57 protein-coding genes are annotated in these 53927 nt (G+C 48.8%); 53 read left to right on the top strand and 4 right to left on the bottom strand.

Annotation, left to right across the window (positions count from 1 at the left end):
• The 8 genes from ACR65H_RS01410 to ACR65H_RS01375 all read left to right on the top strand — a co-directional run.
• Positions 1 to 786, top strand: a 786-nt coding sequence (locus ACR65H_RS01410; protein ID WP_440498269.1) for a bifunctional adenosylcobinamide kinase/adenosylcobinamide-phosphate guanylyltransferase, incomplete at its 5' end; no start/stop codon positions are given.
• Positions 783 to 1613, top strand: coding sequence for a cobyric acid synthase (locus ACR65H_RS01405; RefSeq protein ID WP_440498268.1), 831 nt, complete (start codon positions 783 to 785; stop codon positions 1611 to 1613). The genes ACR65H_RS01410 and ACR65H_RS01405, both read left to right, overlap by 4 nt.
• Position 1614: 1 nt before the next feature.
• Positions 1615 to 2379, top strand: a complete 765-nt coding sequence (gene cobS, locus ACR65H_RS01400; protein ID WP_440498267.1) for an adenosylcobinamide-GDP ribazoletransferase — start codon at positions 1615 to 1617, stop codon at positions 2377 to 2379.
• A complete protein-coding gene (locus ACR65H_RS01395) occupies positions 2352 to 2948 on the top strand; it encodes a histidine phosphatase family protein (protein ID WP_440498266.1) in 597 nt (198 codons plus the stop codon). The genes cobS and ACR65H_RS01395 overlap by 28 nt, the downstream gene beginning before the upstream one ends.
• On the top strand, positions 2900 to 3298 hold the full coding sequence (locus ACR65H_RS01390) for a bifunctional adenosylcobinamide kinase/adenosylcobinamide-phosphate guanylyltransferase (protein WP_440498265.1): 399 nt from the start codon (positions 2900 to 2902) through the stop codon (positions 3296 to 3298). The genes ACR65H_RS01395 and ACR65H_RS01390 overlap by 49 nt, the downstream gene beginning before the upstream one ends.
• Complete coding sequence (locus ACR65H_RS01385) at positions 3295 to 3888, top strand: cob(I)yrinic acid a,c-diamide adenosyltransferase (protein WP_440498264.1); 594 nt, start codon at positions 3295 to 3297, stop codon at positions 3886 to 3888. The genes ACR65H_RS01390 and ACR65H_RS01385 overlap by 4 nt, the downstream gene beginning before the upstream one ends.
• Position 3889: 1 nt before the next feature.
• Positions 3890 to 4375, top strand: coding sequence for an ECF transporter S component (locus tag ACR65H_RS01380; protein ID WP_440498263.1), 486 nt, complete (start codon positions 3890 to 3892; stop codon positions 4373 to 4375).
• On the top strand, positions 4372 to 5073 hold the full coding sequence (locus tag ACR65H_RS01375; RefSeq protein WP_440498262.1) for a hypothetical protein: 702 nt from the start codon (positions 4372 to 4374) through the stop codon (positions 5071 to 5073). Before ACR65H_RS01380 ends, ACR65H_RS01375 begins: the two co-directional genes overlap by 4 nt.
• On the opposite strand, the gene ACR65H_RS01370 is transcribed toward ACR65H_RS01375, so the two are convergent.
• A complete protein-coding gene (locus ACR65H_RS01370) occupies positions 5031 to 5243 on the bottom strand; it encodes a hypothetical protein (protein WP_440498261.1) in 213 nt (70 codons plus the stop codon). The genes ACR65H_RS01375 and ACR65H_RS01370 overlap by 43 nt on opposite strands.
• A gap of 258 nt (positions 5244 to 5501) precedes the next feature.
• Here ACR65H_RS01370 and ACR65H_RS01365 point away from each other — a divergent pair, with 258 nt between their 5' ends.
• The 10 genes from ACR65H_RS01365 to pyrG all read left to right on the top strand — a co-directional run bounded on the left by ACR65H_RS01365 (position 5502) and on the right by pyrG (position 19258).
• Entirely contained in the window at positions 5502 to 7652 is a 2151-nt protein-coding gene (locus tag ACR65H_RS01365) for a (Fe-S)-binding protein (protein WP_440498260.1), read from the top strand.
• 181 nt (positions 7653 to 7833) lie between these two features.
• Positions 7834 to 9021, top strand: coding sequence for an acetyl-CoA C-acetyltransferase (locus ACR65H_RS01360; protein ID WP_440498259.1), 1188 nt, complete (start codon positions 7834 to 7836; stop codon positions 9019 to 9021).
• Positions 9022 to 9045: 24 nt separating this feature from the next.
• Positions 9046 to 9897 carry a 3-hydroxybutyryl-CoA dehydrogenase gene (locus ACR65H_RS01355; protein ID WP_440498258.1) on the top strand — a complete coding sequence of 284 codons (852 nt, stop codon included), beginning with the start codon at positions 9046 to 9048 and terminating at the stop codon, positions 9895 to 9897.
• A 186-nt stretch (positions 9898 to 10083) separates the two neighbouring features.
• Positions 10084 to 11220 carry an acyl-CoA dehydrogenase gene (locus ACR65H_RS01350; RefSeq protein ID WP_440498257.1) on the top strand — a complete coding sequence of 379 codons (1137 nt, stop codon included), beginning with the start codon at positions 10084 to 10086 and terminating at the stop codon, positions 11218 to 11220.
• Between the two features lie 35 nt (positions 11221 to 11255).
• Positions 11256 to 12395: an acyl-CoA dehydrogenase gene (locus ACR65H_RS01345; protein WP_440498256.1), complete on the top strand. Its 1140-nt coding sequence runs from the start codon at positions 11256 to 11258 to the stop codon at positions 12393 to 12395.
• Positions 12396 to 12408: 13 nt separating this feature from the next.
• Positions 12409 to 13035, top strand: a complete 627-nt coding sequence (locus ACR65H_RS01340; RefSeq protein ID WP_440498255.1) for a TetR/AcrR family transcriptional regulator — start codon at positions 12409 to 12411, stop codon at positions 13033 to 13035.
• A gap of 17 nt (positions 13036 to 13052) precedes the next feature.
• Positions 13053 to 16310: a fused isobutyryl-CoA mutase/GTPase IcmF gene (icmF, locus tag ACR65H_RS01335; protein ID WP_440498254.1), complete on the top strand. Its 3258-nt coding sequence runs from the start codon at positions 13053 to 13055 to the stop codon at positions 16308 to 16310.
• Positions 16311 to 16665: 355 nt separating this feature from the next.
• On the top strand, positions 16666 to 16830 hold the full coding sequence (locus ACR65H_RS01330; RefSeq protein ID WP_440498253.1) for a hypothetical protein: 165 nt from the start codon (positions 16666 to 16668) through the stop codon (positions 16828 to 16830).
• Positions 16831 to 16887: 57 nt separating this feature from the next.
• Positions 16888 to 17475 carry a DNA-directed RNA polymerase subunit delta gene (rpoE, locus tag ACR65H_RS01325; protein ID WP_440498252.1) on the top strand — a complete coding sequence of 196 codons (588 nt, stop codon included), beginning with the start codon at positions 16888 to 16890 and terminating at the stop codon, positions 17473 to 17475.
• A gap of 172 nt (positions 17476 to 17647) precedes the next feature.
• Positions 17648 to 19258 carry a CTP synthase gene (gene pyrG / locus ACR65H_RS01320; protein ID WP_440498251.1) on the top strand — a complete coding sequence of 537 codons (1611 nt, stop codon included), beginning with the start codon at positions 17648 to 17650 and terminating at the stop codon, positions 19256 to 19258.
• Positions 19259 to 19632: 374 nt separating this feature from the next.
• Here pyrG and ACR65H_RS01315 read toward each other — a convergent pair whose 3' ends face one another.
• A complete protein-coding gene (locus ACR65H_RS01315) occupies positions 19633 to 20154 on the bottom strand; it encodes a DUF2529 family protein (RefSeq protein ID WP_440498250.1) in 522 nt (173 codons plus the stop codon).
• A gap of 167 nt (positions 20155 to 20321) precedes the next feature.
• On the opposite strand from ACR65H_RS01315, the gene ACR65H_RS01310 reads away from it, so the two are divergent.
• The 9 genes from ACR65H_RS01310 (at position 20322) to ACR65H_RS01270 (ending at position 29052) form a co-directional block, all read left to right on the top strand.
• Entirely contained in the window at positions 20322 to 20687 is a 366-nt protein-coding gene (locus ACR65H_RS01310; RefSeq protein ID WP_440498249.1) for a response regulator, read from the top strand.
• A 135-nt stretch (positions 20688 to 20822) separates the two neighbouring features.
• On the top strand, positions 20823 to 21680 hold the full coding sequence (locus tag ACR65H_RS01305; protein ID WP_440498248.1) for a class II fructose-bisphosphate aldolase: 858 nt from the start codon (positions 20823 to 20825) through the stop codon (positions 21678 to 21680).
• Positions 21681 to 22232: 552 nt separating this feature from the next.
• Positions 22233 to 22880 (top strand): fructose-6-phosphate aldolase, encoded by a 648-nt coding sequence (fsa, locus tag ACR65H_RS01300; protein WP_440498247.1) that lies wholly within the window; start codon positions 22233 to 22235, stop codon positions 22878 to 22880.
• Positions 22881 to 22900: 20 nt separating this feature from the next.
• The gene (murA, locus tag ACR65H_RS01295; RefSeq protein ID WP_440498246.1) at positions 22901 to 24178 is read left to right on the top strand and encodes a UDP-N-acetylglucosamine 1-carboxyvinyltransferase; all 1278 of its coding nucleotides are present in this window, start codon (positions 22901 to 22903) and stop codon (positions 24176 to 24178) included.
• 113 nt (positions 24179 to 24291) lie between these two features.
• Complete coding sequence (gene glpX, locus ACR65H_RS01290) at positions 24292 to 25257, top strand: class II fructose-bisphosphatase (protein WP_440498245.1); 966 nt, start codon at positions 24292 to 24294, stop codon at positions 25255 to 25257.
• Between the two features lie 130 nt (positions 25258 to 25387).
• Positions 25388 to 26671 (top strand): transcription termination factor Rho, encoded by a 1284-nt coding sequence (rho, locus tag ACR65H_RS01285; protein WP_440498244.1) that lies wholly within the window; start codon positions 25388 to 25390, stop codon positions 26669 to 26671.
• Between the two features lie 176 nt (positions 26672 to 26847).
• Entirely contained in the window at positions 26848 to 27063 is a 216-nt protein-coding gene (rpmE, locus tag ACR65H_RS01280) for a 50S ribosomal protein L31 (protein WP_060209476.1), read from the top strand.
• Positions 27064 to 27323: 260 nt separating this feature from the next.
• Entirely contained in the window at positions 27324 to 27926 is a 603-nt protein-coding gene (locus ACR65H_RS01275; protein ID WP_440498243.1) for a thymidine kinase, read from the top strand.
• 118 nt (positions 27927 to 28044) lie between these two features.
• Positions 28045 to 29052, top strand: a complete 1008-nt coding sequence (locus ACR65H_RS01270; protein ID WP_440498242.1) for a VanW family protein — start codon at positions 28045 to 28047, stop codon at positions 29050 to 29052.
• Here ACR65H_RS01270 and ACR65H_RS01265 read toward each other — a convergent pair.
• Positions 29045 to 29260: a hypothetical protein gene (locus tag ACR65H_RS01265; RefSeq protein WP_440498241.1), complete on the bottom strand. Its 216-nt coding sequence runs from the start codon at positions 29258 to 29260 to the stop codon at positions 29045 to 29047. The two genes, ACR65H_RS01270 and ACR65H_RS01265, sit on opposite strands and share 8 nt — an antisense overlap.
• A 211-nt stretch (positions 29261 to 29471) precedes the next feature.
• Between ACR65H_RS01265 and prfA the strand changes: the two genes are divergently transcribed.
• The 26 genes from prfA to ACR65H_RS01135 all read left to right on the top strand — a co-directional run bounded on the left by prfA (position 29472) and on the right by ACR65H_RS01135 (position 53721).
• The gene (prfA, locus tag ACR65H_RS01260) at positions 29472 to 30548 is read left to right on the top strand and encodes a peptide chain release factor 1 (RefSeq protein ID WP_440498240.1); all 1077 of its coding nucleotides are present in this window, start codon (positions 29472 to 29474) and stop codon (positions 30546 to 30548) included.
• The gene (gene prmC, locus ACR65H_RS01255; protein WP_440498239.1) at positions 30541 to 31389 is read left to right on the top strand and encodes a peptide chain release factor N(5)-glutamine methyltransferase; all 849 of its coding nucleotides are present in this window, start codon (positions 30541 to 30543) and stop codon (positions 31387 to 31389) included. The genes prfA and prmC overlap by 8 nt, the downstream gene beginning before the upstream one ends.
• Before the next feature lie 43 nt (positions 31390 to 31432).
• The gene (locus ACR65H_RS01250) at positions 31433 to 32002 is read left to right on the top strand and encodes a stage II sporulation protein R (RefSeq protein WP_440498238.1); all 570 of its coding nucleotides are present in this window, start codon (positions 31433 to 31435) and stop codon (positions 32000 to 32002) included.
• A 61-nt stretch (positions 32003 to 32063) separates the two neighbouring features.
• Positions 32064 to 33104: an L-threonylcarbamoyladenylate synthase gene (locus ACR65H_RS01245; RefSeq protein WP_440498237.1), complete on the top strand. Its 1041-nt coding sequence runs from the start codon at positions 32064 to 32066 to the stop codon at positions 33102 to 33104.
• A 106-nt stretch (positions 33105 to 33210) separates the two neighbouring features.
• Positions 33211 to 33711 (top strand): manganese efflux pump MntP, encoded by a 501-nt coding sequence (locus ACR65H_RS01240; RefSeq protein ID WP_440498236.1) that lies wholly within the window; start codon positions 33211 to 33213, stop codon positions 33709 to 33711.
• Positions 33712 to 33770: 59 nt separating this feature from the next.
• Positions 33771 to 34217: a low molecular weight protein arginine phosphatase gene (locus tag ACR65H_RS01235; RefSeq protein ID WP_440498235.1), complete on the top strand. Its 447-nt coding sequence runs from the start codon at positions 33771 to 33773 to the stop codon at positions 34215 to 34217.
• Entirely contained in the window at positions 34214 to 35494 is a 1281-nt protein-coding gene (locus ACR65H_RS01230) for a methyl-accepting chemotaxis protein (RefSeq protein WP_440498234.1), read from the top strand. The genes ACR65H_RS01235 and ACR65H_RS01230 overlap by 4 nt, the downstream gene beginning before the upstream one ends.
• Positions 35495 to 35599: 105 nt before the next feature.
• The gene (gene rpiB, locus ACR65H_RS01225) at positions 35600 to 36040 is read left to right on the top strand and encodes a ribose 5-phosphate isomerase B (protein ID WP_440498233.1); all 441 of its coding nucleotides are present in this window, start codon (positions 35600 to 35602) and stop codon (positions 36038 to 36040) included.
• Positions 36041 to 36053: 13 nt separating this feature from the next.
• The gene (locus ACR65H_RS01220; protein ID WP_440498232.1) at positions 36054 to 36617 is read left to right on the top strand and encodes a TIGR01440 family protein; all 564 of its coding nucleotides are present in this window, start codon (positions 36054 to 36056) and stop codon (positions 36615 to 36617) included.
• Between the two features lie 158 nt (positions 36618 to 36775).
• Positions 36776 to 38029 (top strand): serine hydroxymethyltransferase, encoded by a 1254-nt coding sequence (gene glyA / locus ACR65H_RS01215; protein ID WP_440498231.1) that lies wholly within the window; start codon positions 36776 to 36778, stop codon positions 38027 to 38029.
• A gap of 528 nt (positions 38030 to 38557) precedes the next feature.
• The gene (locus ACR65H_RS01210) at positions 38558 to 39499 is read left to right on the top strand and encodes a nuclease-related domain-containing protein (RefSeq protein ID WP_440498230.1); all 942 of its coding nucleotides are present in this window, start codon (positions 38558 to 38560) and stop codon (positions 39497 to 39499) included.
• A gap of 523 nt (positions 39500 to 40022) precedes the next feature.
• Positions 40023 to 40652, top strand: coding sequence for a uracil phosphoribosyltransferase (upp, locus tag ACR65H_RS01205; RefSeq protein ID WP_440498229.1), 630 nt, complete (start codon positions 40023 to 40025; stop codon positions 40650 to 40652).
• 84 nt (positions 40653 to 40736) lie between these two features.
• Positions 40737 to 41837 carry a non-hydrolyzing UDP-N-acetylglucosamine 2-epimerase gene (gene wecB / locus ACR65H_RS01200; RefSeq protein ID WP_440498582.1) on the top strand — a complete coding sequence of 367 codons (1101 nt, stop codon included), beginning with the start codon at positions 40737 to 40739 and terminating at the stop codon, positions 41835 to 41837.
• 545 nt (positions 41838 to 42382) lie between these two features.
• Positions 42383 to 42757, top strand: coding sequence for an ATP synthase subunit I (locus ACR65H_RS01195; RefSeq protein WP_440498228.1), 375 nt, complete (start codon positions 42383 to 42385; stop codon positions 42755 to 42757).
• Positions 42758 to 42786: 29 nt separating this feature from the next.
• A complete protein-coding gene (atpB, locus tag ACR65H_RS01190) occupies positions 42787 to 43497 on the top strand; it encodes a F0F1 ATP synthase subunit A (protein ID WP_440498227.1) in 711 nt (236 codons plus the stop codon).
• A gap of 71 nt (positions 43498 to 43568) precedes the next feature.
• The gene (gene atpE / locus ACR65H_RS01185) at positions 43569 to 43793 is read left to right on the top strand and encodes a F0F1 ATP synthase subunit C (RefSeq protein ID WP_251626260.1); all 225 of its coding nucleotides are present in this window, start codon (positions 43569 to 43571) and stop codon (positions 43791 to 43793) included.
• A gap of 191 nt (positions 43794 to 43984) precedes the next feature.
• Positions 43985 to 44509: a F0F1 ATP synthase subunit B gene (gene atpF / locus ACR65H_RS01180; protein ID WP_440498581.1), complete on the top strand. Its 525-nt coding sequence runs from the start codon at positions 43985 to 43987 to the stop codon at positions 44507 to 44509.
• The gene (locus ACR65H_RS01175; protein ID WP_440498226.1) at positions 44506 to 45045 is read left to right on the top strand and encodes a F0F1 ATP synthase subunit delta; all 540 of its coding nucleotides are present in this window, start codon (positions 44506 to 44508) and stop codon (positions 45043 to 45045) included. The genes atpF and ACR65H_RS01175 overlap by 4 nt, the downstream gene beginning before the upstream one ends.
• 23 nt (positions 45046 to 45068) lie before the next feature.
• Positions 45069 to 46580: a F0F1 ATP synthase subunit alpha gene (gene atpA, locus ACR65H_RS01170; RefSeq protein WP_440498225.1), complete on the top strand. Its 1512-nt coding sequence runs from the start codon at positions 45069 to 45071 to the stop codon at positions 46578 to 46580.
• A 56-nt stretch (positions 46581 to 46636) separates the two neighbouring features.
• Complete coding sequence (atpG, locus tag ACR65H_RS01165) at positions 46637 to 47494, top strand: ATP synthase F1 subunit gamma (protein WP_440498224.1); 858 nt, start codon at positions 46637 to 46639, stop codon at positions 47492 to 47494.
• A 38-nt stretch (positions 47495 to 47532) separates the two neighbouring features.
• Positions 47533 to 48948 carry a F0F1 ATP synthase subunit beta gene (gene atpD, locus ACR65H_RS01160; RefSeq protein ID WP_440498223.1) on the top strand — a complete coding sequence of 472 codons (1416 nt, stop codon included), beginning with the start codon at positions 47533 to 47535 and terminating at the stop codon, positions 48946 to 48948.
• Positions 48949 to 48970: 22 nt separating this feature from the next.
• Positions 48971 to 49372: a F0F1 ATP synthase subunit epsilon gene (locus ACR65H_RS01155; RefSeq protein WP_440498222.1), complete on the top strand. Its 402-nt coding sequence runs from the start codon at positions 48971 to 48973 to the stop codon at positions 49370 to 49372.
• A gap of 676 nt (positions 49373 to 50048) precedes the next feature.
• Positions 50049 to 50285: a DUF1146 family protein gene (locus tag ACR65H_RS01150; RefSeq protein WP_440498221.1), complete on the top strand. Its 237-nt coding sequence runs from the start codon at positions 50049 to 50051 to the stop codon at positions 50283 to 50285.
• 394 nt (positions 50286 to 50679) lie between these two features.
• A complete protein-coding gene (murA, locus tag ACR65H_RS01145; RefSeq protein ID WP_440498220.1) occupies positions 50680 to 51981 on the top strand; it encodes a UDP-N-acetylglucosamine 1-carboxyvinyltransferase in 1302 nt (433 codons plus the stop codon).
• An 80-nt stretch (positions 51982 to 52061) separates the two neighbouring features.
• Positions 52062 to 53057 carry a stage II sporulation protein D gene (gene spoIID, locus ACR65H_RS01140; protein WP_440498580.1) on the top strand — a complete coding sequence of 332 codons (996 nt, stop codon included), beginning with the start codon at positions 52062 to 52064 and terminating at the stop codon, positions 53055 to 53057.
• 10 nt (positions 53058 to 53067) lie between these two features.
• Complete coding sequence (locus ACR65H_RS01135; RefSeq protein ID WP_440498219.1) at positions 53068 to 53721, top strand: peptidoglycan DD-metalloendopeptidase family protein; 654 nt, start codon at positions 53068 to 53070, stop codon at positions 53719 to 53721.
• On the opposite strand, the gene ACR65H_RS01130 is transcribed toward ACR65H_RS01135, so the two are convergent.
• Positions 53710 to 53927, bottom strand: a 218-nt coding sequence (locus ACR65H_RS01130) for a hypothetical protein (RefSeq protein ID WP_440498218.1), incomplete at its 5' end; no start/stop codon positions are given. The genes ACR65H_RS01135 and ACR65H_RS01130 overlap by 12 nt on opposite strands.

Genomic DNA, 53927 nt, shown 5'->3' with positions numbered 1-53927 from the left:
GCTCAAGAAACCGTTTCCGCGCTCAACAGAAGCGGACTCGCGCTCAAGAAACCGTTTCCGCGCTCAACAGAAGCGGACTCGCGCTCAAGAAACCGTTTCCGCGCTCAACAGAAGCGGATTCGCGCTCAAGAAACCGTTTCCGCGCTCAAAACAAGCGAGGATGCGCTCAAAATAGGTAAGGAAAGGTGGTCCAATTTCATGGGAGGGAAACTGACGTTCATTAGCGGCGGCGTGCGGAGCGGCAAAAGTGCATTCGCGGAGAAGGTGCTCGTTGAAGACGCCGCAAATTGCGGCGGCAGGCTCGTCTATATCGCTTCCGGTCGCGCGGTCGATAAGGAAATGGAGCAGCGGATTGAAAAGCATAAGCTGGACCGGGCGCACGCGAGCTGGACGACGATTGAACAGCCGGTCGACTTTGCCGGAGCCTTGCCGTTCATTCAACCAAACGATTTCGTCCTATGGGATTGCTTAACGACGTGGCTGGCGAACGAACTATACGAGGAACAGGACGGTACATACTGCATCCATAAGGAAGGGTGCATGGAACAAAAAGCAGTTCAGCTACTCGAAACCGTAGAAAAACTTCGAAACAGGGGAGCGCATTTCATCATCGTTTCAAATGAAGTGCTGGACGAACCAACCTCAATGTACGAAGAGACACAAACATACTGCAAGTGGATCGGCAAGTTGCATCAACATCTCGTCAGCTTAAGCGATGACGCGATTGAGATGGACTACGGGCTGCCGCTTTATTGGAAAAAGGAAGGGCAGGTGGCTGTGCGATGAAAGGGATCATGGTGATGGGAACGGCTTCAGATGTCGGAAAGACGATGATCTGCACGGCGTTATGCCGGCTGCTTTCAGACGAAGGGATGCGGGTCGCCCCATTCAAATCGCAGAACATGTCGCGATTTTCCGCAACGACGGAAGACGGGAAAGAGATGAGCCGGGCGCAGTTTTTGCAGGCGGAAGCGGCGCGGACGAAACCTGTCATCGAAATGAATCCAATTTTGTTGAAGCCGTTGGGCAATATGAAATCGGATGTCCGATTTTTCGGAGAGACGTTCGAAGCGGTGGATGGAATGGAATACCGGACGCAGTTTTTCGACCGTGCTCTACAAGCAATCCGGACTTCGCTTGATCGGCTAGCGGACTCGTTTGACATACTCGTCATTGAAGGAGCGGGAAGTCCTGCCGAAGTGAACTTGAACGATCGGGAAATTGTCAATATGCGTATGGCGGATATGGCGGACGTTCCTGTGCTGCTCGTCGCGGATATCGACAGGGGCGGCGCGATCGCTTCGATTGTCGGGACGCTTCAATTGCTGGCGCCGGAGCACCGGACCCGCGTAAAAGGGATCCTCATCAATAAATTCCACGGGGACGCCGCTTTATTCCAGGAAGGTGTCGACTTTATCGAATCATACACCGGCATTCGCGTCGTCGGGGTCATTCCGCATAAGATGAATCACGGGATCGAAGAGGAAGACGTGGACCGGCCGATGACTGAGGCGCCGGCCGGAACGGATGTATACGATGCTTGGGCGGAACATGTGAAAGCGCATGTCGATTGGCCGTTCGTCCTGTCGGTCATCGCGGGGCAGGTGGACTGATGTGAACGGATTGTTGCTCGCACTTCAATTTTTCACGTCCATCCCAATCCGGAAAGAACTGCCGATGGAACGGAAAGACGTGACGGGCATGTATGTCGCCTTGCCGTTTGTCGGGGGGCTCATCGGACTTGCGATGTTTGGTGTTGCGATGCTCTTTGTGGACGTTATCGGCACAGGCTCGCTGCTTGCCGCGGTTTTCGTCGTCGTGGCAGGCATCGCGCTGACGGGCGGCCTGCATTTGGATGGTTTCGCTGACATGGGAGACGCGTTTTTTTCGTATCGCGATCGTGAAAAACGGTTGGAAATTTTAGACGATCCGCGGATCGGCGCGTTCGGTACGATGGCACTCGTCCTGTTGGTCATTGTGAAAATCGCTTTGTTTCAAGAATTGCTTCATCGCAACGGCGTGCTGCTGCCGTACTTTATCGCTGTCCCGTTACTGGCACGTGCCGGCATGAACGTCTACTTTTCAACGACGCGCCTTGCGAAGGAGAAAGGAATTGCGCACTTCTTCAAGGAGAAACTGGCAACGGGTACGTTGAATGCGTCGTCGTTCGGCATAGGACTTGCGGTTGCCATTGCACTTGGATTTGTCCTTCATTCCAATATTTTGCCTGTCGTTTTCCTTATTGTTGTAAGTGGAGCTGTATTCCTTTTCAGAAGTTGGTCGTTGAAGCATTTCGGCGGCGTTTCGGGTGACTTATGCGGGGCGTTCATCGAAGGGACGGAGGCGTTGTTATGGCTAGCGATCATCATTTGTATTTGATTCGGCACTTGCCGACGTTTGGAAACCGCGAGAAGAAATATATCGGGTGGACGGATGAGCCGATGGAACCGATGAGCGATATGGCTCGGACAATTCCGATGCCTGAAAGCGGAATCGTTTATGGGAGCGATCTGCAGAGGGCGAGGCAAAGTGCGGCGTTGTTAATGCCTGGTTCGTCCTATATAGCAGATGCAAGATTGCGTGAATGCCATTTCGGCGATTTTGAAGGGAAAACGTATGCCGACCTTGAAATGGATAAGGACTACCGGAACTGGCTCGATGATCCGCATATGTTTGCACCGCGTGGCGGGGAAAGCCTTGCGGACGTAGAGCGTCGTGTAATGGATGCATTGATTTCATTGCCGAATGGAGCTGTTGTCGTCACGCATGGCGGCCCAATCCGTATTGCGCTTACGAAATTTTCACCTGCCCTACGGGATTTCTGGTCATGGCAAATTCCGCACAGGTCGGTTTGGAAGTTCGAATGGCGCAATCACAATGAAATGAAGGAGGGCAAGCGATGCGTATCATTGTCGGAGGTGCCCATAACGGGAAAAGGGAGTATGTGAGAAGGATGCTTGCAAATGTTCCGCATCAATGGCTCGATTGTTCCGTCGGTAGGTTGGAATTTCCGGCAGATGTGACGGTCGTCATCGATCGTATCGAGCAATGGCTTGCGCAGACGGAACTGCCTGAAGCCGATGCGGTGGAATTCATATTGAAATCGATCGGAGGCAAGGACGTCATTTTCATTTTGACCGACATCGGACGGGGCATCGTGCCGATGGATGCAGAACAGCGGAAGCTGCGCGATGCTTGCGGCAGGCTGTATCAGCGGTTGATGGCGCAGGCGGATGACGTCACGAGGATTTGGTACGGGCTTGCACAAACATTGAAGAAAAGGGGAGAAAGCATATGAAAATCTATACGAAAACCGGAGATAAAGGGAAAACGAGCCTAATTGGGGGCCGAGTTGACAAAGACAGTGCCCGCATTGAAGCGTACGGGACGATGGATGAATTGAACTCGTTCATCGGGAAAGCGATGACGGAGCTTGAAGGCGATAGGTTCACGGATTTGCTTGCGGATTTGGAAGCGATTCAGAATGAATTATTCGACGGCGGCGGAGATTTGGCAAATGTCATGAAAGAACGCCATTACAAGCTGACAGAAGAGCCGATCGAAGTGCTTGAGAAGAGGATCGACGAGTTGATGGAAGAAGCGCCGCCGCTTGAGAAATTCATACTACCCGGTGGATCTCCTGCTGCCGCGACGTTGCATATCGCGCGTACGGTGACGCGCCGTGCGGAACGGTTGACGGTGACGTTGATGAAAGCGGAGGAAGATGTGCCGGCGACTGTTCAAAAGTACTTGAACCGCCTATCGGATTATCTTTTCGTCGCGGCACGCATCGTCAATGCGCGTCTTGGCGTTCCTGATAATGAATACGTCCGCAGTGCAAAAGTGTTCCGGACGGGTAAAGAGAAAGCGGAAAAGAAAGAGGATTGACATGAAACTTAGAAAAATTACGCTCACCGCTTTATTTGCTGCACTTTGCGCGGTGGGCGGATTCATTAAAATTCCGTCCGGCGTCGGCTCTTTAGCGCTTGATACGGTACCGGCACTGCTTGCGGCATCTTTCTTGCCGCCCGTGCTCGTCGGAGCCGCTTCGATGACGGGCCATCTCGCGTCCGCGATGTACGCGGGCTTTCCGCTCGGTCCATTCCATATCCTGATCGCGATTGAAATGATGATCATCCTTTATGTTTTCACGCGTCTCCATCAAGCGGGACACCACTCCACAAAGTGGGTGTTCTTCATTGTTGCGAACGGGTTGCTTGCACCGCTGCCATTTTATTTTCTCGTGTCGCCAGCGTTTTTTGTTGGGGCGGTGCCTGCAATATTATTGGCAACAGTCATGAATGCTGTAGTAGCGGCAGTTGTCATGCCGGTACTTTCTAAAGCGGCAAGCGGCAGATTTGGGATTGTCCGATGAGAAATGCAATTATGCTCGGCGATGGATTCGTTGTCACGACGGATAATTCGGGCGGCATCGGGGAGAAGCCGCAAGACGTTGTCGCGGTTCCGGATCAAGTGACGGCACATTTCGCCGCCCGCGTTGCGTTGCTTGAGCAGTGGGCTGCGCAGGCGGATCCGATTTCCGTACTTATTCACAATTTTACCGGACCGGACAGCTGGGAGTCTTACGTGGCAGGAGTGGAAGATGTTTTCCGGGACGCCGGGCTTGAAATTCCTGTAATCTCAGGCAGCACGGAAACGAATATGGAGCTCATACAATCGGCGGTTGCCGTCACGATGATCGGGAGGCAGCGGCTTGTTGAGGAAATTGGTAGGCTGGATTGGTACGTCTACGGCATTCCGCTTGTCGGGAATGAAGTGCTCGAGAGAAGGAGCGAAATCGCATCGCTTCGGCTAATCAAGGATGCGATGGACGATGGGTTGATTCAAAAAATCTGGCCGGTCGGTTCGCAAGGGATTCTTGCGGAATACAGAAGGTTGATGGGGGATCCCCAGATCGAAATTGAAACGGATGTCGATATTCATTCATCGGCAGGACCTTCAACATCGGTGCTTCTCGGCATTGACGCCCATGCTATCAAAAAAGCCCGTCAGTTGTTTGTTGGATCCCTTTATAAGATCAATGAAATTAACAGTTTTCGGGATGGAATATGACCGGAAGCTGTTTTTGATGTTGAAACAAACACACCTGCGTCCAAAACAAGCATCCTCGCGTCCAAAGCGAGTCCCCCAGCGTCCAAAACAAGCATCCTCGCGTCCAAAGCGCATCCCGCGTCCAAAACAAGCATCCTCGCGTCTAAACGCGCCCCCTGCGTCCAAAACAAGCATCCTCGCGTCTAAAGCGCCCCCCTGCGCTCAAAGCAAGCACCCTAGCGTCTAAAGTGCATCCACACAAGCCCTATGTAATCTCCCTCATGTCAATAAACTCACATTCTTAATGCTCTAAAAATTATCCCTACATAAAAATTTACGTTGACTGAATGCTCATTCATAACTTAGACTATGAAATAGAACATCGACACAATACTTATTTTCTACTACACTATTCATAACGTTCCGATAAGGGAAGGAGAGAATATAAGATGAATGCTTTATTGATAGCCAATTGGGTTCTTTTCTTGGCGGTTGTGGCATATGCGCTTGCATTGTTCACGTATTTGATCAAGACACGGGTCGAATTCATAAAGCTTGGGCGGAAGGAAGAGTTCGACAATAATGTATCCCGCCGTCTGAAAGAAGTTTGGGTGAATGTGTTCGGGCAGAAAAAGCTATTGAAGGATAAGAAAAGTGGAGCGATCCACGTCATGTTCTTCTATGGATTCCTGCTCGTCCAATTTGGGGCGATCGACCTCATCTGGAAAGGGCTGAAGCCTGGATCGCATTTACCATTTGGGCCGATTTACGGCGGATTCACGTTTTTCCAGGAAATCGTTGTAGCTGTCATTTTGGTCGCGGTCGTCTGGGCGTTTCAACGTCGTTATGTTGAAAAGCTTGTCCGCTTGAAGCGAGGCTGGAAATCAGGGCTCGTCCTTATTTTCATCGGCACGCTGATGGTGTCGACGCTCGTATCCAATGGCATGAACATGATTTGGCAAGGGCATGAACCGACGTGGACAGAGCCTATGGCGTCTGCAATTGCAAGCGTTTTCAGCTTCATGAGCCCGACAGCCGCTGCAGTCGTATTCTTCATCGCTTGGTGGATTCACTTGCTGACATTGCTTACATTCCTCGTGTACGTGCCGCAATCAAAGCATGCGCACTTGATCGCAGGTCCTGTCAATACGTATATGATGCGTTTTGACCGTAGAGGCAAGCTTGCGCCGATCGACTTCGAAGCGCTTGAAGAAGCGGAAGACGAAGATGATATGCCTGCGCTCGGAGTAGGCAAAATCACCGATTTCACGCAAAAGCAGATGATCGACTTCTACGCATGCGTGGAATGTGGACGCTGTACGAATATGTGTCCAGCAACCGGGACGGGCAAGATGCTGTCTCCGATGGATTTGATTACAAAACTACGTGACAATCTGACGAATACAGGTGCACTCGTTACGAAGAAACAGCCGTGGGTGCCGACATTTGCTTTCGGAAACACGAAAGGGAATCAAATTGCATTGGCTGCAGGTTTGGAAGGCGCGACGCTCGACGATATTTACAACCCATCCCTCATCGGCGATGTGATCACTGAAGAGGAAATTTGGGCATGTACGACGTGCCGTAACTGTGAAGACCAATGTCCGGTCATGAACGAGCATGTCGACAAAATTATCGACCTCCGCCGTTATCTCGTCATGACGGAAGGGAAGATGGATGCGGATGCGCAGCGTGCGATGACGAATATCGAACGCCAAGGGAATCCGTGGGGGCTTAACCGAAAAGAGAAGGAGAACTGGCGCGACGCACGTCCGGATCTTCATATTCCGACAGTGAAGGAAATGAAGAAGGCGGATGAAGAATTCGAATTCCTATTCTGGGTCGGCTCAATGGGTGCTTTCGACAATCGTTCGCAAAAGATTGCACTCGCATTTGCGCATCTTATGAACGAAGCGGGCGTCAAATTCGCCATCCTTGGGAATAAAGAGAAGAACTCCGGTGATACACCGAGACGTTTAGGGAATGAGTTTTTATTCCAAGAACTTGCAACATCGAATATCGACGAATTTGAAAAGGCAGGCGTCAAAAAAATCGTCACGATCGACCCGCATGCATATAATATTTTTAAGAACGAATATCCGGATTTCGGCTTCAAGGCGGAAGTGCTCCACCATACCGAAATGCTGTATGACCTTGTCATGCAAGGGAAGCTGAAGCCAGTGCATGAAATCAATGAAACGATCACGTTCCATGACTCATGCTACCTCGGAAGATATAACGATGTGTACGATGCACCGCGAGAAATCCTCAAAGCGATTCCGGGCGTCAACCTTGTGGAGATGAAGCGGAACCGCCAGGACGGCATGTGCTGCGGAGCGGGCGGCGGACTCATGTGGATGGAAGAGGATACCGGCCACCGCGTCAACGTTGCGCGTACGGAACAGGCGATGGAAGTGAGCCCAGGCATCATTTCCTCTGGATGTCCTTACTGCTTGACGATGCTTTCAGACGGTACGAAAGCAATCGAAGTGGAAGACAAAGTCGGCACGTACGACATCGCAGAATTGCTCGAGCGTTCTATTTTCGGCGGAGACTTCCAACCGGCAGTCGTGGAGGAAGAAGAGCCGATTCTTCAGTAAAGTATATTGCGAGAGTTTGGAAAGAACGATATAATTAAGAAAATTGGGAGCGTAAAAGCTTCATGAAAAAAGGGGAGTCTACGTGCTCCCTTTTTTTTCGAACAGTCACCGAGCGAGCGTTCAGTCATCGCTCTCTGCAGTAAAATGAAAACGTTATCATGCTGAAATGGAGGAGAAGGGAATGGGAAAAACAGTCATCTTGGACGGGGCACGTACGCCGTTCGGAAAGTTTGGCGGTGCTTTATCCACAAAAACAGCTAGTGATCTAGGCGGAATTGCCATTAAGGAAGCATTGAAACGGTCGGGTGTGAAAGAAGAGGAAGTCGATGAAGTGATCATCGGAACGGTGCTGCAAGCGGGGCAGGGGCAAATCCCTTCGAGGCAGGCGGCAGTGAAGGCGGGGCTTCCATGGTCCGTGAAAACCGAGACGGTGAATAAAGTATGCGCATCTGGCATGCGCAGTGTCACGCTCGGGGACCAGCTCATCCGGCTCGGGGACGAAGAAGTAATCGTTGCGGGCGGCATGGAATCGATGTCGAACGCGCCATATTATTTGCCGAAAGGGCGATTCGGATTGAAGATGGGCGATGCTCCTTTGGTCGACGGCATGATCTATGACGGCCTGTCCTGTTCATTTTCACCGGAACGCGTCCATATGGGGACGTATGGCAACGGTACGGCGAGCGAGTTTTCATTGACACGCGAAATGCAGGACGAATGGTCGCTGCGCAGTCACGAACGGGCGAATGCAGCGATTGACGAAGGGAAATTTGCGGAGGAAATCGTCGCGGTGGAAATTCCGCAGCGGAAAGGGGACCCGGTCGTCGTCGATACGGACGAAGCGCCGCGTCGCGATACGTCTCTCGAATCGCTTGCGAAACTGCGTCCTGCATTCGGCAACGACGGTACGATCACGGCAGGTAACGCGCCAGGCGTCAATGACGGGGCGTGTGCACTCGTCCTCATGAATGAAGAACGTGCATTGAAGGAAGGGAAAAAACCTCTCGCAACGATTATCGGTCACGCCGAAGTCGCCATCGAGCCGGAAAACTTCCCGCAGACGCCAGGCCTCGTCATTAATGAATTGCTGAAGAAGACGGGCAAAGAATTGAAGGACATTGATTTAGTTGAAATAAACGAAGCTTTCGCGGCAGTCGCTCTCGCAAGCTCGCAAATCGCGGGCCTCGATCCTGAAAAAGTGAATGTCAACGGTGGAGCAGTCGCACTTGGCCATCCGATCGGCGCAAGCGGAGCACGGATCATCTTGACGCTCGCTTACGAACTGAAACGTCGCGGAGGCGGCATCGGGATTGCAGCGATCTGTTCAGGCGGTGGGCAAGGCGACGCGATTATGATTGAAGTGGAATAAATGCGGAGACGGAGGAACTTCATTATGGAAATCAAAAAAGTGATGGTCATCGGAGCTGGGCAAATGGGCGGGGGCATCGCCCAAGTGTGTGCGCAAGCCGGTTTCGACGTGAAATTGAACGATATAAAAGAGGAGTCCTATGAGAAAGGGCTTGCGGTCATTGCGAAAAATCTTTCCCGTAACGTCGAAAAAGAGCGCATGACGGAAGATGAAAAAACGCAAGTCCTCGGGCGCATTACAAAGTCGCTCGATCTAGAGGACGCACACGACGTCGACATCGTCATCGAGGCGGCGGTCGAAAATATGGACATTAAGAAATCAATCTTTGTGAAGCTTGATGGGATTGCACCAGCACATGCCATCCTCGCAACAAATACATCATCCCTTCCGATTACGGAAATCGCAGCGGCGACGAATCGTCCGGAAAACGTCATCGGCATGCATTATATGAACCCGGTGCCCGTCATGAAGCTCGTTGAAATTATTCGCGGGCTTGCGACGTCCGATGAAGTGTATCAGGCTGTCGAGGACATGACTCGTAAACTATCGAAAACGCCTGTTGAAGTGAATGACTTCCCGGGATTCGTCGCGAACCGCGTCCTTATGCCGATGATCAATGAGGCGATCTACACGCTGTATGAAGGCGTTGCATCGAAGGAAGCGATCGATGAAGTGATGAAGCTTGGCATGAACCACCCGATGGGACCGTTGCAATTGGCTGATTTCATCGGACTCGACACATGCCTGTACATTATGGAAACGCTCCACGAAGGGTTTGGCGACTCGAAATACCGTCCTTGCCCGCTGCTTCGAAAGTATGTCAATGCAGGCTGGCTCGGCAAAAAATCCGGCCGCGGCTTCTATGAATATTCATAATGTGAAGAGCGCTTGATAAGTCTAAGGTCATTAAATGACGATAACTTGCGGAAGTTGACCGATAAAATTGTGAACTTGACCGATATTCGATCGTATATGACCGATAAAATTGTGAACTTGACCGATAACTCACCGGATTTGACCGATAACAAGCGAATAGTACGTTAAGTAAAGGAGTTAATTCCAATGAATTTAACATTCACCGAAGAACAGCAGATGATGCGCACGATGGTGAGGGATTTTGCGAAATCGGAAATCGAGCCGTTCATTCCACGGATGGAAGCGGGGGAGTTTCCGCGTGAAATCTTAAAGAAAATGGGCGAGCTTGGATTGATGGGCATTACCGTTCCTGAAAAATATGGCGGCTCCGAGATGGACTTTGTTTCTTATATCATCGCCATCCACGAACTGTCAAAAGTGAGCGCGGTCATGGGCGTCATTCTTTCCGTCCACACATCCGTCGGCACGAACCCGATCATGTATTTCGGCAATGAAGAGCAGAAAAACCGCTACTTGCCGAAAATGGCGTCTGGCGAATACTTAGGTGCGTTCTGCCTGACAGAGCCTGGAGCAGGATCGGACGCCGGCTCATTGAAAACGAAAGCTGTGAACAAAGGCGATCATTACGTACTGAACGGCTCGAAAGTGTTCATTACGAACGGCGGGGAGGCGGACGTGTATATCGTCTTCGCCTCAACCGATCCGTCGCAAGGGACGTACGGCATTACAGGCTTCATCGTCGATAAAGACACCCCGGGCTTGATCATCGGAAAAGATGAAGAAAAGATGGGCCTTCATGGATCGCGAACCGTGCAGCTTACATTCGAAGATATGAAAGTGCCCGCGGAGAACCGTCTCGGTGAAGAGGGAGAGGGTTTCAAAATCGCAATGGCGAACCTCGACGTCGGCCGGATCGGCATCGCAGCACAGGCGCTCGGCATCGGTGAAGCGGCGCTCGAAGCGGCTACATCATATGCGAAGGAGCGCGTACAGTTCGGGAAACCGATCGTTGCGAACCAAGGAGTCGGCTTCAAATTAGCGGACATGGCGACCGCATCCGAAGCATCGAGACTCCTCGTCTACCGCGCCGCTCAACTTCGCGCTGAAGGAAAGCCATGCGGCCAAGAGGCATCGATGGCGAAATTGTTCGCGTCACAAACCGCAATGGATAATGCAATCGAGGCGGTCCAAATTTTTGGCGGCTACGGCTACACCGAAGATTACCCGGTCGAACGCTACTTCCGCGACGCCAAAGTAACGCAAATCTACGAAGGCACAAGCGAAATCCAACGCATCGTCATCAATAAGCATTTAACGAAGTGAAAATAGAGAAAATCTACCTATAGGAGGAAGTTGACATGGATTTTAGATTATCGGAAGAGCATGAAATGATTCGGAAAATGGTGCGTGATTTCGCGGAGAAGGATGTTGCACCGACTGCTGCGGAACGCGATGAGGAAGAGCGCTTCGATATGGATATTTGGAATAAGATGGCTGAGCTCGGGCTGACGGGAATTCCTTGGCCTGAAGAATATGGCGGCATCGGCAGCGATTATCTTGCGTATTGCATCGCGGTAGAGGAATTGTCACGCGTCTGTGCGTCGACTGGGGTTACATTATCCGCGCACACATCACTCGCTGGATGGCCGGTATACAAATTCGGTACGGAAGAGCAAAAGCAGAAGTATCTTCGTCCGATGGCGGAAGGAAAGAAAATTGGTGCGTACGGTTTGACGGAGCCGGGTTCAGGTTCTGATGCTGGCGGCATGCGTACGACTGCGAAGCTTGATGGTAACGATTACGTTCTGAACGGCTCGAAGATTTTCATTACAAACGGCGGAATTGCCGACATTTATATCGTGTTCGCAGTAACTGATCCGGAATCGAAGCATAAAGGCACAAGCGCATTCATCGTCGAGAAGGACTTCGCAGGCTTCTCGGTCGGGAAGAAGGAGAAGAAGCTCGGCATCCGTTCATCTCCTACAACTGAAATCATGTTCGACAACTGCCGCGTGCCGAAGGAGAATATGCTAGGTGCGGAAGGCGAAGGGTTCATTATCGCGATGAAGACGTTGGACGGCGGCCGGAACGGGATTGCTGCACAAGCGGTCGGTATCGCGCAAGGAGCGCTCGACGCAGCGGTCGATTATGCGAAGGAACGCGTTCAGTTTGGTAAGCCGATTGCGGCGAATCAAGGCGTCGGCTTCAAATTGGCTGATATGGCGACGGCGACGGAAGCTTCCCGCTTGCTTACATACCAGGCGGCGTGGCTCGAATCGAACGACTTGCCGTATGGAAAAGCATCCGCGATGGCGAAACTGATGGCAGGGGATACGGCGATGAAAGTGACGACGGAAGCAGTCCAAGTGTATGGCGGCTATGGTTATACGAAGGACTATCCGGTCGAGCGATTCATGCGTGACGCGAAGATTACGCAAATCTACGAAGGAACGCAGGAAATCCAGCGTCTCGTCATCTCCCGCATGTTGACAAAATAATCGGGGGTGCATGATGCAAGTGAAACGTGAAGTGAAATCGTCTGTCAAAGATGAAGGTTTGATTGAAAAAAGGCGCGAGCAGATCATCGACGGAGCCGTCCAGCTCTTCAAGGAAAAAGGATTCCACCGGGCAACGACGAGGGAGATAGCTAAAGCAGCTGGCTTCAGCATCGGCACGCTCTATGAATATATCCGTACGAAAGAGGACGTCCTCTATCTCGTCTGTGATAGCATTTACAATGAAGTGCAAAACCGACTGTCAACATTGATGGATCAGGAAGGAAATAGTGCAGGATTACGCGAAGCGATCGATTCGTATTACCACCTGATCGACGACATGTCCGACGAATTCGTCGTCATGTACCAGGAATCGAAGTCATTGCCGAAGGACGCGCTCCAATATGTCCTCAAAAAAGAGATGGAAATGGTTGCCCTATTCAAGAATTTGCTGCTCGCATGCGTACGGTCGGGTGAATTGCGCATCGGCGAGGAGGCGGTCGACATGGCGGCTCACCACGTCGTCGTACAAGGGCAAATGTGGGCATTCCGCCGATGGGCATTGCGCGGCACCTACACAATCGATCAATTCATCGACTACCAGACAGACCAATTGTTCAAGGGAATCGTGGGGAATCAATAAAAGGGGGTTGCTATAAAATGACTACAACCGAGATTTATAAACCGAAGCATCATGTGCGTTTTGTGACGGCGTCGAGCTTGTTTGATGGGCATGACGCGTCGATCAATATTATGCGCCGTATTTTGCAGTCGACGGGGGCGGAAGTGATCCACCTCGGCCATAACCGTTCCGTAGAGGAAGTCGTCAATGCGGCGATCCAGGAAGATGTGCAAGGGATTGCGATTTCCTCCTATCAGGGAGGGCATGTTGAATACTTCAAATATATGTATGACCTGCTTCAGGAAAAAGGTGCTCCTCATATCCGCATTTACGGCGGGGGTGGCGGCGTCATCTTGCCGAAGGAAATTAAGGAATTGCATGACTACGGCATCGCTTGGATTTTCTCGCCGGAGGACGGCCGCAAGATGGGGCTGCAAGGGATGATCAACCGGATGGTGGAGGAGTGCGATTTCCTTACCGAAGTGGAAGATGAATTAGCCAATCTAGAAAAAGTGGGCACGGATAATCCTGAAGTGCTTGCCAATTTGATTACGTACGCGGAGGAAATGTATAACAAGGAAAACCGTGACGCGATTAACCTCATCCAAAAAGCTAGGGAATTATCGAAAAACACGCCTGTCCTCGGGATTACAGGTACGGGGGGAGCAGGGAAATCTTCACTCACCGACGAACTGATCCGCCGTTTCTTGCGTGAATTGCCGGATAAGAAAGTCGCCATCCTCTCGATCGACCCGACGAAGCAGAAGACGGGTGGCGCGCTGCTCGGCGACCGGATCCGCATGAACGCCATTTTCAACAAGCGCGTCTTCATGCGCAGCTTGGCGACACGCGGTTCCCGCTCCGAGCTATCGGGCGCCATTAAGGATGTGCTCGACGTCGTGAAAACGGCTGGCTACGATCTGATCATCGTTGAGACGAGCGGGATCGGGCAAGGGGATGCTGAGATTACCGAAGTATCCGACGTGTCAATGTACGTCATGACGAGCGAATTCGGTGCACCGACGCAGCTCGAGAAGATCGACATGATCGATTTCGCAGATTTGATCGTCATTAATAAATTTGAGCGGAAAGGGTCCGAAGATGCGCTTAGCCAAGTGCAGAAGCAATACCAACGGAGCCATCTCCTTTTCGATAAAGATCTCGACACGATGCCTGTCTACGGCACGATTGCGAGCCAATTCAACGACAAAGGGACGAATTCACTGTTTGCTGCACTCGTTTCGAAGTTGAATGAAAAATGCGGCCTTGATTGGGAAACTTCTTACACTGATTTTGTGAAAACGCAAAAACAGAACGTCATCATCCCGAACGACCGCGTTCATTATTTACGTGAAATCGCAAGCACAATCCGCGATTATCATAAGAAATCCGCGCAGCAAGTCGATCTTGCCCGCCGTTTATTCCAACTGGAGGGCGCGATTGAGGCGGTGAATGAAAAATCGCCTGACAATGCGCTCGTCGCTTCGCTTGAATCATTGGCGGAAAGTGTGCGTGAAGAGCTTTCTGGGGAATCAAAGCGGATTCTCAACAACTGGGAAACTTTGAAAGAATCGTATGCGGGTGATGAGTTCATTACGAAAATCCGTGATAAAGAGCTTCGCACTCTGCTAACGACGACAAGTTTGTCAGGGTTGAAGATTCCGAAAGTGTCATTGCCGAAATTCAAGGATTATGGCGAGATTCTTCGCTGGGTGTACAAAGAGAATGTCCCGGGCTCATTCCCATATACAGCAGGAGTGTTCCCGTTCAAGCGGGAAGGCGAGGATCCGAAACGCCAATTTGCGGGAGAAGGGACGCCGGAACGGACGAACCGCCGCTTCCACTACCTCTCGAAAGATGATGACGCAAAACGGCTGTCCACAGCATTCGACTCGGTCACGTTATACGGTGAAGATCCCGACGAGCGTCCGGACATTTACGGCAAAGTCGGAGAATCAGGCGTCAGCATTTGTACGCTCGAAGACATGAAAAAGCTATATGACGGCTTTGACCTATGCGCGCCGTCAACATCCGTTTCGATGACGATCAACGGTCCTGCGCCGATCATCCTTGCGATGTTCATGAATACGGCCGTCGATCAGCAAGTGAAGCTGAAAGAGGAAGAACTAGGCCGCGTGTTGACAGTCGAGGAATTCACTGAAGTCCGGAATGCGACGCTGCAAGTCGTCCGCGGAACGGTGCAAGCGGACATTCTGAAGGAAGACCAAGGGCAGAATACATGCATCTTCTCGACGGAATTCGCGCTCCGCATGATGGGCGATATCCAGCAATATTTCATCGACCAGAAAGTGCGCAACTACTACTCTGTCTCAATTTCTGGCTATCATATTGCGGAAGCCGGAGCAAATCCGATTTCGCAGCTTGCGTTCACGCTTGCGAACGGATTCACGTACGTCGAGTACTATTTGAGCCGTGGCATGAACGTCGATGATTTCGCACCGAACTTGTCGTTCTTCTTCTCGAACGGACTTGATCCGGAGTATACAGTCATCGGCCGGGTTGCTCGCCGCATTTGGGCAGTCGCCATGCGTGAAAAATATGGCGCAAATGAACGAAGCCAAAAGCTGAAGTATCACGTACAGACGTCCGGACGAAGCTTGCATGCACAAGAAATCGACTTCAACGATATCCGTACGACATTACAAGCGCTTATGGCATTGCAGGACAACTGCAACTCGCTCCATACAAATGCGTACGACGAAGCGATTACGACACCGACGGAGGAATCGGTCCGCCGTGCGATGGCGATCCAAATGATCATTACGAAGGAACACGGACTCTCGAAGAACGAAAATCCGCTCCAAGGATCTTTCATTATCGAAGAACTGACCGACCTCGTCGAAGAGTCCGTTCTACAGGAATTCGACCGTCTGAACGACCGCGGCGGCGTGCTTGGATCGATGGAAACGCAATACCAGCGAGGTAAAATCCAAGAGGAATCGATGCTCTACGAAATGAAGAAGCACTCGGGCGAACTGCCGATCATCGGCGTAAACACGTACTTGAACCCGAATCCGCCTTCCGAAGAGGACATCGACAATATGGAAATCGCCCGTGCGACGAAGGAAGAGAAAGAGACGCAAATCGCCAACTTGCGCGCCTTCCAATCGAAGCATGGCGACACGTCAGCGGAAGCGTTGAAAAAACTGCAAGAAGTCGCAATGACAGGCGGCAATATCTTCGCAGAGCTGATGGAAACCGTCAAAGTTGCAAGCCTCGGCCAAATTACGAACGCACTTTACGAAGTAGGCGGCCAATATCGCAGGAATATGTAATGAATGAAATGGGGAACGCTCAGCCTGTTGAAAAACGCTCGCATCCGTTGTTGCTCGTCTCGCTCGTCCGCTCATGAACTTTAGTTCTATTCGCGTCTTCGCTTGACTTCGCGCCTAGGCTGACAAGCGTTTTCATTCAGGCTGAGAAAGTTGCTGACCATTGCTATATACCTAAAAAAGTGTAGACAAAGTCGAAAAGATGACTTTGTCTACACTCCGGAACGCTCTTATGGAAGGGCGTTCTTTTTCAAACGGCTTTCATTCATAAAAACATTTCGAAAAATCATTTTGAAAAGTGGATTTTGCCTGTTCCTTCCACGTATAATAAAAGAACATTGGGGAAAGAGGTGAGGAGATGAAACTGTATCATCATGTATTGATTATTATAGTGATCATAATCCTCATCTTTTCCTTATACGGTGTAGGTTACGGTGCCATTCCATTCTTGCTTGCCGCCCTTTATCTCGGCTTCCTAAGCGTCAAAGAATTCCAACGCTTCAAGAAGAGTAGAAGATGGTAGCATAACAGGCACTTCATTGTATATAATGATAATTATGCTTTTGCTCAGAGAAAGGACGTGCGTACGTTGAATCTACATGAATTAACGAAAGAAGAACTACTGGAAGAATCAATGATCGATATCGCTTATGCCATATTGACGGAACGACGGGTAGCATTGACACTTGAACAACTATTGAATGAAATCCGTGAATTGACAGGAATATCGGAGAGTGAAGTGAAGGACAGGCTGCTTCAATTCTACACAGATATGAATATCGATGGAAGATTCCTTGCCATTAACAACAATGAATGGGGCTTGCGTGAATGGTATCCGGTCGACCAGATCGAAGAAGAAACGGCTCCTGTCGTCAAAGTTCGCAAGAAGAAAAAGAAAAAAGCGTATGACGATGAGGACGAAGAAGAGGAAGACGAAGAGGAAGAAGAAATCGACGAAGACGAGTTGTTCGACGAAGAATTCGACGAGCTCGATGATGACGACGAAGAAGATTTGGATGAAGAAGATGAAGAAGAAGAAATCATCGAAATCGAAGAGGATCTCATCGGTGACGATGAAGAGCTCGAAATCGTACCTGACGACGAATTAGATATTGACGATGAAGACGAAGAAGATGAGGAAGACGAGGAAGAAGAGGACCTTCTCTAATACTTTCCACTTGACTTCGGGCCTTTAAGGATTTAAGCTTCTATTTGGGCTCCTTGAAAAAGGACACATGAATCCGTGTATAAGCGCTCCTCTTGTAGATAATCTACAGTGGAGCGCTTTTTTCGTATTTTACGACATTCGACCGACCCCCATCACGAAGGAGGAGCTTTAGATGACAAAATATATTTTTGTAACCGGCGGAGTTGTTTCGTCTTTAGGAAAAGGTATTAATGCCGCATCCCTTGGAAGACTGTTGAAAAGCAGAGGCTTGCAAGTGACCAACCAAAAATTTGATCCATACATCAATTTGGATCCACGCATGATGAGCCCATACCAGCACGGTGAAGTTTTCGTAACAGAAGACGGTGCTGAAACCGACCTCGACATCGGCCACTATGAACGGTTCATTGACATCAAATTGAACAAATACTCCAACGTCACAATGGGGAAAGTATACTCTTCCGTTCTGCGGAAAGAGCGCCGCGGTGATTACAAAGGGGCGACAGTTCAAGTCATCCCGCATATTACAAATGAAATCAAAAGCCTCATAAAAAGGGCTGGCCAAGAAACGAACGCTGACGTCGTCATTACCGAAATCGGCGGAAGCGTCGGCGATATCGAATCGCTTCCATATCTCGAAGCAATCCGTCAAATGAAGACTGATCTTGGCAAAGATGATGTCATGTACATCCATAATACGCTAGTTCCTTACTTGCACGCTGCCGGTGAAATGAAAACCAAACCGACACAGCATAGTGTAAAAGAATTGCGCAGCCTCGGCATCCAGCCGAATATGATCGTCGTCCGCAGTGAATACCCTGTACCGCAGGAAATGAAAGATAAAATCGCTTTATTCTGCAACATCAAACCTGAAGAAGTTATCGAAGCGCTTGATGTGGAAACATTATACGAAGTGCCGATCCGTCTTCATGAGCAAAACATGGACAAGATCGTCGTTGATTTCCTTGGCCTCGAAACGAAAGAGCCGGATTTGACAGAAATCCAGGAGCTTATCGATCGTGTCAGCCATCTATCACGAAAAGTGAAAATTGCACTTGTTGGTAAATATGTAGAATTGCAAGATGCTTATATTTCTGCAGTGGAAGCATTCCGCCATGCCGGCTACGAATTCGATACAGACATCGAAATCGACTGGATCAATTCCGAAGAAGTGACGAATGAAAACGTCGAAGACATCTTGAAGGATGCAGACGGCATCTTCGTTCCTGGCGGATTCGGAGACCGTGGCATCGACGGCAAAATCGAAGCAATCAGCTACGCGCGTGAACATAACATTCCATTCTTCGGCGTTGGCCTCGGCATGCAACTTGCTGCAGTGGAATTCGCACGCGACGTCCTTGGCATCAAAGACGCGCATTCCGCTGAATTTGACGGTGAAACGTCCAATCCTATCATCGAAAACAACCGTGACTTCGAAGAACGTTCTGACATCGAGCAAGCGAGCGGAGACATGAGACTCGGAGCGCATCCATGTAAGTTGACGGAAGGCACGAAAACGCAAGAAGCGTATAACGATGAATTGGTATACGAGCGTCATCGCCACCGCTTCGAATTCAACAATATTTATCGCGAGCAATTCGAAAGCGCCGGCATGATCGTAGCAGGCGAAAGCCCGGACGGCCATCTCGTGGAAATCATTGAGTTGAAGGACCACCCGTTCTTCATCGGAACTCAATTCCATCCAGAATTCGCATCACGCCCGAGCCGCCCACAGCCGCTCATCCGCGAATTCATCCGCGCAGCACTCGCGCACCAAGGGTAATAGCCAATAAAAAAACAGAAACCACCATAATTTGGTTGGTTTCTGTTTTTTTTATATTGAATGAAAGGGCAGCGCTCATAAAAATCGGAAAAGCGCTCAAGAATCGCGGCAAGCGCTCAAGAATACGGAAAAGCGCTCAAGAACCGCGGCAAGCGCTCAAGAATACGGAAAAGCGCTCAAGAATCGCGGCAAGCGCTCAAGAATACGGAAAAGCGCTCAAGAACCGCGGAAAACGCTCAAGAATACGGAAAAGCGCTCAAGAACCGCGGAAAACGCTCAAGAATACGGAAAAGCGCTCAAGAACTGCGGCAAACGCTCAAGAATACGGAAAAACGCTCATAAATCCGAATGAACGCTCATAACCGCCCCATAACTTACTCCTCTTCACTCACCATCTCGTCATACGCCATCTTAACCGCCTCATACAAAAATAGCGCAGCTAACAAATTCGGCTGAACGATTCGGCTGCCGATATCCTCGCCCGGCAATATCCCTTTCAACACACCTGTCGCCATATACGTATACGCCAAATCCGCCAATTCGTTATCCTCAGTCGCTTTCTCGCTCGCAACGACGGCGAACGGAATGAATTTCCCGGCGAGCAACCGCGCTAATTCTAGCGCTCGCGCGTCCGCTGCTGACCGAGCAAAAAGCCACACTCGATCCTCGGAATGAATCTCCATCCCTTCCTCATAAAGTACAGCACCTTTGAACGGTTCCGCGGCAAACGTTGCGTTTAATCCGACGGCTTCCATTTCATCGAAGCCGGCAAATATAACCCGTCCTTCCCCAATCGTCGCCTGAGCCAACAGCCGCGCCGTCTCCTCGACGGCCTCTTCATTATTCGAACCGGCACGCTGCAAAAGCCCGCCGATTTGTGTCGTCAATATTTTCATGTAAACCACCTCGTTCCCATTATATTTACTAGCAGGAATAAAACCAAGTTTTGCAATGCGGTTTTGCCGAAAAACAAAGTCGCAATAATTATAAAAAAAGAAGGAGTTTCAACATTTTTGTCAAATTGTAATCTATTGGGTCAATTAAATAAAAAGGGGTGGACCTTTTGAAGAGTTTGCTAATCGTCGACGATCAAGCCGGAATACGACTTTTACTAAATGAGGTATTCACAAAAGAGGGGTTTGAAGCGAGGTTGGCCGCAAATGGCGCGGAAGCTCTCCAATCGGTTACAGAAAAAGAACCCGATTGCGTCTTACTGGACATGAAAATGCCGGGAATTGACGGAGTGGAAGTGTTGAAAAGGCTAAAGAAAGACTGGCCTCACATACCTGTAATCATGATGACAGCCTATGGGGAGGTCGAACTTACAGACGAGGCCATTGAAAACGGTGCAGAAAAGTATTTTACAAAACCATTCAATATTTACGAAGTGCGTGATGCGGTCAAAGAAATTTTGATTCGCCAGGATTAAAAAAATAGAAAACGAAGACGCGCTGCGGCAACAACCCAGACAGTAGTAAATGCTGTCTGTTTTTGTTATGATAAAAGAGGTAAATATTGATTCAAACAATAAATTTTTCTCGACGATCCGGAGGAGGCTATTGCAATGGCACTTGTTTCAATGAAAGAAATGATGATCAAAGGCAAAAATGAAGGATATGCAATCGGACAGTTCAACTTGAACAACCTGGAATACACGCAGGCGATCCTGCAAGCGGCGCAAGAAGAGAATTCCCCGGTAATACTTGGTGTTTCCGAAGGAGCGGGCCGTTATATGGGCGGGTTTACGACTGTCGTCAACATGGTGAAAGGGTTAATGCATGATTACAATATCACCGTTCCCGTCGCTATCCATCTGGACCACGGATCCAGTTTCGAAAAATGCAAAGAGGCGATCGACGCAGGCTTCACATCTGTCATGATCGACGCATCTTCCAAACCTCTAGCGGAAAACATTGAAATCACGAAAAAAGTTGTGGAATATGCCCACGCAAAAGGCGTATCCGTTGAAGCAGAGCTTGGAGTTGTCGGTGGACAGGAAGACGACGTCATCGCTGACGGAGTCATTTACGCAGACCCTGCAGAATGTAAAGAGCTCGTCGACAGCACAGACATTGACTGCTTGGCACCAGCACTCGGATCGGTTCACGGACCATACAAAGGAGAGCCGAACTTAGGATTCAAGGAAATGGAAGAAATCTCGAGCCAATCAGACCTTCCACTCGTCCTACACGGCGGAACAGGCATCCCGACGAAAGATATCCAACGCGCAATCTCACTCGGCACTGCAAAAATCAACGTCAACACTGAAAATCAAATCGAAGGCACAAAAGCCGTCCGCGACATATTGAACGCAGACGCCAACGTCTACGATCCACGTAAATACCTAGCACCAATGCGCGACGCCATCAAGAAAACAGTCATCGGCAAAATGCGCGAGTTTGGTAGCTCGGGAAAAGCGTAAGGCGCTTGCTCAGTAGAGGTTCGCAGTCTAAGGGCGCCGCTTCCTGCGGCAACGACTGCATGACCGGCTTCCTGCCGGCCTCAGGCATAAGGCGAAGATGCGGCGTGGCGCTTTTTGCCACAGAGCACCTTTGACTTATGACCCGAGCAAATCGAACTGCGAAGGGTTCGATTTGCCGTATTTCTGCGGTTTTTGCAGAAATTAAGGCATCCATTTCTAGCGCCTGAAGCTAGACAAGGAAAAGCTTAATTCATACTGATTATTAGAATGAGTTATGAAAATATATTGATTGAAGCGGAAGGCGGCGACTCCTGGGGGAAAAGCACGAGCTGAAGACCCCACAACGAAGCGAAGCGAAGTGAGGAGGCTGAAGCCATGCCCCCGGAAAGCATCCGCCTGTAGCGAAAGCCGTCACGAAGAATGGCTTTTGCGAGCAAAAGCACTAGCGTTGCGAGCACCGGTACTTCCGGAAATCTTAGCAGCAATCAGGAGAAGCATCAAAATCAGATGCATTCTCCTTCTTTTCCATACATCGAAGGAGGAACTATACTCATGAAATTTTTCATCGACACGGCAAACTTTGAAGAAATAAAAGAAGCGCATAGCTGGGGAATCCTATCCGGCGTAACAACAAACCCTTCACTCGTAGCGAAAGAAAACATTTCATTCCACGACAGACTGCGCGAAATCACAGCACTCGTACCAGGATCTGTCAGCGCTGAAGTCATCGCACTCGACGCAGAAGGAATGATCAAAGAAGGACGCGAACTCGCAAAAATCGCGCCGAACATCACTGTAAAGCTTCCAATGACGCCAGAAGGACTGAAAGCATGCTCCGTTTTCGCACAAGAAGGCATCAAAACAAACGTGACCCTCATTTTCAGTGCCAACCAAGCATTGCTTGCAGCACGCGCTGGAGCCACTTACGTATCCCCATTCCTCGGCAGACTCGATGATATTGGTCAAGAAGGAATTCATCTGATCAGCACAATCGCGGACATCTTCACAATTCATGACATGGATACGCAAATTATTGCAGCTTCCATCCGCAGCCCGCAGCATATTACAGACGCGGCACTTGCAGGAGCACATATCGCAACAACGCCGTTCAACGTGCTCAAGCAATTATTCAACCATCCGTTGACAGACAAAGGCATTCAGCAATTCCTTGATGATTGGGAAGCAAGAAAGAACAAGTGAAACGCCTAAAGGAGACTGAAATGGACGTTTATAAAATTAGAGGCGGCAAACCTCTACGTGGAACGATAAAAGTAAGCGGAGCGAAAAACAGTGCCGTCGCATTGATTCCGGCTTCTATTTTGGCGGATTCACCTGTAACGATCGACGGACTTCCGGAAATCTCGGACGTCCTCACTCTTAAAGCGCTCCTTGAAGATATTGGCGGGAAAGTGGAATTTGAATCGGGCAAGATGACGATCGACCCGACAGAAATGATTGCCATGCCACTTCCAAACGGCAACGTGAAAAAATTGAGAGCATCGTATTACATGATGGGTGCTATGCTTGGGCGTTTCAAACATGCAGCAATCGGCCTTCCCGGAGGATGCCATTTAGGCCCTCGTCCAATCGATCAGCACATTAAGGGCTTCGAAGCATTGGGAGCAAAAGTAACGAACGAGCACGGCGCCATCTACTTGCGTGCCGATGAATTGCGCGGCGCAAAAATCTATTTGGACGTCGTCTCTGTCGGTGCGACAATTAATATTATGCTCGCTGCAGTTCGTGCAAAAGGGCGGACGATCATTGAAAACGCGGCGAAAGAACCGGAAATCATCGATGTTGCCACTTTGCTATCGAATATGGGCGCCAACATTAAAGGTGCTGGAACGAATGTTATCCGCATCGAAGGCGTCGAGCGACTGCACGGTACGAAGCATACGATCATTCCGGACAGAATCGAAGCGGGCACTTTCATGATCATGGCGGCTGCAGTCGGTGACGGCATTACGATTGATAACGTCATTCCGTTCCACGTTGAAGCATTGACCGCGAAATTACGCGAGATGGGCGTCAAAGTGGAGGAAAGGGAAGAGCATATCTTCATTCCAAAGTCGGAGAGTTTGATGGCGGTTGACGTGAAAACGCTCGTCTACCCAGGATTCCCGACCGACTTGCAGCAACCGTTCTCCGTTTTATTGACGCAGGCAAACGGCTCATCCGTCATCACAGATACGATCTATTCTGCGCGCTTCAAGCAAATAGATGAACTAAGACGGATGAATGCCGACGGAAAAGTGGAAGGGCAATCAGTCATTCTTTCTGGGCCTGCTTCACTTCAGGCGGCGACGGTCCGTGCTTCCGACCTCCGTGCAGGAGCAGCCCTCATCATTGCGGGATTGCTCGCTGAAGGCGAAACGGAAATCCAGGAAATTCAACATATCGAACGGGGCTACAGCTCGATCATCGAGAAACTTCGCGGCATTGGGGCGGACATCCGAAAAGAGTCGGTGCCCGAGAAAGCGATTATCAGTGAATAAAAACCTTATGCTATACTAAAGACGAATCTTACAACTTAGAATAAAAAGCACGTAATTGAAAAGAATAGCGTTTAAGTTATAATGAAATGCGCTAAACGGGAGGAACAATCATAATGGAACGCAGTTTATCGATGGAATTAGTACGTGTAACAGAGGCGGCGGCAGTATCGGCTTCCCGCTGGATGGGGCGCGGTTTGAAAAACGAAGCGGATGACGCCGCAACGACAGCGATGCGTACTGTGTTCGACACGATTCCGATGCAAGGAGTCGTCGTAATCGGCGAAGGCGAAATGGACGAAGCACCAATGCTTTATATCGGTGAAGAGCTCGGAACAGGCGAAGGCCCGGAAGTGGACGTTGCCGTCGACCCGCTGGAAGGTACGAACATTGTCGCATCAGGAGGCTGGAATGCGCTAGCAGTCATCGCAATCGCGGATAAAGGAAACCTCCTCAACGCACCTGACATGTACATGGAAAAAATCGCGGTCGGACCTGAAGCGGTCGGTAAAATCGACATCAATGCATCCGTCACGGATAACTTGCACGCTGTCGCCAAAGCGAAAAACAAATCAATCGATGAAGTTGTGGCAACTGTCCTCAACCGTGAACGCCATTCGAAAATTATTGAAGAAATCAGAGCTGCTGGCGCGCGCATCAAGCTTATCAATGACGGTGACGTCGCAGCAGCGATCAATACAGCATTTGACGACACAGGCGTAGACATCCTATTCGGCCTCGGCGGAGCACCTGAAGGCGTGATCGCGGCAGTTGGACTCAAATGCCTAGGCGGAGAAATCCAAGGCCGTCTTATCCCTTCAAATGAAGAAGAGCGCCTCCGTTGCGAAAAAATGGGCATCGATGTCTCGAAAGTCCTCTACATGGATGACCTTGTCAAAGGCGACGACGCCATCTTCGCCGCGACAGGCGTTACAGACGGCGAATTGTTGCGCGGCGTTCAATTCAAAGGCGGCTACAGCGAAACCCACTCACTCGTTATGCGATCCAAATCCGGAACAATCCGTTTCGTAGAAGGACGCCACAGCATGAAGAAAAAACCGAACTTGGTAATGGAAGACTGAATATGTTTTAATTAAAAATAGCAAGCCTCAGCCCGGCTTTCCGCCGGGCATCCTTCTAATGTCGGTTCACCTACCCAATTGAAAAAAACCTCAAAACGAAAAACAAATAAAGAGTGGAGCTTACGATACTATGCCAATTCTAACAATCGCCAGCTTGGAAAATATGACCCTGAAAGAGTTATATGAGCTTGCAAGAGAATACAAAATCTCCTATTACAGCAAACTAACGAAAAAAGAGCTGATTTTCGCCATCCTGAAATCAAGAGCCGAACAGGAAGGGTTTTTCTTCATGGAAGGCGTACTCGAAATCATTCAATCAGAAGGATACGGATTCCTTCGTCCAATCAACTACTCGCCTAGCTCCGAAGACATCTACATCTCCGCTTCCCAAATCAGACGATTCGATTTACGGAACGGAGACAAAGTAACAGGGAAAGTACGTCCGCCGAAAGAAAATGAACGGTATTACGGCTTGCTGCAAGTAGAAGCAGTCAACGGGGAAGACCCGGAAGTCGCAAGGGAACGCGTCCATTTCCCAGCACTCACGCCGCTTTATCCAGATCGTCATATTAAACTTGAAACAACACCACATAAACTGTCGACTCGCATTATGGACCTAGTATCCCCAGTCGGATTCGGTCAGCGTGGATTGATCGTTGCTCCTCCTAAAGCGGGAAAAACGATGCTCTTGAAGGAAATCGCCAATGCCATTACGACGAATCATCCTGAAGCAGAATTGATCGTCCTCCTTATCGACGAGCGTCCAGAGGAAGTGACGGACATCGAACGTTCTGTCAACGCCGATGTTGTCAGCTCGACATTCGACGAAGTTCCAGAAAACCACGTCAAAGTGGCCGAGCTTGTTCTTGAACGCGCCATGCGCCTCGTAGAACATAAACGAGACGTCGTCATTCTGATGGATTCCATCACAAGATTGGCGCGCGCGTATAACCTCGTCATCCCGCCAAGCGGCCGTACGCTTTCAGGCGGTATCGACCCTGCGGCATTCCACCGTCCGAAGCGTTTCTTCGGTGCAGCGCGGAATCTTGAGGAAGGCGGCAGCTTGACGATTTTGGCAACCGCTTTGATCGACACAGGTTCGCGTATGGATGAAGTCATTTACGAGGAATTCAAAGGGACCGGAAACATGGAATTGCATCTTGACCGCAGCCTAGCAGAACGCCGTATCTTCCCGGCTCTCGACATCCGTCGCTCTGGAACGCGTAAAGAGGAATTGCTCATCCCGACCGAACAACTCGAAAAACTGTGGGCAATCCGAAAAACGTTCTCCGACGCACCAGATTTCGCAGAACGCTTCCTGAAAAAACTACGTCAATCCAAATCGAACGAAGAGTTCTTCGACAAGCTCAATGAAGAAATGAAAGCCCATCGCAACGGAAAAGGGCTGCTTTGATTCGAAATAAAAATCTGGACAATGCCCGTCCAATTTGTTATAATTCTTGAGTATGGTTTATAGCCATCTGCTGCATATGCGGTTGACATATTCGGACCGTGTAAGGCATCAGTCTTATGCAACACCCTACAATAATACTCTGTTCCAGATGGTTCAGGGCGAGAGGAGAGAGACCGATGAGAGCAGGAATTCATCCAAACTACAAAGTAGCGACTGTTACTTGTTCATGTGGAAACACATTCGAAACAGGTTCTGTAAAAGAGGACATTCGCGTTGAAGTTTGTTCAGAATGCCATCCATTCTACACTGGACGCCAAAAATTCGCTGCAGCGGACGGACGTATCGACCGCTTCAACAAAAAATATGGCTTCAAAGAAGAAGGACAAGAATAAGAACATTCCAACCCGCCAACATTGTTTGGCGGGTTTTCAATTTGGGAATAAAACGAATAGATTTCTTTTTGAACACACTCCTTTCTTTATCATGTGGCGCGAAGATAATTTCTCTTGATTGGCGCTATCCACGGACCCTCCATAACATATTCTGACACGAAATAAAAGACGTCCTTTCCACGGTTTTTTAATGTATGATAGACATTCCGACAACAAACAGAACAACTTTACATATAGCAAGAATTGAAAGGGGAACCAACATGTACGTAACAATGCAAGGCGGCTGGATAGAAGTGATTTGTGGAAGCATGTTTTCAGGAAAATCCGAGGAATTGATCCGACGCGTACGCCGCGCTCAATTTGCGAAACAAAAAATTGCAGTTTTCAAGCCAGAAATCGACGACCGATATAGCGAGGAAGCAGTCGTCAGCCATAACGGAACGACAGTCATTGCCACACCGGTTGCCGAATCGACACAAATTGAGCAATTTGTAAAAGATGATTACGATATCATCGCAATTGACGAAGCGCAATTTTTCGATGAAGGCATCGTCGACGTCGTCATGGAATTGGCAGATCGTGGATTCCGTGTCATCGTCGCAGGACTCGACCAAGATTTCCGAGGAGAACCATTCGGACCAATGCCGCAGCTCATGGCTGTCGCTGAAAACGTCACAAAATTGCAAGCTGTTTGCACCGTCTGCGGATCCCCTGCTAGCCGGACGCAGCGGCTCATTAACGGACAACCTGCCGGATATGACGATCCGATCATCCTCGTCGGTGCATCCGAAGCATACGAAGCAAGATGCCGCATGCACCATGAAGTCCCAAACGGCGTAACCGCGAACGTGGCGGTTAAATAAATATTGAAATGACAGCATGGATTAGTTCTATGCTGTTTTTTTATTGCCCTTGAAACACACACTATCCACAACCCTTGAATACTATGGCTAATGGCAATGAGTAAAGGAAGGGAGATGGATGAAAATGAAAAATTGGATTTCTGCATTTCTTTTTATCATGATAATTGGATTGTTTGGCTGCCAACAGCGAACGGTGATTGAACAACATACTGAAAGCGCAGAAACGCCTGAACGGGCAGAACAGGCGGAACAACAATCAGAATCGGCCAAGCAGCCGGTTGCTCAAACGGAAATCATCCCGGCGATAGCTCCGGTTATCAACATTATCGATCCGGCAACCGATGAATTGATCCACACGATAACTCCGCTCGACCTCGGCTACGAAATGGACATCACTGCGTACATAGCGAAAATCGAACAACTTGCAAAAGAGCTTGCGCGCGGAGTCGATGGAAAACCTGGCTATGATCAAAGGATGATCCTCGATAGATTGGACGAACAGGGCAATCTTATCGAAGGCAACCCGCTCATCCTGTTGCGGGAAAGCATTTTAGTGGAGCGGATAATGGAAGTGTCAGCCACGGGAGGGACTGTTGAATTGCCGATTGAAACAACAAAGAGCGGCTATGAGCCGGAAGATGTTCCGCTGTTAGACGATGTAGTCATCGCTTCCTATACGACTTATTTCAATCCCGCGGATAAAAATCGGAATAAAAACATTGAACTTTCAGCAACAGCAATTGACAAAGTCATCGTCGGCAAGGGAGACCATTTCTCCTTCAACACCGTCGTCGGACCGCGGGACGAAGCAAACGGCTACCAACCGGCCCCGGAAATTATCAACAAAAAACTTGTCATGGGAATAGGCGGAGGGATTTGCCAAACATCCTCCACTTTATTCAATGCTGTCGATCAGCTCCCGGTGAAATACATTGAATGGCACCATCATTCAATAGACATCGGCTACGTCCCGAAAGGAAGGGATGCAACTGTTTCCTACGGAGGCCTCGACTTCAGATTTCAAAACACGGCGGCTGCTCCGTTCCTAATCAAATCCGTCTATGGGAATAACTTTTTGACGATTGAAATCACAACAGCGGAGAAATATGTGGATAAATTCAAGTAAGTTGGCATGCTGAATGCCAAGCTAGTGGTTGTAAGTCCGAAGCTAGTGCCGGCGCGTTCAAAGTGAGCTTTCGCGCGTCCAAAGCGATTGCCCGCGCGTCCAAATTGAGCTTTCGCGCGTCCAAAGCGAGTGTCTGCGCGTCCAAATTGAGCTTTCTAGCGTCCAAAGCGAGTGTCTGCGCGTCCAAAGCGAGCACTCGCGCGTTCAAAGCAAGCTCCGGCGCGTCCAAAGAGAGCCGCTACGCGTCCAAAGAGAGCCGCTACGCGTCCAAAGTGAGCCGCCACACGTCCAAAGCGAGCTAGGACGCGTCCGAAACACTCACGCAAACCCCCACACCCAAAGAAATCACTGTATTTCAGCGCCTTATTCCCGTACAATTAGTATACAAAACAGACTGAGAACGAAGAGGTGCAATGACTATGTTTGATAGGCTTCAAGCCGTTGAGGATCGATATGAGCGATTGAATGAATTGCTGAGCGATCCGGATATTGTAAGCGATATGACCAAGCTGCGGACGTATTCGAAGGAGCAGTCTGACTTGCAGGATACAGTCGATGCGTACCGTGAATATAAGAGTGCGACGACGCAGTATGACAATGCAAAAGAAATGCTCGAGGAACCGTTAGACGACGAAATGAAAGAACTTGTCAAAATGGAAATCGCAGAGCTCGATGAACAGATCGAGTCGCTTGAAAAGAGATTGAAACTGTTGCTCGTTCCGAAAGATCCGAACGATGATAAAAACGTCATTATGGAGATCCGCGGCGCGGCGGGCGGCGACGAAGCGGCGCTGTTTGCGGGCAACTTATATAGAATGTACAGTCGGTTCGCAGAAACGAATCATTGGAAAGTGGAAGTGATGGACTCCTCGCCGACTGAGCTTGGCGGATTCAAAGAAATCATTTTCATGATCAATGGGAGCGGAGCGTACTCCAAGCTGAAATATGAAAACGGAGCACATCGAGTCCAGCGTGTGCCGGAAACGGAATCGGGCGGCCGGATCCATACGTCGACGGCGACCGTCGCCGTATTGCCGGAAGCGGAGGAGGTTGAAATCGATATTCACGATAAAGACATCCGAACAGACACATTCGCATCATCCGGACCAGGTGGACAATCGGTCAACACAACAATGTCCGCTGTCCGTCTGACGCATTTGCCGACGGGAATCACCGTTTCCTGCCAAGATGAAAAATCGCAGATCAAAAACAAAGAGAAAGCGATGAAAGTTCTACGCGCGCGCATTTACGATAAATTCATGCAAGAAGCGCAAGCAGAATACGATGAAAAGCGGAAATCCGCCGTCGGGACGGGAGATCGCTCCGAACGGATCCGCACATACAACTTCCCGCAAAATCGTGTAACAGATCACAGGATCGGCCTTACAATCCAAAAACTTGATCAGATTATCGAAGGGAAGCTCGATGAAGTGATCGACGCCCTAATTGTCGAGGACCAGGCAAGACGGCTGGAAAGCTTGGATAAGAATGACTGAAAAAATCTATGAAGCACTCAATAAAGCGAAATCCCTTCTTGAATCCAAAAACTTGGATAGCCATGCTGCACAGCTGCTTATGGAGCATGTGACGCAAAAATCCGGTGCATCGTTGCTTGCGGACTTTCGAGAACTTCTTACACCTGAACAGCACAAAGCGTTTTGGAATAAAACCGATGAGTTGCTCACAGGCAAGCCTGTCCAACATATTATCGGCACAGAACAGTTTTACGGACTGTCGTTCGAGGTGAATGAACACGTCCTCATCCCTCGGCCTGAAACGGAGGAGCTCGTATTTGGCGCACTCGAACGTAGCCGCAACTTCCCGAAAGAATGCCGCGTGGCGGATATCGGTACAGGGAGCGGTGCGATCGCGATTGCTTTCAAAAAAGAACGACCTGAATCACTTGTCACAGCGACGGATATTAGTGAAGCGGCTCTCAAGGTCGCAAAGCGGAATGCAAAGCGCAACGGAGTCGACGTCGATTTCAAACTCGGCAATATGATGGAACCGATTGCGGATGAAAAGTGGGATGTCGTGCTATCGAATCCGCCGTATATCGCTTGGGACGAGTCCAAAGAAATGTCTGCGACAGTGCTCGACTTCGAACCGCATAGCGCGTTGTTTGCGGATGATAACGGACTTTTCTTCTATAAACAGCTTGCGGAAAAATTGCCGCCGCTTATGAACAAGCCTTCGCTCATCGGCGTCGAGATCGGCTACCTGCAAGGATCGGCAGTGAGCGAGCTTTTCCAAAAGGCGTTCCCAGGTGCGCGAGTTTCCGTAGAAAAAGATGTGAACGGAAAAGATCGAATGATATTTTGCGAGATTCGTGAATAAAACCTTCCGACCCTGTCCACAATGAGGTCAGGAGGGGATGGATATGTTGCAAGACTATGAAATTACGAATCTAAAACCAAATAAACGGATGGATCGTTGGATGGCAGTTGTCGAGTTCATTCTCGTGTTGTTCCTTATCCAGTCCGCGTTGCTATTATTCACAGGGCAAGGAGAGCAGGAAGAGGAGATCAGATTCCGGATTCTGTCGCACTCGAATGCACCTGCCGATCAACAATTGAAGGAAGAAATCCGGCTTGTCGTTGAGCCGATGATCAATCAAGCGATTTCACAAGCAGAATCGAAATCAGAAATTGTGGATAACTTAGAGGCGATTGAAGCGAAAATCCTACAGACCGCAAAATTGATGGCGGACGGACAAGACGTAAGCTTCGAACGGACAGCCGCTCTGTTCCCGCCGAAGCGGTCGGGCTTTGTCATCACGCCGCAAGCGCCGTATGACGCGTATATTTTGACGATCGGCAGCGGGCGGGGCGACAATTGGTGGTGCTCTTTGTTTCCGAGGGTCTGTTTCCCTGACAAAGATGTCGAAGAATCAGACGACGAGAAAGTCACTTTCTTCATTTGGGAGTGGATAAAGTCATTGTTTGATTGAAGTTATCCACGTTTGACTGTGGATAAGTGAACGAAACTGTGTATAAATGGGGGTTTGAACTTTGGAAACTGAAATCGTTTCAGTGGATAACGATATGGATAACTCAATAAGTTATCAACGTGCTGTGGATATGTTGAAAAATGGAGGCGTTGTCGCGTTCCCGACCGAAACGGTTTACGGTCTCGGCGCGCTTGCGACGGATGAGGCTGCTGTGCAACGGATTTTCGAAGCGAAAGGGCGCCCGTCCGACAATCCGCTCATCGTACATATAGGCAATCAAGAAGATGTGGAAAAGTATGCAGAGGACATACCGGAAAATGCAAGTAAGCTGATGGATGCATTTTGGCCGGGCCCGCTGACGCTTGTCTTCCATAAGAGGCCCGGTGTCATTGCGGAAAATGTCACACCGGGCTTTGGCACGGTCGGTTTGCGGATGCCCGATCATCCTGTCGCGCTTACGCTTCTTCGCACGCTTGACGGACCGCTTGCTGCACCGAGCGCGAATCGTAGCGGCAAGCCGAGCCCAACGGAAGCCGCTCACGTGATGACCGATCTCAATGGACGGATTCCGCTCATCGTCGACGGCGGGAAGACGGGTGTCGGCGTCGAATCGACGGTTCTTGACATGACCGCGAATCCTCCTGAAATTTTGCGGCCCGGCGGCGTGACGCGCGAAATGATCGAGGATGTGATTGGTCCTGTTCGAGCGGAGAGCAAATCGGCGAGCGTGACCGATGAGGTAGCGCCGCGTGCACCTGGCATGAAATATATGCATTACGCTCCGGAGTCGCCGCTTTTCGTCATTCAGCCGGATGAGTCGGTAATCCGTGAAGCGGTCATGCAGCTGAAATCCGAAGGGAAACGGGTTGCCGTCATCGGGCCTGATGATTTCGATATAAAAGAGGCAGACTGGTATTTCCCGGTCGGTCCACTTCATGATAACGGGGCGATGGCTGGGAATCTTTACGGAGCGATCCGTCAATGCGATTCGACGGACGCCGATCTTATTCTTGCCGCTGCGACCGATTCTGAAGGAGTCGGAACCGCGGTCATGAACCGCCTGTTGAAAGCCGCGGATGGAAAAAGGTACAACGGGTACTGAATGGACCACTTTTCCAACAATCAAAGATGAACGGATAATAGGATATGAATGACCTCCTAAACGAGCGCATAAGATGGATGGATGCGGAAGTTGGGAGGTCAATTCATTGTTGGAAATATTTGCTGCAAGCGTCACGACAATCGATGTCGTTGTTGTTTTATCGTTGCTCCAATTGCGTAAAGGAAGGCTCGTTCTCGCATTGTGGATAACATTCCTGAACATGGTGCTGCCTTTCGCAGGATTTGTCATGGGGGATTGGTCTGCCGATCTTTTTTCGGTATGGAGCCATTTGCTTTCAGGGGTTCTTCTTGCATTGATCGGCATCCACATGCTATTGCAGGACGATGACAACAGCAATCTGAATCGTCAGCTCCATCCGGCGTTCATTGCGCTCGCCGTCAGCTTGGACACCTTTTCGGTAAGTGTTTCTTTCGGCATGCTCCATTTGAATAAAATACTGTTCATCCTCGCTTCAGGATTTCTCTCATTCTTTTTTTCCTGCTTGGCACTTTATTACGGAAGATTTTTGAACATCAAAAACGGAAGGCTGCTTCGCATCATTGCGGGTCTTGCTTTATTGACTATGGGGATATTGTCATGGTTTTGATGAAATTATCTATTTCTTTATTCACGGATATCGAGTATCCTAAAGGTAGGTGATCATGAATGAATATTTATTTTATTTGCACAGGGAATACATGCAGAAGCCCGATGGCGGAGGCGATTCTCCGTTCGAAGGCGATAGAGGGCGTCGTTGTTCGGTCAGCAGGTGTAAGTGCGGTTGACGGGTTGCCGATTTCTTCGAATGCGAAGACGCTAATCGAAGAAGCGGGCATGCCATATACGCCGGTTTCCAATGCAGTAACAGCGGAAGAGCTGGAATGGGCGGATCTTGTCTTGACGATGACGGTATCGCATAAGGATCTTTTGCTGCATTTATTCCCGGAAATTGAAAAGAAGACATTTACATTGAAAGAGTTCGCCACTTCGGGGGATAACGGGGATGTACACGATCCGTACGGCGGCAGTTTAGCTACGTACCGGACGACTTTCGATGAATTGGACAAGTTAATTGAGCTGTTGAAGATGAAGCTGATGGAGGATGGGGAATGAAGAAGAAATTCGGTTTGCGTAAGAAATTGGTTTTATTCGTAACGGTACTTGCAGTTGTCACATATTCGACGAGCGCCTTGTTCATCAACTATATTCGGCCGGAGTTCTTTCCGAATATCCAGCCGTTCGTATTTGAAATCAGTACATATGCGTTAGGGATTATATGGTCAGGCATTTTGGCGGCATTATTCAGCACGATCTTGACGAAGCCTCTGCAAAACTTGGAGAAGGCTGCAATCGAAGTCGCAGACGGAAAAATTGGCATGGATATTGAGCTGCCGAAGTCATCCGACGAAATCCGCTCCGTTGCGGAAGCGTTCCAACAGCTCGTCGTCAATTTGCGGACAATCGTTGCGGAAATTGAGACGAATTTCGAGAAGACGGCCCATACAGTCGACCGGTTATCCGGTGAGACAAGCAGTGCGGCATCACAAGCGGACGCGGTCGCTTCAACGATCATGGAAATTTCCTCGGGCGCTGAAGCTTCGGCGGTAGCGATTCAGGAAACGGCAGAGGCGATCGAGGATGTAAGGATGCTTGCTGCGGAAGTGAGCAGCCGTGCGGAAGATTCGTCAGAGCAATCGAAAGAAATGCTAGTCGAACTTGAGCGTACGACGGAAGTGTTCCGAGCGCTCGTAAAAGGGATCCGTGATATGTCGGATCAAAGCGAGCAGTCGCTCGGTACAATTCGTGAGCTCGATCAAAATGCGCAGAAAATCGGTGAAATCGTCCAGCTCGTCGGCAGCATCGCAGGCCAGACGAATTTGCTGGCGCTGAACGCTTCCATCGAGGCAGCGCGCGCCGGAGAGCATGGGAAAGGGTTCGCAGTCGTCGCGGAGGAAGTGCGGGTACTTGCGGATGAAAGTGCGAAAGCGGTACATAGCATCGACGAACTCGTGAAAATGATCCAGTCTGACGTCACGAAAGTCGTGAAAGAAATGGAAAGGCAAGTGAGCACGGCAGCGAACGAAGCAAACCGCGCCGATGCAACGAGCGGCAACGTCGAAGCAATGGCGGCAAAAGTGAATGGCATGGCCGATTCTGTCGTCAAAATTTCGGAGCTCGTCGAACACCAGCTATCGAATATCGAAACGACCGCTTTGCAATCGCAAGAAGTTGCGGCTATCGCGGAACAGACATCTGCAGGCGCCGAAGAAGTACGCGCCGCAACGGAAGAGCAAGTGAAATCGATCGAGCAGACCGATATTATGGCAAGCCACTTGAAGAAGCAATCGGAAGACCTTTATAAAGTCATCAGCCAGTTCGATCGTTCATAACAATATCATTCATTTCACAGCCCGAAATAGTGACGCCAGGGCTGTGTTTTTTTGTCGAACAATGGTAGAATGATTTGTGAGTAAATTAAGAAAAGAGGGGACGCAATGAAAATCGCAATCTCTTCGGATCATGGCGGTAATCGTCTGCGCCATGAAATCATGGACTTATTATCGGAACTAGGATTGGACTATGAAGATTTCGGTCCGAACTCCGATGAATCGGTCGATTATCCGGATTACGCTAAACCTGTAGCAGACGGTGTCGCAAGCGGGAAGTTCGACCGAGGCATCCTCATTTGCGGAACGGGGATCGGCATGTCGATCGCTGCGAATAAAGTGAAAGGAATCCGTTGTGCGCTCGTCCACGATGTCTTCAGTGCGAAGGCGACGAGAGGGCATAACGATTCGAATATCCTTGCCATGGGAGAACGTGTTATCGGACCAGGTCTGGCGCGGGAAGTCGCAACAGCGTGGCTCGACACTTCATTTGAGGGAGGCCGTCACGAGCGACGCGTCGCCAAATTGACAGAACTCGAAAATAAGTGAGGTGAGCAAGGCAATGGATGATGTATTGAATTTATTGAAGCTTCAGCTTGAACAGCTGCTATCAGAAATGGCCGAGCAGACAACATTTACGCCGGGCACATTTTTCGTCGTCGGCTGCTCGACGTCCGAAATAGCCGGCAAGCGGATCGGAACGGGCGGCGCGCTAGAAGTCGCCGAAGCGTTATTCAAGCCGTTAGAAGCATTTGCGAAAAAGCACAATGTACATTTAGCTTTCCAAGGCTGCGAGCATATTAACCGCGCCTTGACGATAGAGCGCAAAGCCGCGGAAAAAATGAATCTCGACACGGTGTCCGTCATTCCGGCGGTACATGCCGGCGGATCGATGTCCACCTATGCGTTCGAGCATTTGGAAGACGCGGTCGTCGTCGAATCAATCCGCGCACATGCAGGAATCGACATTGGTCAGACGTTGATAGGTATGCATCTGAAGCAAGTCGCTGTCCCGCTGCGCACCTCCATCGACAAAATCGGTGACGCCGTCGTTACTGTAGCGACGACCCGCCCGAAATTAATCGGCGGAGAAAGGGCGATCTACAGCCGCCCGATTGAAGACTAATCTTCATTACAATAGAAGCGCCCGCCAGCTTTCTTTGCCATGTCCGGAATTATTCCGGCTTGGCAGAAGAACAGCGGCGTTTAATCACCGGACAAGCTTGCACATTTGGTCAGCGCCTGCATCCGGATATATAAATTCAGAAAAGGGGAAATGGAATCATGGATTTAAGCAATGTGAAACGTGAAGATACAGCAGTGTACGAAGCGATCATGGCGGAAAAGAACCGTCAGAACGCGAATATCGAATTGATTGCGTCCGAAAACTTCGTGACGGAAGCGGTCATGGAAGCACAAGGCTCCTACTTGACGAATAAATATGCTGAAGGCTATCCAGGCAAACGCTACTACGGCGGATGCGAGCATGTTGACGTCGTTGAAAACATCGCGCGAGACCGTCTGAAAGAAATTTTCGGCGCAGCTTACGCAAACGTTCAAGCCCACTCCGGTGCGCAAGCGAATATGGCTGTCTATTTCACAATTCTTGAGCCGGGCGACACTGTTCTCGGCATGAACCTTTCCCACGGCGGGCACTTGACGCACGGCAGTCCGGTGAACTTCTCGGGCATCCTGTACAACTTCGTCGAGTATGGCGTCAGCGAAGAAGACGAGCGCATCGATTACGAAGACGTCCGTCAAAAAGCGCTTGAGCACAAGCCGAAATTGATCGTTGCGGGTGCAAGCGCATATCCGCGCGAAATCGACTTCGCGAAATTCCGTGAAATCGCGGATGAAGTAGGTGCGTATTTGATGGTTGACATGGCACATATCGCAGGCCTCGTCGCAGTAGGCGAGCACCCGAACCCAGTGCCGTACGCACACTTCGTCACATCGACGACGCATAAGACATTGCGCGGGCCACGTGGCGGCTTGATCCTCGTGAACGAGGAATTCGCTGAGCAATTCGGCCGCAAAATCGACAAGACGATCTTCCCTGGCATCCAAGGCGGACCGCTCATGCACGTCATCGCTGCAAAAGCAGTTGCTTTCGGCGAAGCTCAAAAGCCTGAGTTTAAATCGCATATCCAGCAAGTGAAGAAAAATGCTGCCGCACTTGCGGAATCCTTGATGGCTGAAGGTGTCGACATCGTATCAGGCGGAACTGACAACCACTTGTTGCTCGTCAACTTGAAATCACTCGGCATCACAGGCAAAGTCGCTGAACACGTCCTTGACGAAGTCGGCATCACTGTAAATAAAAACACAATTCCATTCGACACGGAAAGCCCGTTCGTCACGTCCGGCATCCGTATCGGAACACCAGCTGTCACAACACGCGGCTTCAAAGAGGAAGAAATGAAGGAGATCGGCTCCATCATCGCCAACCTATTGAAAAACCACGAAGACGAAACAGCGAAAAAAGAAGCGGCTGCGCGCGTCAAAGCATTGACAGACCGTTTCCCGCTCTACGCATAATTAATGATCCCCGCTCTCTGCGCGAGAGCGGGGATTTTTTCAGCGGGCGCTCAAGAATATGATTTCCCGCTCAAGAAATCGAATATGCGCTCAAGAATCCACCCGCGCGCTCAAGAAATCGAATCTGCGCTCAAGAATGCACCCGCGCGCTCAAGAAATCGAATCTGCGCTCAAGAATGCACCCGCGCGCTCAAGAATTCGAATCCGCGCTCAAGAATGCTCCCGCGCGCTCAAGAATCCGATTCTGCGCTCAAGAATTTGTTCCCGCGCTCAAGAATGCTCCCTCCACGCTCAAGAAGTCCAATTCCGCGCCCAAGAACTCATCTTCTAGCAACACATCTCATTAACAAAACTATCCGCACAAGTCAATCGAATTGATTAGAAAAAACTTTTATTATTGAAATTTCAATTTTATGCATTGGATTTCACCTAAAACCTAATTTTAACCCGCAAAAACATCGTAAACTCAAATTTCCGCCCGTTTGGGAATACTTGACCAAACTGCTACAATGTCGTCGAGGTGATAACATGATATACAAAAAACGGAGTGAACCATTGGCGCTGATAGGACTACAATCGCTAGTCAACCGCCTGAACAGAAACAACAAACAATTTACAAATTTTGAAGAAGATTTAAGGAAACGAAAGGCTGGCTTCGGAGGAGAGATGAATTTTGACAAACATATTACCGAATATCGACCACCCTATCCACACGGCTTTTTACATGATGTATGCCTGAAGCATAATGGAATCTATTTTCAAATGGACTCCATTCTTATCAGACCCGATCGTATAGTTATCTTTGAAATAAAGAACCTCGGAGGAAAGCTAACTGTCAAAGCAAATCCTACTCAATTCATACAGGACAATAATGGAGTCCGAAAAGTTATTCAAAGTCCAATTATTGAACTGGAACGTAAAAAGATATTCATGGAAGGTTGGCTAAAAGAAAGAGGAGTTGCCATTCCAATCATAGGGATGATAGGTCTTGCATACACGAACGAATTATTTATTGAAGGGGAAACTGGTACTACAATCGCCTTTACACACGAACTTCCCATAACACTATACAATAGCCCAGTCGCACAAGAACTATTGAACAAACAACAAATCAGTAAAATTGCAAACGATATCAAAAACGCTCATCAAGAATATAATCCCTTTCCTCTATCAAAAACCATGCAAATTGTCCCGGAAGAAATAATGCCTGGCGTAATTTGCCCAAATTGCAATTACAGGGGCATGAAGTGGACTCAGAGAAAATGGAACTGCGCTAAGTGCTCGTTCAACGAAACGGATTGTCACATTCCCCTGTTAGACGATTGGTTCTATCTTATCGACAACAAAATAAATAACCGCCAATTCCGCGCATTTTCTTATATCGAAGACCGATCCATTGCAAAAAGGTTACTAAAAAAATCTCACCTAACAATGGTTGGGCAACGCAGCAGCTCTTTCTATATTAAATGATTCTTTTTTGCAATCGCGTCATAGTAACTGGCCTTGCAAAGATTCTGCCGCATCCAAAGAACACCCCATGCTTAAGGCCAGTCCCTGCAGGACTATGGATTTCACCTCACCCGCGCTCAAGAACCACGCCGTTGCGCTCAAGACTCCGAATCCGCGCTCAAGAACCACGCCGTCGCGCTCAAGACTCCGAATCCGCGCTCAAGAATCACGCCGTCGCGCTCAAGACTCCGAATCCGCGCTCAAGAACCACGCTTGAGCGCTCAACAATCTGCCTTTCCCGAAGTGCATTTAATTTGTCAAAAGCATTCTGCGCGAAGAAGAGTTCCCATGCCATCAAACTTCCCCGCGGTCTAAGTCCAACCGCCGCCACTCACGCATAAATCAGAATTTCCACACATAAACCCCCACAAATCAACAGAAATCACAAATTCCACTCACAACCGACATTATCCGCATTCCCAATGTGTAAATCGACATGTTTCTGTTATAATGTACAGGACATTCCGAAAAGGAGCGATAAGCAATGGCAAAAGTACATGTATTCGATCATCCGCTCATCCAGCATAAATTGACACATATTCGTGACGTGAACACGGGAACGAAGGAGTTCCGCGAGCTTGTTGACGAAGTGGCAACGTTGATGGCGTATGAGATTACCCGCGACCTTCCGTTGACGGAAGTGGAAGTGGAAACACCGGTCCAGACTGCAAAATCAAAAGTATTGGCAGGCAAAAAAATTGGGATCGTACCTATTCTTCGTGCAGGCATCGGCATGGTCGATGGCATCTTGAACTTGATTCCGGCTGCGAAAGTGGGACATATCGGCTTGTTCCGTGATCCGGAAACACTTCAACCGCATGAGTATTTCGTGAAACTTCCTTCCGACGTATCGGAGCGTGAATTCATTCTCGTCGACCCGATGCTTGCAACAGGCGGAACAGCAGTAGAGGCAGTTAATTCATTGAAAAAACGCGGTGCCAAAAACATCCGCTTCATGTGCTTGATTGCAGCTCCTGAAGGCGTGAAAGTATTCACGGAAGCACATCCTGATATCGATGTGTATATTGCTGCATTGGACGAAAAATTAAACGACCACGGATATATCGTTCCAGGTCTTGGTGACGCGGGAGACCGTCTATTCGGAACAAAATAAGTTCGCGATTTAAATAAGAACGAATTTAAATAAGAAAGAAATAATGGGGAAGGCGTGAATGGATTGAAACGGAAATGGAAAGTGATGACGATATTCGGCACGCGGCCGGAAGCGATTAAAATGGCGCCGCTCGTACTCGAACTGCAAAAGCATCCCGAGGAGATCGAATCGATCGTCACGGTGACAGCGCAGCATCGTCAAATGCTAGACCAAGTTTTGCATGCATTCAACATTACACCAGATTATGATCTGAACATCATGAAAAATCGTCAGACGCTCATCGATGTCGCGACCCGCGGATTGGAAGGGCTCGATGAGATCATGAGAGAGGCACAGCCCGATATCGTGCTCGTACATGGCGACACATCGACGACTTTCATCGGCAGTCTCGCTGCGTTTTACAATAAAATTGCAGTCGGCCATGTCGAGGCGGGCCTGCGGACATGGGATAAATTCTCCCCGTATCCGGAGGAAATGAACCGTCAGCTGACGGGCATCCTTGCCGACCTTCATTTCTCGCCGACCGAAAAGTCCGCGCAAAACCTCTTAAATGAAGGAAAACAGGAAGACCGGATTTACATTACAGGAAACACAGCGATCGACGCGTTGCAAACAACGGTTCGAGATGACTACCAGCATCCGATTCTTGACAAAATCGGCGATGATCGACTCATCCTTCTTACCGCGCATCGACGTGAAAACTTGGGCGAACCGATGCGCAATATGTTCCGCGCTATCAACCGGATCCTTGAAAAGCATCCGGACACGCAAGTCATTTATCCGGTCCATATGAATCCGGCTGTACGGGAAGTGGCTGACGAAATCCTCGGCTCGAACAAGCGGGTTCACCTGATCGAACCGCTCGAAGTCGTCGATTTCCACAACTTCGCCGCGCGCTCGCATATTATCTTGACCGACTCTGGCGGCATCCAGGAAGAAGCGCCTTCACTCGGCAAACCGGTCATCGTCCTTCGTGACACGACGGAGCGTCCGGAAGGCATTGAGGCGGGCACATTGAAGCTTGCCGGTACAGACGAAGAGACAATTTTCGACATGACGGATGCACTATTATCCGACGAGGCGGAATATAGCGCTATGGCGAAAGCGTCCAATCCGTACGGAGACGGACACGCATCTGAACGGATCGTCAGCGCATTGAAGGAATATCTTTCCTCGGTGAATTAAAATGAATAAAACGTTTGTGCACTTTGAACAACGCTTGCACATTCAATAAAAAAACGCGTGAAAGCACGCCAGTGAGGGATTTTTCCATCAGGTCATACTGAGGGAAATCCCTCATTTTTTCAATATGAAATTTTTCTCTGTGCAAATATGTCTATAATTTGACAACGTGAAGACTTTGTGAAGAATTTCACGGGAATCAATTGACATCAAAATGCCCCTATTGTATGCTTACAAAGGGTAAGAATGATAGGGATTCATACATATGATAAACGCCTTGGCGATAAGCTTCTGGGCGATTCTATCATCCTTTATTGGACGTCGTTCCACGAATATCTCCATGAGCGTGCTCAATAGCAACGCCTCCTGGTGGTCAGTTGCTTACGGCGATTCACAAATAATTACAGGTTCCGACATTTTTCGGAGTCTCTATCAGTACAAGCCCTAATGAGGGAATTGACCTATGTCGTTTAGCATCGCTCAATGTACTCGCCCACCTTTTCGAAAACGCTAGACCCGGAAAATACGAATCAGGAGAATCACCCATCATGCATACACTGCGACACATCTTTAATAGGCAAAAAAAAGCACTCTATTTTTTGCTCGCACTGTTTGTCATCGGATGGGCTTTTAGTGACTTCAAACCGGTTTTTGGCGGATTAATCTTAGGCTCCTTGTTCGGACTGTATAATTTCTTTATTCTTGTCCGTAGAATGGAAAGATTTGATCGGAACATTTCGGAAGGGAAAGGTACAAAGTCAATCGGAGGAACCGCATTGCGATTCGGATCCGGTGTGGCAGCGGCAGCCATTGCGTTGTCGATGCCGGAAAAATTTGATCTGATCGGAACAGTGATCGGACTGATGATTCCATACGTTCTGTTATTAATTGACAGAATCGTAGTCCACGTCAAGCAATTCTAACTGACACGCATAAGGGAGGTGAACGAAACGTGAACCATGAAAATCCGGAATGGGTTTTTCTCGGATTAAGCTTTAACCCAGCTAACATCCTCATGCTCTTTGTCACATGTCTAGTCGTTTTCATCATCGCCGTCCTCTCGACGCGCAATATGAAAATCAAACCGACAGGCATGCAGAACTTCATGGAATGGGTCATGGATTTCGTCAAAGGGATCATTAAGAACAATATGGACTGGAAAACAGGTGGCCGTTTCCACGTACTCGGAATCACCTTGATCATGTTCGTTTTCGTAGCAAATATGCTCGGACTGCCATTCGCGATAGTCTGGGACGATAAACTTTGGTGGAAATCGCCTACAGCGGACCCTGTCATTACAATGACACTCGCTACATTGGTAGTTGTGTTAACCCATTACTATGGCGTTAAACAACTCGGGACAAAAGGATACTTCAAAACGTATCTTCAACCGATGCCATTCTTGGCACCACTTAAAATTATCGAAGAATTTGCAAACACATTGACACTCGGTCTACGTCTTTACGGTAATATTTTCGCAGGGGAGATCCTCATCGGACTACTTGCAACACTCGGGGCTGGCAGTGCATTCGGTCTTATTGGAGCCGTCATCCCGTCAATCGCTTGGTTAGGTTTCTCAGTCTTCATCGGAGCGATCCAGGCTTTCATCTTCGTTATGTTAACGATGGTCTACATGGCACATAAAGTCCAAACGGATCATTAAACATATATTTCCCCATTAGTGGGTTAGTAAACAATAACAAAAAACATGAAATTTTAGGAGGATATTACACTATGGTAGGTTCAGTTGGTCTATTAGCAGCAGCACTTGCAGTTGGTCTTGGTGCACTTGGAGCAGGTATTGGTAACGGTTTGATCGTTTCTAAAACAGTAGAAGGTATCGCTCGTCAACCAGAAGCACGCGGTATGCTTCAAACAACAATGTTCATCGGGGTAGCGTTAGTTGAGGCCCTTCCGATCATCGCGACAGTTATCGCGTTCATCGTAATGAACAAATAATAAAACAACAATTGTAAATGGCGAAGACCGAGGCAAATTGCCCTTCGCCATTCATTTATGTAACAACTGACGTTTGAAATGGAAATTTGAAGTTGAAAATTAAGAATGACGTTCTTTCTATACTATATCGAAAATTGACATGAGCTCTTGAAGGGAGTGAAACAATCGTGTTTGGAAATACCTTCATCCTACTGTCGGCAAACGGCGGAGGATTTTTGTCAGCATTGAATAACAGGTTGAATCTAGGCGACATCATCGTCACAGTGCTAATGTTCACGATCCTCATGGTTCTACTCAAAAAGTTCGCATGGGGCCCGCTTATGGGCGTGATGGATCAACGTGCGCAATTGATTGCGAATGAAATCGAAGCAGCTGAAAACAGCCGCTTGGAATCTCAAAAGCTTTTGGAAGAGCAACGTGCCCTATTAAAGGAAGCACGTGACAACGCACAAGCGATTGTTGAAAACGCGCGCAAACAAGGCGAAACACAACGTGAAGAGCTGATCACAGCAGCACGTGCAGAAGTGAACCGGATGAAAGAATCCGCTACACTTGAAATCGCGACAGAGCGTGAAAAAGCAGTTGCAGCTGTCCGCGAAGAATTCGTTTCACTTTCAATTTTGGCGGCATCTAAAGTTCTTGGAAAAGAAATCTCTGAAGAGGACAACCGTGCTTTAATTGAAGAAACGATTGTGAAGGCAGGCGAAAGCCGATGAGCAACTCGGTCGTAGCAAAACGATACGCAACAGCATTATTCGAACTATCTCAGCAACACGGACAAACCGGTGCAATTCGAGAAGAAATGAAAGAATTGGTGGCTGCGTTCCGTGACAATAAAGATCTTGGTGAACTATTAGGTTCTCCGAAGTTATCATCAGCGAAGAAGAAGGAATTGATTGCGAACATTTTCAAAGGTGTGAATCCAATCGTACTGAATACTTTGTACGTATTGCTTGATGCAAAGCGCATGGATGAAGCTCAAAATGTCTTCGAAGAATTCCTCGGACTTGCGGATGATGCAGCGGGAATCGCAGAAGCGAAAGTGTACTCGACGCGTCCATTGACGGAGCAAGAGACAAACGCCATTTCGGCAACTTTTGCACAAAAGGTCGGCAAACATTCTTTACGCATTGAAAATATCATCGATCCAAGCTTGATCGGGGGCGTCCGTCTCCAAATCGGCAATCAGATTTACGATAGCAGCTTGAGCGCGAAGCTCGACAAACTGCAACGTAAACTGATCGGATCCTAATTAGAAATTGAGGGGTGACATACATGAGCATCAAAGCTGAAGAAATCAGCACGCTGATTAAGCAGCAGATTGAAAACTATCAGTCTGAGATGGAAGTAAGCGAAGTCGGTACGGTTATCAAAATCGGTGACGGTATCGCTCTTGCTCATGGCCTCGACAACGTCATGGCCGGAGAACTTCTTGAGTTCTCTACAGGTGTCATGGGTATGGCGCAAAACTTGGAAGCGAACAACGTAGGTATCGTTATCCTCGGACCATACACAGATATCAAAGAAGGCGATGAAGTACGTCGGACTGGCCGTATTATGGAAGTTCCTGTCGGTGAGGAACTGATTGGACGCGTCGTGAATTCACTCGGTTTGCCAGTTGATGGACTGGGCCCGATTGCAACGACAAAAACTCGTCCAATTGAAAGTCCTGCACAAGGCGTCATGGCGCGTAAATCCGTTCATGAGCCATTGCAAACAGGCATCAAGGCGATCGATGCACTTGTACCGATCGGCCGTGGACAGCGTGAATTGATCATCGGTGACCGTCAAACAGGTAAAACGACTGTTGCAATCGATACAATCTTGAACCAAGCTGACCAAGATATGATCTGTATTTATGTAGCGATCGGACAAAAAGAATCCACAGTTCGTGGAGTTGTAGAAACACTTCGTAAAAACGGTGCGCTTGATTACACAATCGTTGTAACAGCATCTGCTTCTTCACCAGCTCCATTGCTATATCTTGCACCATATACAGGTGTAACGATGGCTGAAGAATTCATGTTCCAAGGCAAGCACGTCCTTGTTGTCTATGATGACCTTTCTAAACAAGCGGCTGCTTACCGTGAACTATCCTTGCTACTTCGCCGTCCTCCAGGCCGTGAAGCTTACCCTGGTGACGTATTCTACTTGCACTCCCGTCTACTTGAGCGTGCAGCGAAGTTGAACGATACATTAGGCGCAGGTTCAATCACTGCACTTCCATTCGTTGAAACACAAGCTGGGGATATCTCCGCTTACATACCAACGAACGTTATTTCCATCACTGATGGACAAATCTTCTTGCAGTCGGATCTCTTCTTCTCGGGTGTACGTCCAGCGATCAACGCCGGTCTTTCCGTATCCCGTGTAGGTGGTTCCGCGCAAATCAAAGCGATGAAAAAGGTTGCGGGTACACTCCGTCTTGACCTTGCGGCATACCGTGAACTTGAAGCGTTCGCGCAATTCGGTTCCGACCTTGACGCAGCGACAAAAGCGAAACTTGACCGCGGACAACGTACAGTTGAAGTGTTGAAACAAGACTTGAACAAACCGCTTAAAGTGGAATACCAAGTTGTCATCCTTTACGCATTGACACGTGGACTTCTCGACGACGTAGCTGTGCATGACATTCTTCGCTTCGAGAGCGAAGTGACGAGCTGGCTCGAATCTAACCACACTGAAGTGTATGATCATATCCGTACGACGAAAGACCTTCCGTCTGATGAAGTAATGAAAGATGCGATCAACGCATTCAAGAAGAACTTCGTACCATCTGAAGCTTAATTCGAAACGTAATTCAGGATTTTGATCTAACTAAACAATAAGGTGGTGAATTGCCAGTGGTATCATTACGCGATATAGAAAACCGTATTAAATCGACAAAGAAGACGAGTCAGATTACGAAAGCGATGCAAATGGTATCGGCTTCCAAATTGAACCGTGCAGAGTTGAATGCGAAAGCGTTCGTTCCATACATGGATAAAATCGAGGAAGTCGTCGGCGCTATCGCAAGCGCTACAACCGACTCCGGACACCCAATGCTCGTAAACCGTCCAGTGAAGAAGACAGGTTATATTATCGTGTCTTCCGACCGCGGTCTCGTAGGGGGTTACAACGCTAACATCTTCCGTGCGGCTAGACGTGCGATTGAGCAACGTCACGCATCGAAGGACGACGTGAAAATCGTCGCCATCGGACGCAAAGGGCTTGAGTTTTTCTCGCGCCTCGGATATGAAGTCGTTGAAAGTCTCGTCGGAGTATCGGATCACCCTTCTTTCGATGAAATAAAAGCAATCGCTAATCGAGCTGTTGGCATGTTCACAGAAGGCGAATTCGATGAAGTGTACTTATATTACAGCCACTACATCTCCGCCATCTCCAGTGAAGTGACGGAAAGGAAATTGCTTCCGCTCACGGACATTTCATCAGCGTCAGCAATGACTTCGTATGAATTTGAGCCTTCCGCGGAAGCGATTCTTGAAACGCTTCTTCCACAATACGCGGAAAGCCTCATCTACGGGGCAGTGCTTGATGGAAAAGCGAGCGAACATGCTTCAAGTATGACAGCGATGAAGACTGCTACAGATAATGCATCTGAATTGATTGATTCATTGACTCTTTCATTCAACCGTGCACGTCAAGCAGCAATTACGCAAGAAATTACAGAAATCGTCGGCGGAGTTGCCGCTCTTGAATAAGAGATTTTGAACGGGAAAGTAAGACAGGAGGGAAAAGCATGAGTAACGGACATATTCTTCAAGTTATGGGACCGGTCGTTGACGTTAAATTCGAAAACGGTCAGCTTCCAGCAATCTATAACGCATTGAAGGTCCAAATCGAACGTCCGAACACAGCACCTGAAACGTTGACACTTGAAGTCGCACTCCATTTAGGGGATGACACGGTGCGCACAATTGCGATGTCATCCACGGATGGTCTGAAGCGTGGTGCAGCTGTTGAAGATACTGGTTCAGCGATCTCAGTTCCGGTCGGTAACGTGACACTTGGACGCGTATTCAACGTACTTGGAGAAAAAATCGACCTTGGTGAGGAAATTCCGGCAGCAGAACGCCGCGATCCAATCCACCGTCTAGCTCCAAAATTCGAAAACCTTTCAACAGAAGTTGAAATTCTTGAAACAGGTATTAAAGTTGTTGACTTGCTTGCACCATACATCAAAGGTGGTAAAATCGGCCTCTTCGGTGGTGCCGGTGTAGGTAAAACAGTTCTTATCCAAGAATTGATCAACAACATCGCTCAAGAACACGGCGGTATTTCTGTATTCGCAGGTGTTGGTGAGCGTACTCGTGAAGGAAACGACTTGTTCCATGAAATGACGGACTCCGGCGTTATTAACAAAACGGCGATGGTATTCGGTCAAATGAACGAGCCTCCTGGCGCACGTATGCGTGTTGCTTTGACAGGTTTGACAATGGCAGAATACTTCCGTGACGAGCAAGGCGCGGACGTTCTATTGTTCATTGACAACATCTTCCGCTTTACACAAGCAGGTTCTGAAGTATCCGCACTTCTTGGCCGTATGCCATCTGCCGTTGGTTACCAACCGACGCTTGCAACTGAGATGGGTCAGCTTCAAGAGCGTATCACTTCAACTAACGTAGGTTCTGTTACATCGATCCAAGCGATCTACGTACCAGCCGATGACTATACGGACCCGGCTCCGGCTACGACATTTGCTCACTTGGATGCAACAACAAACCTTGAGCGTAAACTATCTGAAATGGGTATCTACCCTGCGGTTGACCCGCTTGCATCTACTTCACGCGCACTTAGCCCTGAAATCGTCGGCGAAGAGCATTATGAAGTAGCACGTTCAGTGCAAACAACATTGCAGCGTTACCGTGAACTTCAAGATATTATCGCAATACTTGGTATGGATGAGTTGAGCGAAGACGACAAGCTAGTCGTAGGACGCGCACGTCGTATCCAATTCTTCCTCTCCCAAAACTTCCACGTTGCCGAGCAGTTCACAGGACAACCTGGTTCTTACGTTCCAGTTGCTGAAACTGTTAAAGGCTTCAAAGAAATTTTGGACGGTCGCTATGACCACCTTCCAGAAGATGCATTCCGTCTCGTCGGACGCATCGAAGAAGTTATCGAAAAAGCGAAAAGCATGGGCGTAGAGGTCTAATAACAGGGAGGGAAATGATCAAATGAAGACAGTTAAAGTCAATATCGTCACTCCCGACGGTCCTGTTAGTGAAACTGAAGCGGATATGGTGATCGCTGCCACGGAAACTGGCGAAATCGGGATCCTTCCCGGCCATATCGCAATGGTTGCACCGCTCCAAATCGGTGCCCTTCGCCTAAAAAAAGACAACTCGACTGTACATGTCGCCGTCCATGGCGGGTTCATCGAAGTTCGTCCGGATGTTGTCACCGTTTTAGCGCAACAAGCTGAATTGGCTTCCGACATCGACATCTCCCGCGCACAACGCGCAGCGAAACGAGCGGAAGAAAAACTACAAGCCAAAACAGACAAACTTGAAGCTCAGTTGGCGGAACTCGACCTCAAACGGGCCATCAATCGAATCAACGTTTACGAACAGAAATAATAGATGTAACTAGTTGGCGGGCAGAGGGAGTCTTTCTTCTGCCCGTATTTTCTTGCTTGGAAATCTTATCTAACAGAGCCATATTGATGTATCTAGTTTGCTTGCAATCATAAAGCAGGCAATGCGCTCAAGAACCTTGGAAGGACGTTCATGAAAAGGGAATTGCGCTCAAGAATCGTGATTTGCGCGCTCAAGAACGCCAGTACCGCGCTCAAGAATTGTGATTTGCGCTCAAGAACACCTTTACCGTGCTCAAGAATCGTGACGTGCGCTCAAGAACGCCATTTTCGCGCTCAAGAATCGTGACTTGCGCTCAAGAACGCCGAATCTGCGCTCAAGAATCGTGACGTGCGCTCAAGAACGCCAGTACCGCGCTCAAGAATCGTGACTCGCGCTCAAGAACACCGAATCCGCGCTCAAGAATTGTGACTCGCGCTCAAGAATCGTGACGTGCGCTCAAGAACGCCAGTACCGCGCTCAAGAATCGTGACTTGCGCTCAAGAACGCCGAATCCGCGCTCAAGAATCGTGACTCGCGCTCAAGAACACCGAATCCGCGCTCAAGAATCGTGACTCGCGCTCAAGAACACCGAATCCGCGCTCAAGAACGCCAGTACCGCGCTCATAAAATCCGTTAATATGCTCGTCAAATCAATTTTCAACTAGGAGGCAGGACTATGAACGACGTATTTGCACATAACCCGATGCTCGCCATCGTTTCGCATATTTTTTTCATCGGCCTGTCATTTTATGCACTACAATCGATTATGCCGGAAAAAATCATTAAAAAGAACCACGTTTTTCAAGCGCAATTACTGTTTATTTTATTGAGTTTTGCGATTGGTTCAACCGTATCAAATTTCTTTTTAGACATATCCTATTGGTCAGGAAGAGTCCCAACCATGTTCAATTAAGTTTGACTACATGAAAATCGGGTACGTAGTCAGTAGGCTAACGTCTCAGTAATAATTACTCATATGCCACTGGATCCATGTCATCGCCGCGTCTACATATCGATGTGTATGGGGCGATGGCATGAAATTAAAAAAATGTTTAATTTCCGACAGTTCTTGGGAATTACATAAGTGCATTTGTCAAATGCCTATTAAGGAAAGCACACAAATCGACATATGGGTACATATTATAGACTATCTTGTAGATAGACGGGAAAATAGCTCTGTAGTTACTTGTTTAATAATGTAGAGCGTTGTAGAATAGTATGTGTTTTTATGTTTAATTTATGACGAAAAAAATCAACAGTAAATATTATGGCAAACAGTATAAATTTTTGAGTCGGAGGGGCTTTTTGTGGACAAAATAATTATTAACGGTGGACGTGTTCTTCACGGCAACGTGCGTGTTGAAGGCGCTAAAAATGCGGTGCTGCCAATCTTGGCTGCTGCATTGCTCGCGTCGGACGGTCCCAATATCATTCGTGATGTGCCTAATCTTTCGGACGTCTCCACAATCAACGAAGTAGTCAAGAGCCTAAATGCAAAGGTCAACTACGATCCAGCTAGAGGGCAAGTAATCATTGATTCAACAGAGGAGCTTGCAAGTGAAGCTCATTTTGAATATGTACGTAAAATGCGTGCGTCCATCTTAGTCATGGGACCATTGCTCGCGCGCAACGGTTTCGCACGCGTAGCTTTACCTGGTGGGTGTGCAATCGGCTCCCGGCCGATCGACCAGCATCTGAAAGGATTCGAAGCGATGGGTGCGGAGATTACATTCGGACACGGACATGTAGAAGCGAAAGCAGAAAACGGCCTGAAAGGGGCTAAAATCTATTTGGACTTCCCGAGCGTCGGCGCAACGGAAAACATTATGACTGCAGCCGCTTTGGCAAAAGGGACGACAATTATCGAAAACGCGGCGAAAGAGCCGGAAATTGTCGATTTAGCGAACTTCATTAATGAAATGGGCGGTAGAGTCATCGGTGCTGGTACGGACGCGATCCGTATCGAAGGTGTCGAAAAGCTCCACGGAACAATTCATCATATTATTCCGGACCGCATTGAAGCGGGTACTTTCATGGTCGCAGCAGCGATTACAGGCGGCGACGTAACAATCGAAAACGCAGTGCCAGAGCATAATGCAGCGTTAATTTCCAAGCTCGGCGAAATGGGTGTCATCATTACTGAATTGGACGAAGGCTTACGCATTCAGGCGAAGCATCCTTTGAAAGCGGTCGACCTGAAAACGATGCCGCATCCTGGATTCCCGACAGATATGCAATCACAAATGATGGCACTTATGCTGACGGCATCCGGAACAGGGGTACTTACAGAAACGGTATTTGAAAACCGCTTCATGCACGTCGAAGAATTCCGCCGCATGAACGCAAGTGTCAAAATCGAAGGACGCTCCGTCATCATTTCAGGACCATCCGATCTGCAAGGAGCTGAAGTCGCAGCGACAGACTTGCGCGCCGCAGCTGCCCTTATCTTGGCAGGCCTCGTAGCGGAAGGCGTCACACGCGTAACGGAACTGGATCATTTGGACCGCGGCTATGTCGATTTCCATAAGAAATTAAAAGCGCTCGGCGCAGACATCGAACGCGTCTCCACAGAAGAATCGAAAACAGAAATAGAGAAGCAACTCGTCTGACAGTACTTATCATACTTTTATTCGAAGCTTCCATACACTGCTCCTTGTCATATCGACAAGGGGCAGTTTTTTTGAATGAAATGAGAGGCTTCATCATACAATCGAATATGGACAAACTACTAGCCGCTTTATTCATCGTACTACTATTTTTCATTCCCATCCTCATGAAAACGACGCCGGTCGAACCCGAGAAAAAAAATGTAGCAATGGAAGATCCTTGCGCAATCTATATCACTGTGGAAGGGGTGGACAAGCCTTTGCCGCTTGAGGAGTATGTCATGGGGGTTGTCGCTGGCGAAATGCCGATCGACTTCCACGACGAAGCCTTAAGGGCGCAAGCGATTGCGGCTCGGACGTATGCACTGCGGACGACGGATGGCGGCAAAAAGCCGATCGAAGCAACCGTCTCTGCCCAAGTGTATAAAACTGCAGCGGAACGAAAGGAACGCTGGGGAAAAAAATTCAAACAGAATGAGAAGAAGCTGCGTGATATTGTCGCATCGACCGAGGGGAAGACGATCGTGCATGGTGATGAAATGATTACCGCGATGTTTTTTTCGACATCGAATGGGAAGACTGAAACCGCGCAAAACTATAGCGGCAACCCGATTCCTTATTTACAGAGCGTGGAAAGCCCAGGGGAGGAAGTCGTAGCCGCAGAAGTCGAGCGGCATATCGAAATGCCGATCAAGGAGTGGAATGAAGCGCTCGGATCCGATTGGAAAGCTGATCGATTCAAAAGCCTCCAGCTCGTTCGCAATCAAACAGGGCGCGTGCAAAAAGTCGTCTCCACGGATTTCGAAATGAGCGGACGTGAAATGCGTGAAGCACTTGGACTAGCATCGACCGACTTCAACATCGCCTATGACATTACAAACGAGCTCGTCCTCATTACGACGAAAGGATACGGGCATGGAGTCGGCATGAGCCAATACGGCGCCGAAGCCTTCGCCCAGAAAGGATGGGCCGCTGAAAACATACTTACCTACTATTATTCCGGAACGGTAATAAAAAAGTTTGAAGTAGACGAATCAGAATGTTTAAAATCACCAACACTTGCAAACAATAGCAAGTGAGGTGATGATAATGCGAGAAGAAAAACCGAAATTCCCTTCTCAGAAGAATAAGAGTAAGAAGAATAGATGGTTCTGGCCGGCCATCTATGGAGGTATCGCGATTGTCTTCGTCGGCATGATTTGGGGCTACAATGCCTTCATCCAAAAAGGTCCGAACGAAACAGCTGACGTCGCAACAGATCCAAACGCTCCACCGATCATCGAAACAAATGCATCAAACGAAGTACTCAAATTTCCTTTCAACGAAGACCAACTTGATAACGTGGCAATTATACAAGAGTACTATGATGTAGAAGCCGATGAAGAAACACGTGAAAATGCACTTCTCGTCTTCAACCAAACGTATTATACAAACAAAGGCGTTTCAATCTCGATGGATGGCCAACCATTCGAAGTCGTCGCAGCCCTTAGCGGAACAGTGAAAGAAGTCATTATCGATCAATTCAAGGGCGCTGAAGTCAAAATCGAACACGCCAACGGAATGACAACACTTTACGGCTCCTTGACCGGCATCCTCGTCAAAGAAGGAGACGAAGTCGTACAAGGCCAATCACTCGGTACTGCCACAAGCAACGAATGGAACGCCAAAGCCGGCACCCACTTGCATTTTGAAGTCCACCAAGACGGCGTCCCAGTCAATCCGCGTACATTCCTAGGATTCTAATCGACGAGCCACTCTCAATTGCGAGAGTGGTTTTTTGATTGGTAGTATCGGCTGATTAATGGTTAACAAATCGTATATAAGTGATTCAGATAAATATTGATCATTTCGAAACAGAGCTTGAAATGTCAAAGGCACTTGGCGCGACAGATATGGGTTAAGAAGGTGATCGAGGACCGCGTCCAAAGTGTGATGTACCGCGTCCAAAG

Source organism: Sporosarcina sp. SAFN-015 (assembly GCF_059415085.1).
The sequence above is the reverse complement of the archived record's forward strand: the minus strand, read 5'-3'. Positions and strand labels throughout refer to the sequence as shown.

Bases quoted from the DNA above. Each gene is read 5' to 3' on its own strand.
- ACR65H_RS01405 (WP_440498268.1), top strand. From the start codon at position 783: ATGAAAGGGATCATGGTGATGGGAACGGCTTCAGATGTCGGAAAGACG.
- ACR65H_RS01395 (WP_440498266.1), top strand. From the start codon at position 2,352: ATGGCTAGCGATCATCATTTGTATTTGATTCGGCACTTGCCGACGTTT.
- ACR65H_RS01390 (WP_440498265.1), top strand. From the start codon at position 2,900: ATGCGTATCATTGTCGGAGGTGCCCATAACGGGAAAAGGGAGTATGTG.
- ACR65H_RS01385 (WP_440498264.1), top strand. From the start codon at position 3,295: ATGAAAATCTATACGAAAACCGGAGATAAAGGGAAAACGAGCCTAATT.
- ACR65H_RS01380 (WP_440498263.1), top strand. From the start codon at position 3,890: ATGAAACTTAGAAAAATTACGCTCACCGCTTTATTTGCTGCACTTTGC.
- ACR65H_RS01375 (WP_440498262.1), top strand. From the start codon at position 4,372: ATGAGAAATGCAATTATGCTCGGCGATGGATTCGTTGTCACGACGGAT.
- ACR65H_RS01365 (WP_440498260.1), top strand. From the start codon at position 5,502: ATGAATGCTTTATTGATAGCCAATTGGGTTCTTTTCTTGGCGGTTGTG.
- ACR65H_RS01360 (WP_440498259.1), top strand. From the start codon at position 7,834: ATGGGAAAAACAGTCATCTTGGACGGGGCACGTACGCCGTTCGGAAAG.
- ACR65H_RS01355 (WP_440498258.1), top strand. From the start codon at position 9,046: ATGGAAATCAAAAAAGTGATGGTCATCGGAGCTGGGCAAATGGGCGGG.
- ACR65H_RS01350 (WP_440498257.1), top strand. From the start codon at position 10,084: ATGAATTTAACATTCACCGAAGAACAGCAGATGATGCGCACGATGGTG.
- ACR65H_RS01345 (WP_440498256.1), top strand. From the start codon at position 11,256: ATGGATTTTAGATTATCGGAAGAGCATGAAATGATTCGGAAAATGGTG.
- ACR65H_RS01340 (WP_440498255.1), top strand. From the start codon at position 12,409: ATGCAAGTGAAACGTGAAGTGAAATCGTCTGTCAAAGATGAAGGTTTG.
- icmF (WP_440498254.1), top strand. From the start codon at position 13,053: ATGACTACAACCGAGATTTATAAACCGAAGCATCATGTGCGTTTTGTG.
- ACR65H_RS01330 (WP_440498253.1), top strand. From the start codon at position 16,666: ATGAAACTGTATCATCATGTATTGATTATTATAGTGATCATAATCCTC.
- pyrG (WP_440498251.1), top strand. From the start codon at position 17,648: ATGACAAAATATATTTTTGTAACCGGCGGAGTTGTTTCGTCTTTAGGA.
- ACR65H_RS01315 (WP_440498250.1), bottom strand. From the start codon at position 20,154: ATGAAAATATTGACGACACAAATCGGCGGGCTTTTGCAGCGTGCCGGT.
- ACR65H_RS01305 (WP_440498248.1), top strand. From the start codon at position 20,823: ATGGCACTTGTTTCAATGAAAGAAATGATGATCAAAGGCAAAAATGAA.
- fsa (WP_440498247.1), top strand. From the start codon at position 22,233: ATGAAATTTTTCATCGACACGGCAAACTTTGAAGAAATAAAAGAAGCG.
- murA (WP_440498246.1), top strand. From the start codon at position 22,901: ATGGACGTTTATAAAATTAGAGGCGGCAAACCTCTACGTGGAACGATA.
- glpX (WP_440498245.1), top strand. From the start codon at position 24,292: ATGGAACGCAGTTTATCGATGGAATTAGTACGTGTAACAGAGGCGGCG.
- rho (WP_440498244.1), top strand. From the start codon at position 25,388: ATGCCAATTCTAACAATCGCCAGCTTGGAAAATATGACCCTGAAAGAG.
- rpmE (WP_060209476.1), top strand. From the start codon at position 26,848: ATGAGAGCAGGAATTCATCCAAACTACAAAGTAGCGACTGTTACTTGT.
- ACR65H_RS01275 (WP_440498243.1), top strand. From the start codon at position 27,324: ATGTACGTAACAATGCAAGGCGGCTGGATAGAAGTGATTTGTGGAAGC.
- ACR65H_RS01270 (WP_440498242.1), top strand. From the start codon at position 28,045: ATGAAAATGAAAAATTGGATTTCTGCATTTCTTTTTATCATGATAATT.
- prfA (WP_440498240.1), top strand. From the start codon at position 29,472: ATGTTTGATAGGCTTCAAGCCGTTGAGGATCGATATGAGCGATTGAAT.
- prmC (WP_440498239.1), top strand. From the start codon at position 30,541: ATGACTGAAAAAATCTATGAAGCACTCAATAAAGCGAAATCCCTTCTT.
- ACR65H_RS01250 (WP_440498238.1), top strand. From the start codon at position 31,433: ATGTTGCAAGACTATGAAATTACGAATCTAAAACCAAATAAACGGATG.
- ACR65H_RS01235 (WP_440498235.1), top strand. From the start codon at position 33,771: ATGAATATTTATTTTATTTGCACAGGGAATACATGCAGAAGCCCGATG.
- ACR65H_RS01230 (WP_440498234.1), top strand. From the start codon at position 34,214: ATGAAGAAGAAATTCGGTTTGCGTAAGAAATTGGTTTTATTCGTAACG.
- rpiB (WP_440498233.1), top strand. From the start codon at position 35,600: ATGAAAATCGCAATCTCTTCGGATCATGGCGGTAATCGTCTGCGCCAT.
- ACR65H_RS01220 (WP_440498232.1), top strand. From the start codon at position 36,054: ATGGATGATGTATTGAATTTATTGAAGCTTCAGCTTGAACAGCTGCTA.
- glyA (WP_440498231.1), top strand. From the start codon at position 36,776: ATGGATTTAAGCAATGTGAAACGTGAAGATACAGCAGTGTACGAAGCG.
- ACR65H_RS01210 (WP_440498230.1), top strand. From the start codon at position 38,558: ATGATATACAAAAAACGGAGTGAACCATTGGCGCTGATAGGACTACAA.
- upp (WP_440498229.1), top strand. From the start codon at position 40,023: ATGGCAAAAGTACATGTATTCGATCATCCGCTCATCCAGCATAAATTG.
- wecB (WP_440498582.1), top strand. From the start codon at position 40,737: ATGACGATATTCGGCACGCGGCCGGAAGCGATTAAAATGGCGCCGCTC.
- ACR65H_RS01195 (WP_440498228.1), top strand. From the start codon at position 42,383: ATGCATACACTGCGACACATCTTTAATAGGCAAAAAAAAGCACTCTAT.
- atpE (WP_251626260.1), top strand. From the start codon at position 43,569: ATGGTAGGTTCAGTTGGTCTATTAGCAGCAGCACTTGCAGTTGGTCTT.
- ACR65H_RS01175 (WP_440498226.1), top strand. From the start codon at position 44,506: ATGAGCAACTCGGTCGTAGCAAAACGATACGCAACAGCATTATTCGAA.
- atpA (WP_440498225.1), top strand. From the start codon at position 45,069: ATGAGCATCAAAGCTGAAGAAATCAGCACGCTGATTAAGCAGCAGATT.
- atpD (WP_440498223.1), top strand. From the start codon at position 47,533: ATGAGTAACGGACATATTCTTCAAGTTATGGGACCGGTCGTTGACGTT.
- ACR65H_RS01155 (WP_440498222.1), top strand. From the start codon at position 48,971: ATGAAGACAGTTAAAGTCAATATCGTCACTCCCGACGGTCCTGTTAGT.
- ACR65H_RS01150 (WP_440498221.1), top strand. From the start codon at position 50,049: ATGAACGACGTATTTGCACATAACCCGATGCTCGCCATCGTTTCGCAT.
- spoIID (WP_440498580.1), top strand. From the start codon at position 52,062: ATGAGAGGCTTCATCATACAATCGAATATGGACAAACTACTAGCCGCT.
- ACR65H_RS01135 (WP_440498219.1), top strand. From the start codon at position 53,068: ATGCGAGAAGAAAAACCGAAATTCCCTTCTCAGAAGAATAAGAGTAAG.